At 65.7% G+C, this 53,982-nt stretch carries 60 protein-coding genes (2 of these 60 cut by a window edge); 34 read left to right on the forward strand and 26 right to left on the reverse strand.

Translation table 11 applies throughout. The features are described 5' to 3' along the window. The 4 genes from P1IM2_RS11620 to P1IM2_RS11635 all read right to left on the reverse strand — a co-directional run. Positions 1-536, reverse strand: partial view of a TonB-dependent receptor gene (locus P1IM2_RS11620; protein ID WP_062900698.1) — the start only. The gene continues 1,963 nt to the left of window position 1, outside the view; the window shows 536 of its 2,499 coding nt (coding positions 1-536); the start codon lies at positions 534-536; its stop codon lies off the left edge, out of view. A 282-nt stretch (positions 537-818) separates the two neighbouring features. Then, complete coding sequence (gene clpX / locus P1IM2_RS11625) at positions 819-2,087, reverse strand: ATP-dependent Clp protease ATP-binding subunit ClpX (protein WP_003040640.1); 1,269 nt, start codon at positions 2,085-2,087, stop codon at positions 819-821. Positions 2,088-2,254: 167 nt separating this feature from the next. Then, positions 2,255-2,905, reverse strand: a complete 651-nt coding sequence (locus P1IM2_RS11630; RefSeq protein WP_003040638.1) for an ATP-dependent Clp protease proteolytic subunit — start codon at positions 2,903-2,905, stop codon at positions 2,255-2,257. A gap of 124 nt (positions 2,906-3,029) precedes the next feature. Beyond that, positions 3,030-3,593, reverse strand: a complete 564-nt coding sequence (locus P1IM2_RS11635) for a TetR/AcrR family transcriptional regulator (protein ID WP_062764005.1) — start codon at positions 3,591-3,593, stop codon at positions 3,030-3,032. A 122-nt stretch (positions 3,594-3,715) separates the two neighbouring features. On the opposite strand from P1IM2_RS11635, the gene P1IM2_RS11640 reads away from it, so the two are divergent. The 3 genes from P1IM2_RS11640 to P1IM2_RS11650 all read left to right on the forward strand — a co-directional run bounded on the left by P1IM2_RS11640 (position 3,716) and on the right by P1IM2_RS11650 (position 5,879). Continuing rightward, a complete protein-coding gene (locus P1IM2_RS11640) occupies positions 3,716-4,609 on the forward strand; it encodes a metal-dependent hydrolase (protein WP_186402577.1) in 894 nt (297 codons plus the stop codon). A gap of 147 nt (positions 4,610-4,756) precedes the next feature. Next, a complete protein-coding gene (locus tag P1IM2_RS11645; RefSeq protein WP_186402578.1) occupies positions 4,757-5,317 on the forward strand; it encodes a hypothetical protein in 561 nt (186 codons plus the stop codon). 28 nt (positions 5,318-5,345) lie between these two features. Then, positions 5,346-5,879 (forward strand): GNAT family N-acetyltransferase, encoded by a 534-nt coding sequence (locus tag P1IM2_RS11650; protein WP_260834018.1) that lies wholly within the window; start codon positions 5,346-5,348, stop codon positions 5,877-5,879. 144 nt (positions 5,880-6,023) lie between these two features. Here P1IM2_RS11650 and P1IM2_RS11655 read toward each other — a convergent pair whose 3' ends face one another. Together P1IM2_RS11655 and P1IM2_RS11660 are read right to left on the reverse strand one after the other, a co-directional pair. After that, the gene (locus tag P1IM2_RS11655) at positions 6,024-6,470 is read right to left on the reverse strand and encodes an NfeD family protein (protein WP_186402579.1); all 447 of its coding nucleotides are present in this window, start codon (positions 6,468-6,470) and stop codon (positions 6,024-6,026) included. Between the two features lie 16 nt (positions 6,471-6,486). Then, positions 6,487-7,407 carry an SPFH domain-containing protein gene (locus P1IM2_RS11660; RefSeq protein WP_062900694.1) on the reverse strand — a complete coding sequence of 307 codons (921 nt, stop codon included), beginning with the start codon at positions 7,405-7,407 and terminating at the stop codon, positions 6,487-6,489. Positions 7,408-7,479: 72 nt separating this feature from the next. On the opposite strand from P1IM2_RS11660, the gene P1IM2_RS11665 reads away from it, so the two are divergent. Together P1IM2_RS11665 and P1IM2_RS11670 are read left to right on the forward strand one after the other, a co-directional pair. Further along, entirely contained in the window at positions 7,480-8,298 is an 819-nt protein-coding gene (locus P1IM2_RS11665) for a CoA ester lyase (RefSeq protein ID WP_186402580.1), read from the forward strand. Between the two features lie 82 nt (positions 8,299-8,380). Beyond that, positions 8,381-9,880, forward strand: coding sequence for a M28 family peptidase (locus P1IM2_RS11670; RefSeq protein ID WP_260834021.1), 1,500 nt, complete (start codon positions 8,381-8,383; stop codon positions 9,878-9,880). 26 nt (positions 9,881-9,906) lie between these two features. Here P1IM2_RS11670 and P1IM2_RS11675 read toward each other — a convergent pair whose 3' ends face one another. Both P1IM2_RS11675 and P1IM2_RS11680 read right to left on the reverse strand, forming a co-directional pair. Beyond that, on the reverse strand, positions 9,907-10,077 hold the full coding sequence (locus P1IM2_RS11675) for a hypothetical protein (protein WP_186402582.1): 171 nt from the start codon (positions 10,075-10,077) through the stop codon (positions 9,907-9,909). Beyond that, complete coding sequence (locus P1IM2_RS11680) at positions 10,074-11,447, reverse strand: class II 3-deoxy-7-phosphoheptulonate synthase (RefSeq protein WP_062900691.1); 1,374 nt, start codon at positions 11,445-11,447, stop codon at positions 10,074-10,076. The genes P1IM2_RS11675 and P1IM2_RS11680 overlap by 4 nt, the downstream gene beginning before the upstream one ends. Before the next feature lie 257 nt (positions 11,448-11,704). On the opposite strand from P1IM2_RS11680, the gene P1IM2_RS11685 reads away from it, so the two are divergent. The 4 genes from P1IM2_RS11685 to P1IM2_RS11700 are packed head-to-tail and all read left to right on the forward strand — an operon-like array spanning position 11,705 to position 14,748. Further along, positions 11,705-12,379 carry a cyclic nucleotide-binding domain-containing protein gene (locus P1IM2_RS11685; RefSeq protein ID WP_062900690.1) on the forward strand — a complete coding sequence of 225 codons (675 nt, stop codon included), beginning with the start codon at positions 11,705-11,707 and terminating at the stop codon, positions 12,377-12,379. A 7-nt stretch (positions 12,380-12,386) separates the two neighbouring features. Beyond that, positions 12,387-12,737 carry an ArsC family reductase gene (locus P1IM2_RS11690; protein ID WP_062900689.1) on the forward strand — a complete coding sequence of 117 codons (351 nt, stop codon included), beginning with the start codon at positions 12,387-12,389 and terminating at the stop codon, positions 12,735-12,737. Next, positions 12,734-13,807: a glycerophosphodiester phosphodiesterase gene (locus tag P1IM2_RS11695; protein WP_186402583.1), complete on the forward strand. Its 1,074-nt coding sequence runs from the start codon at positions 12,734-12,736 to the stop codon at positions 13,805-13,807. The genes P1IM2_RS11690 and P1IM2_RS11695 overlap by 4 nt, the downstream gene beginning before the upstream one ends. Further along, positions 13,804-14,748, forward strand: a complete 945-nt coding sequence (locus P1IM2_RS11700; protein WP_186402584.1) for an aldo/keto reductase — start codon at positions 13,804-13,806, stop codon at positions 14,746-14,748. The genes P1IM2_RS11695 and P1IM2_RS11700 overlap by 4 nt, the downstream gene beginning before the upstream one ends. A gap of 80 nt (positions 14,749-14,828) precedes the next feature. Here the strand turns inward: P1IM2_RS11700 and P1IM2_RS11705 are convergent, their stop codons facing one another. The 3 genes from P1IM2_RS11705 to P1IM2_RS11715 all read right to left on the reverse strand — a co-directional run bounded on the left by P1IM2_RS11705 (position 14,829) and on the right by P1IM2_RS11715 (position 15,957). Beyond that, on the reverse strand, positions 14,829-15,050 hold the full coding sequence (locus P1IM2_RS11705) for a helix-turn-helix transcriptional regulator (protein WP_186402585.1): 222 nt from the start codon (positions 15,048-15,050) through the stop codon (positions 14,829-14,831). After that, positions 15,043-15,468, reverse strand: a complete 426-nt coding sequence (locus P1IM2_RS11710; RefSeq protein ID WP_186402586.1) for a hypothetical protein — start codon at positions 15,466-15,468, stop codon at positions 15,043-15,045. The genes P1IM2_RS11705 and P1IM2_RS11710 overlap by 8 nt, the downstream gene beginning before the upstream one ends. A 66-nt stretch (positions 15,469-15,534) precedes the next feature. Beyond that, complete coding sequence (locus P1IM2_RS11715) at positions 15,535-15,957, reverse strand: hypothetical protein (protein ID WP_186402587.1); 423 nt, start codon at positions 15,955-15,957, stop codon at positions 15,535-15,537. A gap of 127 nt (positions 15,958-16,084) precedes the next feature. On the opposite strand from P1IM2_RS11715, the gene panB reads away from it, so the two are divergent. From panB to P1IM2_RS11745, 6 genes are all read left to right on the forward strand, one after another. After that, the gene (gene panB, locus P1IM2_RS11720) at positions 16,085-16,951 is read left to right on the forward strand and encodes a 3-methyl-2-oxobutanoate hydroxymethyltransferase (RefSeq protein ID WP_186402588.1); all 867 of its coding nucleotides are present in this window, start codon (positions 16,085-16,087) and stop codon (positions 16,949-16,951) included. Between the two features lie 124 nt (positions 16,952-17,075). Beyond that, positions 17,076-17,858 carry a tetratricopeptide repeat protein gene (locus tag P1IM2_RS11725; protein ID WP_186402589.1) on the forward strand — a complete coding sequence of 261 codons (783 nt, stop codon included), beginning with the start codon at positions 17,076-17,078 and terminating at the stop codon, positions 17,856-17,858. A 1-nt stretch (position 17,859) separates the two neighbouring features. Beyond that, entirely contained in the window at positions 17,860-19,194 is a 1,335-nt protein-coding gene (locus P1IM2_RS11730; protein ID WP_058813132.1) for a PQQ-binding-like beta-propeller repeat protein, read from the forward strand. Positions 19,195-19,238: 44 nt separating this feature from the next. Further along, positions 19,239-20,615 (forward strand): ribosome biogenesis GTPase Der, encoded by a 1,377-nt coding sequence (gene der, locus P1IM2_RS11735; protein ID WP_003040578.1) that lies wholly within the window; start codon positions 19,239-19,241, stop codon positions 20,613-20,615. Beyond that, entirely contained in the window at positions 20,605-20,844 is a 240-nt protein-coding gene (locus P1IM2_RS11740) for a sulfurtransferase TusA family protein (protein ID WP_062900684.1), read from the forward strand. The genes der and P1IM2_RS11740 overlap by 11 nt, the downstream gene beginning before the upstream one ends. A 116-nt stretch (positions 20,845-20,960) precedes the next feature. Further along, entirely contained in the window at positions 20,961-21,359 is a 399-nt protein-coding gene (locus tag P1IM2_RS11745) for an Hpt domain-containing protein (protein WP_186402590.1), read from the forward strand. Here the strand turns inward: P1IM2_RS11745 and P1IM2_RS11750 are convergent. Further along, the gene (locus P1IM2_RS11750; RefSeq protein ID WP_186402591.1) at positions 21,352-22,605 is read right to left on the reverse strand and encodes a DUF418 domain-containing protein; all 1,254 of its coding nucleotides are present in this window, start codon (positions 22,603-22,605) and stop codon (positions 21,352-21,354) included. The genes P1IM2_RS11745 and P1IM2_RS11750 overlap by 8 nt on opposite strands. A gap of 151 nt (positions 22,606-22,756) precedes the next feature. Between P1IM2_RS11750 and P1IM2_RS11755 the strand changes: the two genes are divergently transcribed. Next, positions 22,757-23,575 carry a Coq4 family protein gene (locus P1IM2_RS11755; protein WP_062900682.1) on the forward strand — a complete coding sequence of 273 codons (819 nt, stop codon included), beginning with the start codon at positions 22,757-22,759 and terminating at the stop codon, positions 23,573-23,575. Positions 23,576-23,592: 17 nt separating this feature from the next. Here P1IM2_RS11755 and P1IM2_RS11760 read toward each other — a convergent pair whose 3' ends face one another. From P1IM2_RS11760 to P1IM2_RS11780, 5 genes are all read right to left on the reverse strand, one after another. Then, positions 23,593-24,333 carry a DUF72 domain-containing protein gene (locus tag P1IM2_RS11760; RefSeq protein ID WP_186402592.1) on the reverse strand — a complete coding sequence of 247 codons (741 nt, stop codon included), beginning with the start codon at positions 24,331-24,333 and terminating at the stop codon, positions 23,593-23,595. 126 nt (positions 24,334-24,459) lie between these two features. Beyond that, complete coding sequence (gene purL, locus P1IM2_RS11765; protein WP_186402593.1) at positions 24,460-26,715, reverse strand: phosphoribosylformylglycinamidine synthase subunit PurL; 2,256 nt, start codon at positions 26,713-26,715, stop codon at positions 24,460-24,462. A gap of 83 nt (positions 26,716-26,798) precedes the next feature. Then, a complete protein-coding gene (locus tag P1IM2_RS11770) occupies positions 26,799-27,095 on the reverse strand; it encodes a hypothetical protein (RefSeq protein WP_062900679.1) in 297 nt (98 codons plus the stop codon). Between the two features lie 132 nt (positions 27,096-27,227). After that, the gene (locus P1IM2_RS11775; protein ID WP_062900678.1) at positions 27,228-27,641 is read right to left on the reverse strand and encodes a DUF2177 family protein; all 414 of its coding nucleotides are present in this window, start codon (positions 27,639-27,641) and stop codon (positions 27,228-27,230) included. Further along, positions 27,638-28,309 carry a hypothetical protein gene (locus tag P1IM2_RS11780; protein WP_062900677.1) on the reverse strand — a complete coding sequence of 224 codons (672 nt, stop codon included), beginning with the start codon at positions 28,307-28,309 and terminating at the stop codon, positions 27,638-27,640. Before P1IM2_RS11780 ends, P1IM2_RS11775 begins: the two co-directional genes overlap by 4 nt. Positions 28,310-28,382: 73 nt before the next feature. Between P1IM2_RS11780 and P1IM2_RS11785 the strand changes: the two genes are divergently transcribed. The 8 genes from P1IM2_RS11785 to tgt all read left to right on the forward strand — a co-directional run bounded on the left by P1IM2_RS11785 (position 28,383) and on the right by tgt (position 36,030). Further along, the gene (locus tag P1IM2_RS11785; RefSeq protein ID WP_058813173.1) at positions 28,383-28,646 is read left to right on the forward strand and encodes an exodeoxyribonuclease VII small subunit; all 264 of its coding nucleotides are present in this window, start codon (positions 28,383-28,385) and stop codon (positions 28,644-28,646) included. A gap of 27 nt (positions 28,647-28,673) precedes the next feature. Then, positions 28,674-29,573, forward strand: coding sequence for a polyprenyl synthetase family protein (locus P1IM2_RS11790; protein ID WP_062900676.1), 900 nt, complete (start codon positions 28,674-28,676; stop codon positions 29,571-29,573). Continuing rightward, positions 29,573-30,079 (forward strand): pantetheine-phosphate adenylyltransferase, encoded by a 507-nt coding sequence (gene coaD, locus P1IM2_RS11795; protein WP_003040543.1) that lies wholly within the window; start codon positions 29,573-29,575, stop codon positions 30,077-30,079. Before P1IM2_RS11790 ends, coaD begins: the two co-directional genes overlap by 1 nt. Before the next feature lie 98 nt (positions 30,080-30,177). Further along, on the forward strand, positions 30,178-30,924 hold the full coding sequence (locus P1IM2_RS11800; protein ID WP_186402594.1) for a peptidylprolyl isomerase: 747 nt from the start codon (positions 30,178-30,180) through the stop codon (positions 30,922-30,924). Positions 30,925-30,949: 25 nt separating this feature from the next. Then, positions 30,950-31,975, forward strand: coding sequence for a tRNA preQ1(34) S-adenosylmethionine ribosyltransferase-isomerase QueA (gene queA, locus P1IM2_RS11805; protein WP_186402595.1), 1,026 nt, complete (start codon positions 30,950-30,952; stop codon positions 31,973-31,975). Between the two features lie 104 nt (positions 31,976-32,079). After that, a complete protein-coding gene (locus P1IM2_RS11810) occupies positions 32,080-34,263 on the forward strand; it encodes a bifunctional diguanylate cyclase/phosphodiesterase (RefSeq protein WP_186402596.1) in 2,184 nt (727 codons plus the stop codon). A gap of 64 nt (positions 34,264-34,327) precedes the next feature. Next, complete coding sequence (locus P1IM2_RS11815; RefSeq protein WP_003040526.1) at positions 34,328-34,816, forward strand: hemerythrin domain-containing protein; 489 nt, start codon at positions 34,328-34,330, stop codon at positions 34,814-34,816. A gap of 89 nt (positions 34,817-34,905) precedes the next feature. Next, positions 34,906-36,030, forward strand: a complete 1,125-nt coding sequence (gene tgt, locus P1IM2_RS11820) for a tRNA guanosine(34) transglycosylase Tgt (RefSeq protein WP_186402597.1) — start codon at positions 34,906-34,908, stop codon at positions 36,028-36,030. Between the two features lie 4 nt (positions 36,031-36,034). Here the strand turns inward: tgt and P1IM2_RS11825 are convergent, their stop codons facing one another. Beyond that, a complete protein-coding gene (locus P1IM2_RS11825) occupies positions 36,035-36,205 on the reverse strand; it encodes a NepR family anti-sigma factor (RefSeq protein ID WP_156000915.1) in 171 nt (56 codons plus the stop codon). Positions 36,206-36,416: 211 nt separating this feature from the next. Here P1IM2_RS11825 and P1IM2_RS11830 point away from each other — a divergent pair, with 211 nt between their 5' ends. The 8 genes from P1IM2_RS11830 (at position 36,417) to P1IM2_RS11865 (ending at position 44,268) form a co-directional block, all read left to right on the forward strand. After that, on the forward strand, positions 36,417-37,211 hold the full coding sequence (locus tag P1IM2_RS11830; protein WP_062900672.1) for a response regulator: 795 nt from the start codon (positions 36,417-36,419) through the stop codon (positions 37,209-37,211). A gap of 54 nt (positions 37,212-37,265) precedes the next feature. Beyond that, on the forward strand, positions 37,266-39,968 hold the full coding sequence (locus P1IM2_RS11835) for a bifunctional [glutamine synthetase] adenylyltransferase/[glutamine synthetase]-adenylyl-L-tyrosine phosphorylase (protein WP_062900671.1): 2,703 nt from the start codon (positions 37,266-37,268) through the stop codon (positions 39,966-39,968). After that, the gene (locus P1IM2_RS11840) at positions 39,965-40,432 is read left to right on the forward strand and encodes a peroxiredoxin (RefSeq protein WP_186402598.1); all 468 of its coding nucleotides are present in this window, start codon (positions 39,965-39,967) and stop codon (positions 40,430-40,432) included. Before P1IM2_RS11835 ends, P1IM2_RS11840 begins: the two co-directional genes overlap by 4 nt. Beyond that, positions 40,432-41,223, forward strand: coding sequence for a ferritin-like domain-containing protein (locus tag P1IM2_RS11845; RefSeq protein WP_186402599.1), 792 nt, complete (start codon positions 40,432-40,434; stop codon positions 41,221-41,223). The genes P1IM2_RS11840 and P1IM2_RS11845 overlap by 1 nt, the downstream gene beginning before the upstream one ends. A 184-nt stretch (positions 41,224-41,407) precedes the next feature. After that, positions 41,408-42,037: a M23 family metallopeptidase gene (locus tag P1IM2_RS11850; protein ID WP_003040511.1), complete on the forward strand. Its 630-nt coding sequence runs from the start codon at positions 41,408-41,410 to the stop codon at positions 42,035-42,037. A 90-nt stretch (positions 42,038-42,127) separates the two neighbouring features. Beyond that, the gene (gene erpA / locus P1IM2_RS11855) at positions 42,128-42,469 is read left to right on the forward strand and encodes an iron-sulfur cluster insertion protein ErpA (protein WP_040589381.1); all 342 of its coding nucleotides are present in this window, start codon (positions 42,128-42,130) and stop codon (positions 42,467-42,469) included. Positions 42,470-42,508: 39 nt separating this feature from the next. Then, complete coding sequence (gene xth, locus P1IM2_RS11860) at positions 42,509-43,279, forward strand: exodeoxyribonuclease III (RefSeq protein ID WP_062900668.1); 771 nt, start codon at positions 42,509-42,511, stop codon at positions 43,277-43,279. Next, positions 43,276-44,268, forward strand: coding sequence for a cyclic nucleotide-binding domain-containing protein (locus P1IM2_RS11865; protein WP_186402600.1), 993 nt, complete (start codon positions 43,276-43,278; stop codon positions 44,266-44,268). Before xth ends, P1IM2_RS11865 begins: the two co-directional genes overlap by 4 nt. 3 nt (positions 44,269-44,271) lie before the next feature. On the opposite strand, the gene P1IM2_RS11870 is transcribed toward P1IM2_RS11865, so the two are convergent. The 4 genes from P1IM2_RS11870 to P1IM2_RS11885 all read right to left on the reverse strand — a co-directional run bounded on the left by P1IM2_RS11870 (position 44,272) and on the right by P1IM2_RS11885 (position 49,116). After that, positions 44,272-45,198 carry a class II glutamine amidotransferase gene (locus tag P1IM2_RS11870; protein WP_186402601.1) on the reverse strand — a complete coding sequence of 309 codons (927 nt, stop codon included), beginning with the start codon at positions 45,196-45,198 and terminating at the stop codon, positions 44,272-44,274. A 94-nt stretch (positions 45,199-45,292) separates the two neighbouring features. Further along, the gene (locus P1IM2_RS11875) at positions 45,293-46,426 is read right to left on the reverse strand and encodes a DUF1501 domain-containing protein (protein WP_062900665.1); all 1,134 of its coding nucleotides are present in this window, start codon (positions 46,424-46,426) and stop codon (positions 45,293-45,295) included. A gap of 3 nt (positions 46,427-46,429) precedes the next feature. Beyond that, on the reverse strand, positions 46,430-47,866 hold the full coding sequence (locus tag P1IM2_RS11880; RefSeq protein ID WP_186402602.1) for a DUF1800 family protein: 1,437 nt from the start codon (positions 47,864-47,866) through the stop codon (positions 46,430-46,432). An 80-nt stretch (positions 47,867-47,946) separates the two neighbouring features. Next, on the reverse strand, positions 47,947-49,116 hold the full coding sequence (locus P1IM2_RS11885) for an N-acetyltransferase (RefSeq protein WP_186402603.1): 1,170 nt from the start codon (positions 49,114-49,116) through the stop codon (positions 47,947-47,949). Between the two features lie 118 nt (positions 49,117-49,234). On the opposite strand from P1IM2_RS11885, the gene P1IM2_RS11890 reads away from it, so the two are divergent. Next, on the forward strand, positions 49,235-50,341 hold the full coding sequence (locus P1IM2_RS11890) for a fatty acid desaturase family protein (protein ID WP_062900662.1): 1,107 nt from the start codon (positions 49,235-49,237) through the stop codon (positions 50,339-50,341). A 46-nt stretch (positions 50,342-50,387) separates the two neighbouring features. Here P1IM2_RS11890 and P1IM2_RS11895 read toward each other — a convergent pair whose 3' ends face one another. Beyond that, the gene (locus P1IM2_RS11895; RefSeq protein ID WP_062900661.1) at positions 50,388-50,714 is read right to left on the reverse strand and encodes an ArsR/SmtB family transcription factor; all 327 of its coding nucleotides are present in this window, start codon (positions 50,712-50,714) and stop codon (positions 50,388-50,390) included. A 48-nt stretch (positions 50,715-50,762) separates the two neighbouring features. Between P1IM2_RS11895 and P1IM2_RS11900 the strand changes: the two genes are divergently transcribed. After that, positions 50,763-51,245 carry an SRPBCC family protein gene (locus P1IM2_RS11900; protein ID WP_186402766.1) on the forward strand — a complete coding sequence of 161 codons (483 nt, stop codon included), beginning with the start codon at positions 50,763-50,765 and terminating at the stop codon, positions 51,243-51,245. Between the two features lie 6 nt (positions 51,246-51,251). Here the strand turns inward: P1IM2_RS11900 and P1IM2_RS11905 are convergent, their stop codons facing one another. The 3 genes from P1IM2_RS11905 to P1IM2_RS11915 form a co-directional block, all read right to left on the reverse strand. After that, complete coding sequence (locus tag P1IM2_RS11905) at positions 51,252-52,025, reverse strand: SDR family NAD(P)-dependent oxidoreductase (RefSeq protein ID WP_186402604.1); 774 nt, start codon at positions 52,023-52,025, stop codon at positions 51,252-51,254. Further along, positions 52,022-53,506, reverse strand: coding sequence for an AMP nucleosidase (locus tag P1IM2_RS11910; RefSeq protein ID WP_186402605.1), 1,485 nt, complete (start codon positions 53,504-53,506; stop codon positions 52,022-52,024). Before P1IM2_RS11910 ends, P1IM2_RS11905 begins: the two co-directional genes overlap by 4 nt. An 85-nt stretch (positions 53,507-53,591) precedes the next feature. After that, positions 53,592-53,982 carry the 3' portion of a peroxiredoxin gene (locus P1IM2_RS11915; protein WP_003040485.1) on the reverse strand. 92 nt of this gene lie beyond the right edge of the window, so 391 of the gene's 483 nt are visible here — the last part of the coding sequence; the start codon falls outside the window, past its right edge; the stop codon is at positions 53,592-53,594.

The following is a 53,982-nucleotide window of genomic DNA, read 5'->3' on the forward strand; positions in this document are numbered from 1 at the left end:
GAGACCTTGACACCGAATTCTTCGGTTGGGGTCATCGTGCGGTAGTTGACGGTCGAGCCGGTTGCCGCGGCGGTCGGGCTGTCGACGTCGGTCGAACCGAGGTTGACGTTGACCTGTTCGATCAGTTCGGGATCGAGCTGCTGGTTCGAATAGATGGCATAGTTGCCCGAGTCGTTCAGCGGAACGCCGTCGAAGGTCAGGCTGATGCGGTCGGCCGAAAAGCCGCGGATGGTCAGCTGACCGCCTGACGAACCATAAGCGTCATTGTTGGTGAAGACGACGCCCGGGACCAGGTTGATGGTGTCGAGAATGGTCTGACCGGGGTTCTGACGCGCGATCACTTCCTGACCCAGAACCGACTTCGCCTTCGACGTATCGGGCGACTGGATGCCGGCGACGTCCTGCGCCGAGGTGCCGGTGACGACGATTTCGTTGTCGAAATCGACCGAGCCCGTCGACTGGGCAAAGGCCGGCGTGGAAAGCAGCGCAAGCGGAAGCAGCGCGGCGCCAGCGGCGAGCGTGTTGCGGAAATTCATGACAGGTTGTCCCCTTGATTGTGGCATTCGGCAGGCGCGCGGCTTGGGGCGCGCTTGACCTGCGAGCGCCCCTGAAGCCCGCATGTGGCACGATTGTGACAGCAAATGTGACAGTGCAAGCCGCGCCGGCGCCCAGGCGCGGGAAAAGGTCAAAAAAGCGCGAATTTCCGTCGCTGCGGCAGAATTATCGAAAGGCAGCGCTGCGTTTTTTCGTGCAACTGTTGCTGCAATGCAACATTGGCAGGGGCGAAACCGCGGCGCGGGTGCGCGCCGCGACTCGACTCAGGCGGCGTCGCCTGCTTCCTTCGCCTTGTCGGCGTAGACGCGCACCGGCGCCTTGCGGCCTTCGACGACGTCCTTGTCGACGACGATTTCGATCACGTCGGTGAGGTCGGGCAGGTCGAACATGGTATCGAGCAGGATCGCCTCGACGATCGAGCGCAGCCCGCGCGCGCCGGTCTTGCGTTCGATCGCCTTTTTGGCGACCGCGACTAGCGCGTCGTCGGTGAAGGTCAGCGCGACTTCTTCGAGATCGAACAGCTTCTTATACTGCTTGATCAGCGCATTCTTGGGCTCGCCCAAAATCTTGACCAGCGCGTCGATGTCGAGATCCTCGAGCGTCGCGATCACCGGCAGGCGGCCGACGAATTCGGGAATCAGGCCGAACTTGAGGAGATCCTCCGGCTCGATATTTTTGAGCACCTCGCCCGCGCGGCGCTCGTCGGGGCCGGCGACATGCGCGCCGAAACCGATCGATTTGCCCTGCAGGCGGTCGCCGATGATCTTTTCGAGGCCGGCAAAGGCGCCGCCCGCGATGAACAGAATGTTGGTCGTGTCGACCTGCAGGAATTCCTGTTGCGGATGCTTGCGCCCGCCCTGCGGCGGCACGCTCGCGGTGGTGCCTTCCATCAGCTTGAGCAGCGCCTGCTGCACGCCTTCGCCCGACACGTCGCGCGTGATCGAGGGATTCTCGGCCTTGCGGCTGATCTTGTCGATCTCGTCGATATAGACGATGCCGCGCTGCGCCTTTTCGACATTATAGTCGCTGGCCTGCAGCAGCTTCAGGATGATATTCTCGACATCCTCGCCGACATAGCCGGCTTCGGTGAGGGTCGTTGCATCGGCCATGGTGAAAGGCACGTCGAGGAAGCGCGCCAGCGTCTGCGCGAGCAGCGTCTTGCCGCTGCCCGTCGGGCCGACGAGCAGGATGTTCGACTTCGCCAGTTCGACATCGTCGCCGCGGCCCGAATTGGCGAGGCGCTTGTAATGGTTGTGGACCGCGACCGACAGCACGCGCTTGGCGGTGTTCTGGCCGATCACATAATTGTCGAGGTGCTGGCAGATTTCGAGCGGCGTCGGCACCGCGCCATCCTTGCGCGCGGCGACCCCGCCCTTGATTTCCTCGCGGATGATGTCGTTGCACAGTTCGACGCATTCATCGCAGATGAACACGGTGGGGCCGGCAATCAGCTTGCGGACTTCATGCTGCGACTTGCCGCAGAAGGAGCAGTAAAGAGTGCTCTTGCTGTCCGAGCCGCTCAATTTCGTCATAAATCTTCCTCTGGCAGCCGCAAAAGGGCGCTGCCGTCCTTCATCCTAGCCCGCGATCACCCAATTACAATATGGCAATTAGGTGACATTGGGACATGTCCAACCTGACGACGGCCCGCGAACGGGGGCGTCAACAAACGCGGTTACCGAAAGCGGGCTGGCCGGCGTCAGGGCGTCGGACCTTCGCTGATTTCCTTGGGCGCCTCGTCGCCGGGGAGCGCGGGGCGGCGGTCGTAGACATGATCGACGATCCCGAATGCGCGCGCTTCCTCGGCTTCGAGGAAAGTGTCGCGATCCATCGCCTTTTCGATGTCTTTCAAGGGCTTGCCCGTATATTGCGCATAGAGGTCGTTCATCCGCTTGCGGATACGCAGGATTTCCTTGGCCTGGATTTCGATGTCCGACGCCATGCCGCGCGCGCCGCCCGAGGGCTGGTGGACCATGATGCGGGCGTTCGACAGCGCGACGCGCATGCCGGGTTCGCCGGCGGCGAGCAGGAAGCTGCCCATCGACGCCGCCTGGCCGATGCACACGGTGCCGACGCGGGGGCGGATATATTGCATCGTGTCGTGGATCGCCATGCCCGCCGTGACGACGCCGCCCGGCGAGTTGATGTACATATAGATGTCCTTCTTCGGATTTTCCGATTCGAGGAACAGAAGCTGCGCGACGATCAGCGACGCCATATTGTCCTCGACCTCGCCCGTCACGAAGACGATCCGTTCGCGCAGCAGGCGCGAGAAGATGTCAAAGCTGCGTTCGCCGCGGCTCGTCTGTTCGACGACGACGGGAACAAGGGCGGCGAGCGGGTCGATCATGGAAATTTCGTCCTTCAGTATCCGGGATGCCCGCCGCGAACCGGCGGGCTGCCCCTCGGCGCCTTACATCGGCGCGTGGCGTAAGGGATTCAAGGGGGCAAATATCGCGTGCCGGCGCGCCCCGCTATTGCGGGGGCTTGCCGCCCTGTTCGGTCCAGAAGGCGGCGATGCGGCCGGTGATGAGTTCGGTCGCGAGCGTGCGCGCGGTATCGCGGGGCAGGCCCAGCGCTTCGGCCATCGGGCCGCCAAGCTGGGCATCGCCCATCGCCATCAGCACGAGCGCCAACGTGTCTTCGTGCATCAGCCGCTTTTCGTGCGCGTCGGGCGCCGTTCCGTCGATCAGGCGGTGGATGGCATCGAGGATCGGGTCGAGCGCGTCCTCATTGCCCGTCGCCGCCATCCAGGTGGCGAGCGCCCCGGCGCCGCCGCTGTCGAAGGCGTCGAAGGCAAGGTCGACGATCTCGCGCACATTGCGTTCGCCCGGCGGCGACGACGTCATCTTCGCAGCAATCGTGTCGCACACCGTTTCGGCGAGATAGGCGGCGAGCGCCTTTTGCAGACCGGCGGCGCTGCCGAAATGGTGGAGCAGATTGGCGTGAGTGCGGTCGATGCGCGATGCCACGGCTTTCAACGTCACCGCCTGCGGCCCCATCTCGATCAGGATCAGCCGCGCGGCCTCGAGCGCCACCGACCGGCTTTCCTCCGGGCTGAGCCGTTTCTTTACTATTGACACCACTGTAAGTAATTCCTATTTCTTGCCCCGTCGGGCGTCCCCACGCCCTGAGCCCCCTTTTCGACGGTGAGAACCATATGTCCAGCCTTTCCCGCACGCCGACGCCGCAGGATTTGTCGATCACCCCGCGCGATCGCCGCTTCGGCCGCGACGACCGGCAGGGGCGCTGGTGGATGAACGGCGACCCGATCGCCTCGGTTTTTCATACCGCTTTGTCGGTCACCTTTCCGAAAGGCGAGGCGATGTTCATCGAGGCGGTGAAGGCGCACCGCGACGGCGTGCCCGAAAAGCTGGCGCGCGAAATCCGCGCCTTCACCCAGCAGGAAGTCATTCACAGCCGCGAACATGTCGTCTTCAATCGCAAGGCGGCGGAGGCGGGCTACGACCTGTCGGAGCTAGAGGCCGATGTCGACAATGTGATGGAACTCATCAAGACGCGCCCGCCCATCGTCAACCTGATGGCGACGATCGCGCTCGAACATTATACCGCGATGATGGCGGCGATCATGCTCAAGGATTCCGCGATGTACGACGGCGCCGAGCCCGAATGGGCGGCGCTGTGGAAATGGCACGCGATCGAGGAAATCGAGCATAAGGGCGTCGCTTACGACACCTGGCTCCACGCGACGCGCGACTGGAGCCGCTGGCGGCGCTGGAAGGCGAAGTCGCTGATGATGGTCGCGATCACCGCGCGCTTCTGGCCCAAGCGCATCCGGGGCATGAAGGCGCTCTTGCAGCAGGACGGGCTGACCGGCTGGCGCGTCAGCGCGCGCATCTGGTGGTTCATGCTCGGCTATCCGGGCATCCTGCGCAAAAGCTTTCTGCCCTGGCTGGCCTATTTCATGCCGGGCTTTCACCCTTGGAACCATGACGACCGCCAACTCATCAAGAAATTCGAGAGCGATTATTCCGATGCGGTGATGCCGTCGCATTCGTCGGGTGCGCCCGAGATGGCAACGGCCGCGGCCTGACGCCGCGGCCCGGCACCCCCGCGAAGGCGGGCGGCCGGAGAGGCCTCTCTCTCCCTCTCCGGGTCTCTGCCTTCGTGGGGGTGTTCCATAGCTGGACGGCTGCGGCGAAGTCCCATATCTCCTGCGGGGGGGAACAGGGGACCGTTCATGCCATCGATCTGGACCGCGACCGAGCTCGTGCAGCTCGAACTGCAACTCGCCGGACGCCAATCGCTGCTCGAATTCGGATGCGGCGAGGCGACGCTCGTCGCCGCGCGGCAGGCCCGGCGGATCGTGGCGGTCGACGGCGATCGCGGGCGGCTCGCCGCCATCGCGCGCCGACTGGGCGAAGAGGCGGAGGGCTACACGCCCTATCAGCCCGAAATCGGTCCGGTCGATGCGGAGGGCCGGCCCACCGACCCGGCGCGCCTGCGCGATTGGCCGCGCTATCACACGCATATCTGGCGCCACCTGACCGGCAGCCCTGACGCGGTACTGATCGACGGGCGCTTTCGTGTCGCCTGCCTGTTGCAGGCGATCGTCCACTGCAAACCCGACGCGATGCTCCTGTTTCACGATTTCAGGGACCGCGCCGCCTATCATCTCGTGCTGAACCATTGCGACGTGCTGGCACGCGTCGATACGCTGGCGGTGCTGCGCGTCCGGCCGCAGGTCGACGGCAAGGCCGTGTTGCACGACCTGTTCGACCATTTCTTCGACCCCGATTGACCATGCCCGCCGCGCTGGGCATGTCGGCATGATGATCACCTCGCCTCCCACGATCGAAACCGCGCGGCTGCGCCTGCGCCCGCCGCATTTTTCGGACAAGCCGGTCCATATCGCGATGTGGGCCGATCCGCGCGTCACGCGCTTCATCGGCGGCGAACCGCGTGCGCCCGACGTGAGCTGGGGTAAATTTTTGAGCTCTGCCGGGCTGTGGCCAGTGATGGGCTTTGGCTATTGGGTGTTCGCCGACCGCGACAGCAATGCGCTGATCGGCATGGGCGGGCTTTCCTATTTCTGCCGGGGAATCCCCGAACTCGAAGATTTGCCCGAGGCGGGCTGGGCGTTCGACGCCGACCATTGGGGCGGCGGGCTAGCGACCGAGGCGATGAGCACGGCGCTCGGCTGGGCCGACGCGACGCTCGACGCGCCCGAGGTGCGCTGCATTATCGATCCGGGCAATGCGGCATCGGAGCGTGTCGCCGAAAAGCTGGGCTTTCGCCGCATCGGCGACAGCGACGCGCTGGGGCATGTGGTGGGGATTTATGCGCGGCCCAGGGGGGGGTGATTTCTGTCTCTTCGTCACCTCAAACTTGTTTCAGGGTCCATGGCAGCTCTTTCAAAAAGTGCGGCGCGGAAGGAAACGGTAGCCCATGGATGCTGAAACAAGTTCAGCATGACGAATTAAATGGGGACGCTGGCGCGCTATCGATCAAACCGCCTCGACCACCAGCACGCCGCCGTCGGCGCTGACGACGCGGACCTTGGCGCCTTCGGCGGTGTCGGGTCCGCGCACCGGCCATTCGCCGTCGCCAACCCGGGCGCGGCCGCGGCCGTCCTCGATCGCCGTCGTCACCGTCAGCACCTCACCGACGAGGCGGCCGCCGCGCTGGTTGAGTAGCGGGTCGGTCGAGACGATCGGATTGTCGCGCAGCCATTTGCGCGCACCATAGAGGATGATCACCGCCAGCACCGCGAAGATGCCGAGCTGAAGCGGCACGCCGATCGGCAAAACCCACGCGACGACGCCGGTGATAACTGCCGCGCCGCCGAGCCAGATCAGAAAAAAGCCGGGCGCGATGATTTCGGCGGCGGCAAGCAGGACGCCGAGCGAAAGCCACGCCCAGTGCGGTTCCATATTGGCGATAAAGTCGGGCATATCCGCTTCCCCTGCCTTAGCTTGCCTTGCCGCGTTCGATCGCATCCCTGGCGAGTTCGCCGATGCCGCCCAGCGTGCCGATGAGCTGCGTCGCCTCGACCGGGAACAGGATCGTCTTGGCGTTGGGGCTGGTCGCGAACTGACTTACCGCCTCGACATATTTTTGCGCGATGAAATAGTTGATGGCCTGCGCATTGCCGCTCGCGATCGCGTCGCTGACCATCTGCGTCGCTTTGGCTTCGGCTTCGGCCTCGCGCTCGCGCGCTTCGGCGTCGCGGAAGGCGGCTTCGCGCCGCCCTTCGGCCTGCAGGATCTGGCCCTGCTTCTCGCCCTCGGCGCGCAGGATTTCGGAGGCGCGCAGCCCTTCGGCTTCGAGGATCGCGGCGCGCTTTTCGCGCTCGGCCTTCATCTGGCGCGCCATCGCGTTCGAAATGTCGGCCGGCGGGCGGATGTCTTTGATCTCGACGCGGGTGATCTTCACCCCCCATGGCGTCGTCGCATCGTCGACGACATGCAGCAGGCGCGCGTTGATCTCGTCGCGCTTCGACAGCGTCTCGTCGAGGTCCATCGACCCCATGACGGTGCGCAGGTTGGTCGTCGTCAGGTTCATGATCGAGAGGTACAGGTCGCTGACCTCATAGGCCGCCTTCGCGGCGTCGAGCACCTGGAAGAAGACGACGCCGTCGACCGCGACCATCGCATTGTCCTTGGTGATGATTTCCTGCCCCGGAATGTCGAGCACCTGCTCCATCATGTTCACCTTGCGACCGACGCGGTCGAAGATCGGCATGATGAAGTTGAGGCCCGGCTGCGCGGTGTGCGTGTAGCGGCCGAAGCGTTCGATCGTATAGGCGAAACCCTGCCGCACCGGCGTCAGCGCCCAGATCAGAAACACCAGCGCCAGCACCACCAGTGCAAGTGCGAAATACATGATCATCCCCTTTGCAAATTCGATCGCAATCCCGCTTCCTTATTGCGGCAATGGTCCAGCTGCGCCACAGAAAAGCGCATGACCCATGCCGCCTTCGCCCCGCGCTCGCTCCTCTATGTGCCCGGCTCCAACGCCCGTGCGCTCGAAAAGGCGGGCGGGCTCGCCGCCGATATGCTGATCATCGACCTGGAGGATGCGGTGCCCGCGGAGCGCAAGGCAGAGGCACGCGCGGCGATGCGCGCCGCGGTGACGGCGGGCTTTGCGGGCAAGCGCGTGGCCGTGCGCGTCAACGCCAGTGGCAGCGCCGAGCAGGCGGAAGATCTCGCGGCGCTGGACGGCCTCGTGCTCGACGCGGTGGTGCTGCCAAAGGTCGACGCGCTCTCGGACCTCGACCCGCTGCGCGCTCTGGGGCTACCACTGCTCGCGATGATCGAAACGCCGACCGCCATCTATGCGGCGCAGGGAATCGCCGCCGATGCCGCGGTGCAGGGGCTGATCGCCGGGCTCAACGATCTGGCCTATGAGCTCAAGCTGCCCGACGGCATGGATCGCGGCGCGATGGGCCATGCGATCCAGGCGATTGTGCTCGCGGCGCGCGCAGGCGGCGTTTGGTGCTTCGACGGGGTCTATAATGCGATCGACGACGCGGAGGGCTTTGCGGCCGAAGCGCGCGAGGGGCGGCGGCTCGGTTTCGACGGCAAGACGCTGATCCACCCGTCGCAGGTCGATCCGTGCAACCGCGCCTTCGCCCCGTCGGCGCGCGAGATAGCCTCTGCCGAAGCGCTGGTCGCCGCAGCAACCGGCGGGGCGCAGCGGCACGCGGGCCATATGATCGAAGATATGCACGTCGCGGCGGCGAAGGCGCTGCTGGCGCGGGCGCGGGCGCGGGCGCAATAGCGGCCTGCTTTCCGTCGATGCTGTTCATCGTTCGACAAACGCGCCTTGCCGCTTCGGCATGGCCATGCCATCGGGCACATCCATGACATTGTCGCCATTTCGCGCCGCCGTTGCGGCCGCCGCCCTGCTTGCCGTCACGCCCGCCGCCTATGCGAAGGGCAGTACGCCCGTCGCCGAAGCCGATCTGGCGCAGCATATCCGCGTTCTTGCGAGCGATGCCTTCGAGGGCCGCGGTCCGGGTGCCGAGGGCGAGGACCGCACCATCGCCTATATTGTCGGCGAATGGGCAAAGGCTGGATTGCAGGCGGTGCCGGGCAGCGACACGCCCTGGCTGCAGCCGGTTCCTTTCGTTGAAACGCAGACGACGGGCGGAAGCGCGCGGTTCAAGGTGACCGGCCAACCCTTCGCGATCGGCGACGAGGGTATCATCGTCACCGGCAGCGAGGCGTCGGTGGCGCTGGCCGATACGCCGCTCGTCTTCGTCGGCTATGGCGTCGATGCGGACGGCCGGGTCAACGCCGATGTAGCGGGCAAGGTCGCGGTCATGCTGTTCGATACGCCGCCCTTCGGTGACAAGCTGCCGCGCTACCGTGAGCGGCGCCAGATGCTCGCCGACGCGGGCGCGGCGGGCGTATTGATCGTCGCGCCGGATTCGATGCCGTGGAACGAGATTCGCGAGAGCCTGGGCGCCAAGAGCGTGCGCATGGGGTCGGCGCCGGCAGGGCCGACGATCAGCGGCTATATCGCTCCGGCGGCGCTCGATGCCATGCTCGCCAAGGCGGGGAAGAACGGCGTGGCGCTGCGCGCAGCAGCCGAGGCGGGCGATTATCGCGGCACGCTGCTGCCGGTGACGGGCGATTTCACTGCGACCGCCGCGGTGCGCAATTTTGCCAGCAACAATATCGTCGCCAAGCTGCCGGGCGCGAAGCCCGACGGCAAGGCAGTGCTGTTCCTCGGCCATTGGGACCATCTCGGCATCTGCCGGCCCGAAGGCGCCGCCGATCGCATCTGCAACGGCGCGGTAGACAATGCGAGCGGGATCGCGGTGCTGATCGAGGTGGCCAAGCGTCTTGCAGGGGGGCCGCGTCCCGACCGCGACATCTATTTCCTCGCGACCACGTCGGAAGAGAAGGGGCTGCTTGGCGCCCGCTGGTTCGCCGACCATCCGGTCGTGCCGCTGTCCGGCATCACTGTCGCGCTCAACATCGACACTATCGCCATTTCGCCGCGCGGCACGCCGGTCGCGACGATCGGACGCGGCAAGCCCGCCTATGACGCGATGGTGCGCAACGTTGCGACGTCACTCGGCCGGACGATCGACAGCGACGGCGAGGCCGATGCCTTCGTCCAGCGGCAGGATGGCTGGGCGCTCGGCGCCAAGGGCGTCACCTCGCTGATGGTCGGCGGCAGTTTTTCGGACATGAAACTGCTCGAGGCGTTTCTCGGCAGCGACTATCATCGTCCGGCCGACGAATTTTCGGACAAGGTGCCGCTCGGCGGCGCCGCCGAGGATACGGATCTGCACGTCGCGCTGGGCCGCGCCTTCGCCGACACGAAACGCTGGCCGGGAACGGCGGACTAGGTTCAGGCCCCGCCGCCGCGCGCTGGTCAGCGGGTCAGCACGAAATAGGCGACGTAAAACCAGCTGAAGATGCCGTGGATGATCGCCCACAGCACCGATTTGTGCATGGTGAAGCTGATCGCCATCGCCAGCGCGCTGCCGAAGCCGACCCCGTTGCGGATCACTTCCTTCTGCACGATGATGCGGCGTTCGCTCATGCGGCCTGCTTCGCCCGGTCGGTCATTTCCTGATTGAGCATTTCTGCGAGCAGGAAGGCGAGTTCGAGGCTCTGCCCGGCGTTCAAGCGCGGGTCGCAGTGCGTGTGGTAACGGTCAGCGAGATCCATCTGCGTCACGTCCATCGCGCCGCCGGTGCATTCGGTAACATTCTGGCCGGTCATCTCGATATGGATGCCGCCGCCATGCGTGCCTTCCGCGCGGTGGACCGCGAAGAAGCCGCGCACTTCGGCGAGGATGCGCTCGAACGGACGCGTCTTGTAGCCATTGCCCGTCTTGATGACATTGCCGTGCATCGGATCGCACGACCAGACGACCGGGTGCCCCGACGCCTTCACCGCGCGCACCAGCGCCGGCAGATGCGCTTCGATCTTGTCGTGGCCATAGCGGGTGATCAGCGTTATGCGCCCGGGGACATGCTGGGGATTCAGCGTATCGAGCAGGCGCAGCAGCACGTCGGGGTCGAGGCTGGGGCCGCATTTCATGCCGACCGGATTGCCGATGCCGCGCAGATATTCGATATGCGCCGACCCTTCGAAGCGGGTGCGGTCGCCAACCCATAGCATATGGCCCGACGTGTCGTACCAGCCGCCGGTCAGGCTGTCCTGCCGGGTCAGCGCCTGCTCATAGGGAAGCAGCAGTGCCTCGTGGCTGGTGTAGAAGCTCGTGCCCTTGATCTGCGGCACCGTTTCGGGCGTCACGCCGCACGCTTCCATGAAGGCGAGCGCTTCGGAAATGCGCGCGGCGGTCTCCTGATATTTCTTCGCCCACGGGCTGCGGTCCATGAAATCATGCGTCCAGGCGTTGACCTGATGCAGATTGGCATAGCCGCCGTTCGCAAAGGCGCGCAGCAGGTTGAGCGTCGCCGCCGACTGGTTGTACGCGCGGATCATCCGCTGCGGATCGGGGGCGCGGCCTGCGGCTTCGAAAGCGATGTCGTTGATGATGTCGCCGCGGTAGCTTGGCAGTTCGACGCCGCCCACTTCTTCCATGTCGGCCGAGCGCGGCTTGGCGAACTGGCCCGCCATGCGGCCGACCTTCACGACCGGCATCTTCGACGCGAAGGTCAGCACCACCGCCATCTGCAACAGGACGCGGAAGGTATCGCGGATATTGTTCGGATGGAATTCGGCAAAGCTCTCGGCGCAGTCGCCGCCCTGAAGCAGAAACGCCTTGCCTTCCGCAACTCGGCCCAGCTCGCTGGTCAGCTCGCGCGCCTCGCCGGCAAAGACGAGCGGCGGATATCCGGCAAGCTCACGCTCGGCGGCCGCAAGCGCGGCTTCGTCGGTGTAGGTCGGCAGCTGACGGGCTTCGTGCGAGCGCCAGCTTTGCGGTTGCCATTGGTGCGTCATATGCGGTCTTCTTACGTTTTCTGCGTCAAAATCGATTCGCCGGGTGCCTTGGCGCGATTGCCCCGCCAAAGCAAGCGCGGGCGATAAAATTAGCATGATGGTGGCTTTCGCGCACCTATGCTTTTCTTCATTGCAAAAAACTGTTAGTTTCTTTCGCAAATCGGGACGCTTTTACGGGTCGCGCGTCCGTCTTCGGTAATCGGTAAGATTTGGTCCCTAGCAATCTAAGCACAGGGACCGCTGTAAAACGATTGGCTATGGCGAATTTCGATCCGGCCCTTCTTGGCTATCTGGCCCTGTTCATCCTGCTTGCGGCGAGCTTTGCGGTGCGCATCGAATATGTGCGCGCCGGGCTGGCGCTCGCCGCGCTCGTCGCCCTGCCGCTGGCGCTCGTCGCGGGGCAGGCGCTGGTCGCGGGTCTGCTGCTGCTCGCGATCATCCTCGCCAATATCGCGTTCGGCTGGCGCGACTGGCTGCGCAATCTGAGCATCCGCTTCTCGTCCGAGGAGGAGCAGCTTCGCGCCCGTCATTTCGACCGGTTGAGCGCGACGGCGGCGCGCGGGCTGATCGATCAGGGGCACTGGATTTCGGCGCGGCAGGGCGAGGTGCTGATCCGCGAAAATCAGGCGGCACCCAGCCTTTTCTATCTGAGCCAGGGCGCGGCGTCGGTGCTGCGCGACGGGGTCGAGGTCGGCGCGGTGAGCGACGGCGCGCTGATCGGCGAGGCGACTGTGCTCGACGGCGCGCAGGCGACGGGGACGGTGACGCTATCGACCAACGCCAGGCTGTGGTTCATCCCCGCCGCGGTGCTACGCGACTATCTTGCCGCCAATCCCGACATCGCCGCGGCATTGCACGAAGGCTTTGCCCGGGCGCTGCGCGGAAAATTGGCAAGCGCAAACGCTCGCATTGCCGAGGCGCCGTCGCTATGACGGCGGCATGGCACTGACTCTCTATGGCATTCCGAACTGCGACACGGTGAAGAAGGCGCGGCGCTGGCTCGACGAGCGGGGCGTGGCTTATGCGTTTCACGATTATCGCAAGGACGGGCTCGATCCCGCCTTGCTCGATCGCTGGGTCGATGCGCTCGGCTGGGAAAAGCTCCTCAACAAGAGCGGGACGACCTTCCGCAAGCTGCCCGATGCCGACAAGGCGGGGATCGATGCGGCGAAGGCGAAGGCGCTGATGCTCGATCAGCCGGCGATGATACGGCGTCCGCTCGTCGATGCGGACGGCGCGTATAGTGTGGGATTTTCCGCCGGTGACTGGCAACAGCGCTTTGCGGCATGAAGGCCTGGCGCGCCGCGCTGGCGCTGCTCGCGCTCGCCGGCTGCGGGGCTGAACCGATGGCGGCGCAGCCCACCCTCGACGGAAAGCCCGCGATCGTCATCGCGCATCGCGGGGCGTCGGGCGAACGGCCCGAACATACGCTCGCAAGCTATGAACTCGCGATCGAACAGGGCGCCGATTTCATCGAGCCCGATCTGGTACTGACCAAGGACGGCGTGCTCGTCGCGCGGCATGAGAATCAGATTTCGGAGACGACCGACGTCGCCGACCACCCCGAATTCGCCGCGCGCAAGACGACGAAGCAGATTGACGGCCAGGATGTGACCGGCTGGTTCACCGAGGATTTCACGCTGGCCGAGCTCAAGACGCTGCGTGCGAAGGAGCGGCTGCCACAACTGCGCGCGACTGAATTTGACGGGCGCTACCAGATCCCGACCTTTGCCGAGATCCTCGACCTGCTCGTGCGGGTCAACAAGGGGCGCGAGCATCCGGTCGGCGTCTATCCCGAAACCAAGCATCCGAGCTATTTCGCCAGCATCGGCCTGCCGCACGAAGCGCCGCTGCTCGCGATGCTGGCGCGCTATGGCTATCATGGCCGCAGCGCGCCGGTGTTCATCCAGAGTTTCGAGGTCGGCAATCTGAAAGCGATCCGGGCGAAAAGCGACCTGCCGCTGATCCAGCTCATGGACGGCGAGGGCGGTCCGGCCGACCATGCGCAGCAAAGCTACGCCGCGATGGCGACGCCTGCGGGGCTGAAGGCGATTGCCGCCTATGCCGACGGGATCGGACCCAACAAGACAATGATCATCCCGCGGACTGCGCTCGGCACGCTCGGCGATCCGACCCATCTGGTGCGCGATGCCCATGCCGCCGGACTGAAGGTCCATCCGTGGACCTTTCGCCGCGAGAATTATTTCCTGCCGCTTGGCGACAAGAGCGGCATCAACCCCGCCGGCCACGGCGATCTGGCGGACGAGATCCGCACCTATCTGAAGACCGGGATCGACGGCCTGTTCAGCGACAATTCGCGCGAAGCGGTGCCGGTGGTCCATGCAGGAGTATCGCAATGACGCAGCGTCCCCTTGGCCAGAGCGGCCTGTCGGTCCGTCCCTTCGTGCTGGGCGGCAATGTCTTCGGGATGACCGCCGATCGGGCCGCAAGTTTCGCGATCCTCGACCGCTTCGTCGAGCGCGGCGGCGGGATGATCGACACCGCCGATGTCTATTCGGCGTGGGTGCCGGGGCACAAGGGCGGCGAATCCGAAAGCATGATGGGTGCGTGGCTGAAGGATAGCGGCGCGCGCGACCATGTGCTGATCGCCACCAAGGTCGGCATGATGCCCGGCGGGCTGAAGCCCGATCGCATCCGCGAAGCGGTGAAAGGCTCGCTCGATCGGCTCGGCGTCGATACGATCGACCTCTACTTCGCGCACAAGGACGATCCCGATGTGCCGTTGGACGAAGTGCTCGGCGCGTTCGGCGAACTGGTCGATGCGGGGACGGTGCGCGCGATCGGGGCATCCAATTATAGTGCCGAGCGGCTGGCCGAGGCGCTGCGCGTCGCCGACGCCGGGGGCCTGCCGCGTTTCACCGCGATGCAGCCCGAACTCAACCTGCTCGACCGCGATCAATATGAAGGCGCGCTGCAACAGCTTTGCATCGCCGAAGGGCTGGGCGTCGTCACCTATTTCAGCCTCGCGTCGGGCTATTTGTCAGGCAAATATCGCAGCGCCGAGGATCTCGGCAAGAGCCCGCGCGGCGCGCGCGCCAAAGTCTATCTGGAGGGCAAGGGGCCGGCGGTGCTCGCCGCAATGGACGCGATCGCTGCCGAATCCGGCGCCACCCTGTCGCAGATCGCGCTCGCCTGGGTCGCCGCGCAGCCGGGCGTCACCGCGCCGATCGCGAGCGCCACCTCGGTCGCGCAACTCGACGAGATCATGGACAGCGAGACGGTCACGCTGACCGACTTGCAATTGGCGGCGCTGAACGAAGCGGGGCGCGGCACCGCATAAGGTTCGCCGCGCACGCGGCCGTTTCGGCCCGGCCGGCCCCCGGGGAGAGACGAGCCGGGCCAGCGCGGCCGCGCATCGGATCAACCGCTTTCCTCGTCCCACCCGAACACCTGTTCGAGCGTCTTGCCGAAGGTGCGCGCGATACGGAAGGCGACTTCGAGCGAGGGCGAATATTTGCCTTGTTCGATCGCGGCGATCGTCTGGCGGGTCACGCCGACGCGCTCGCCGAGTTCGGCCTGCGTCATTTCTCCCGCGAGGAAGCGCAAGGTGCGGATGTCGTTGGAGAAAGGCAGCCTAGCCATGCCAACCCCGGCGATAGCTGATGAGGACGACCGCGCTGTTCACCAGTTCGGCGAGAACGATTGCGAACAGGCCTGTGTTCGCGAGCGGCACGCCCTGCTCCACAAAGGGCAGATAGACGCCAACGACCATCATCCCCGCCAGCAGGACATAATAGGCGATCGTGGCGCCGCGACGGCGGATCGCGCGGTCGCGCTCATCAGCACGGACCCGCTCCGACTTCGGCGCCCGCGCGGACAGGATGATGGTGCCGACGATGACGATGGCCGCGTGCGCCAAGGCGATCGAGCCGAACAGCCACAGCATGGGGAAAACTTCGCGCCCGGCCGGATGCCCGGCGATGATGAGTCCGAAATAGAGACTATAGGCGGCAAGCATGGCGAAGACGTTCAGCCACGCCGACTTTTCGCGGAAATTCATGGACAAGTCTCCGGTACCTGCGCCGGCAAGCTGCCGCGCCGTTTCAAGGGTCGCGCGGGGCATGGGTCAATAGCCCCGGCGATAGAGGTAAAGCTGGACGCCGATCCGCGTCAGTTCGGCGAGGACGACCGTCGCAAGCAGCAGGTTGAGCTGCACCGCCGGCCCCGCGTTCCAGAACAGGGCGAAGATGCTGACCCACACGCCGACGACGAGCGGATAATAGGCATGATGGGTGCCGCGATAATGGATCGAACGGTCGCGCTCGTCTTCCTTGAGGTTGGCCTCGGCCGGGGTGCGGATCGCCATCCAGGCCGATGCGATCGTCATCGCGATGATGATCGCGACGGTGACCGGCAGCAGCATCCCCGCACTCGCCCAAAGGCCCGCCGGGCTCGCTGCGATCCCCCACGGATAGGCAAGAAAATACCAGCCGAAGGCGGCGATCATCGTGACCAGCGTCACCCAGTGAATTTTTTCGCGGAACGACATTTGGCGTCTCCATGTTCATAATATGCGACTTTATGTAAATAATTTTTTACATTGAGTCAATTTTTGCGGACATCGCTCCGCTTTGCGGCCTTTCGCAGCGCAGCATAAGCCGCTAAACCCGCGCCCCATGTCCACGCTCCCAAAAACGCTCACCCTCGACACCTCCACCAGCCGCGCCAATCCGACGCCGCAGCCGATGAAGCGCCTGACGGTGCCGCGCATTCGCCAGCGCAAGGGCGGCGGCGAGCCTTTGGTGATGCTGACCGCCTATACGGTGCGGCAGGCGCAGCTGCTCGACCCGCATTGCGACATGCTGCTTGTCGGCGATTCGCTGGCGCAGGTGATCTATGGCCTCCCGCATACTGTCGCGGTGACGATGGAGATGATGGCGTTGCACGGCGCCGCGGTGGTGCGCGGCAGCTATCATGCCGCGGTGATCGTCGACATGCCCTTCGGCAGCTATGAGGCGAGCCCCGAACAGGCCTTCGCCAATGCCTCACGCCTGCTCAAGGAAACCGGCGCGGCGGCGGTGAAGGTCGAGGGCGGCAAGGTGCTCGCCCCGACGATCGAATTTCTGACCCAGCGCGGAATTCCGGTGATGGGGCATGTCGGGCTGACGCCGCAGGCAGTAAACATCCTCGGCGGCTATGGCGTGCGCGGCAAAAGCAACGAGGAAGCGCGCACGATCGTCGAGGATGCGGTCGCTGTCGCGCAGGCCGGTGCCTTTTCGATCGTTATCGAAGGCGTGCTCGAATCGATCGCGATCGAGATTACCGGCAAGGTTGCCTGTCCGACGATCGGTATCGGTGCCTCGGCGCAATGCGACGGGCAGGTGCTCGTCACCGACGACATGCTCGGCATGTTCGAACGCGTCCCCAAATTCGTGAAGCGGTACCAGGATATGGCGGGTGTGATCGACGGCGCAGTGAAGGAATATGCCCAGCAGGTCAGGTCCCGTTCATTCCCGACCGACGATCAAATCTACAAGGGTTGATGGCGCCCCGGACGGGTGCCTGCAGGGGTCAAGTGAATCGCTTGGCCTTTTTCGGCATGACCGCTAAGGAACGGCCGGCGAACCCGAAGCGGGCATCGCTCGCGAACGAGTTATGGAGGATTGATTGGCCCTGAGCCCGACGAACAATGCGGCCTTCCTGCAGGAAGTCGACGAGGCCGTCCGCAAGGATCAGCTCAGCTCCATCATGCAGCGCTACGGCCGCTGGATCGTCGGCGCGGCGATCGCGGCGCTGCTGGCGTTCGGCGGCTATCTCTATTGGGAGCACCGTCAGACGGTGGCGCGCGGCGAAAAGGCCGAACAGCTGCTGGCTGCTTTCGACAAGGCTGCGGCGCAGCCGACGGCGGCGACCGTCGATCTCAAGACGCTGGCAGGCGAAGGCAATGCCGCCTATCGCGCCGCCGCGCTGATCGAACAGTCGAACATGAAGGCGAAGGACGGAGACCTGAAAGCCGCCGCCGCGCTGCTCGCGCAGGTCGCGGGCGACGCCAAGCTCGACCAGTCGATGCGCGATATGGCGCTGGTTCGCCAGACCGCGCTCGAATTCGATACGATGAAGCCTGAGGCGGTAATCGCGCGGATGAAGCCGCTCGTCGATGCGACCGACCCGGTATCGAGCTGGTTCGGCAGCGCGGCCGAGCTGACGGCCGCGGCTTATTATCACCTCGGCCAATATGACAAGGCCGGCGCGCTCTATGCGCGTATCGCCAAGGCGCCCGCCACCTTCAAATCGCTGCAGTCGCGGACGGTGCAGATGGCGGGGATGCTCGGCGTCGATGCGGTCGAGGATCGCGCGGCGGAAAGCGTCGCCGAGGACACGACAAAGGACCAGCAAGGCGGTGCCGCCCCGGGCGCAGCGGCCGCCGCCAAGAGTGAGGAAGCCAAATAAGATGCGGAAACGCCAATATGTGATTTGCGCCATGATGCTCGCGCTGCCGCTTGCGGGCTGCGGCGCGTTCAAGGGCAAGGGCGGCCCGCGCACCCCGACGGTAGGCGAGCGCGTTTCGATCCTGTCGAACGACAACAGCATCAAGGTCGATCCGACAACCGCCGAGATTGCGGTGGTGTTGCCCGATCCGGTGCTCAACGCCGATTGGGCACAATCGGGCGGCAATGCGTCCAAGTCGATGGGGCATCCCGCGCTCGGCGCCGCGCGTACCAAAGCGTGGGAAGCGTCGATCGCGGGCAGCACCAAGAAGCAGCGGCTCGCCGCGGCCCCGGTAATTTCGAACAACCGGCTGTTCGCCGTCGATACCGATGCCGTCGTGTCGGCCTTCGCCGCCGATACCGGCGCGAAGCTGTGGAGCGTGTCGATCGGCAGCACGGGCAAGGATTTCGAAAACTCGCTGTTCGGCGGCGGCGCGTCGGTCGACGGCAATGTCGTCTATGCGACGAGCGGCGTCGGCGACGTCGCCGCGCTGAACGCCGAGGATGGCAAGCTGTTGTGGAAGGTCAAACCCGCGGGGCCGCTGCGCGGCGCGCCGACGGTTGCCTTCGGCGGCGTCTATGTGATCACGCAGGACAACCAGATTTTCGCGCTCAATGCCGGCGACGGCGCGGTGCAGTGGCAGGCGACCGCGTCGCTCGAGCCCGGCAGCGTGTTCGGCGCGGCATCGCCCGCGGCCGGGCAGGGAACGATCGTCGCCGGCTTTTCGTCGGGTGAGGTTCAGGCCTATCGTTACGAAAACGGCCGCGACCTGTGGGAAGACGCGCTCGCGCGCACCTCGATGGCGCTGTCGGTTTCGACGCTGACCGACGTCGATGCCGACCCGGTGATCGACCGCGGCCGCGTTTTCGCGCTCGGCCAGGGCGGCCGTATGGCGAGCTATGACCTGCTCACCGGGCAGCGCATCTGGGAAATCTCGATCGCCGGTATCTCGACGCCCTATGTCGTCGGCGAGTGGGTCTATGCGATGACCGACGACGGCAAGCTGCTGTGCGTCGCGCGCGGTTCGGGCAAGGTCCGCTGGATCCAGCAGCTCGCGCGCTATCGCGTCGAAACCGAAAAGAAGAAAAAGGATCCGATCCGCTGGACCGGCCCGATTCTGGCCGGCGGACGGCTGATCGCGGTGAACAGCGAGGGACAGCTCGTCGAATTTTCGCCGACCGACGGTTCGACGCTCGCGACCACCGAGTTCAAGTCGCCCTTGTCGCAGCCACCCGTGGTTGCGAACAACCGGCTCTATATCCTGGCGGACGACGGCACGATCACCGCCTGGCAATAACAGGGCGCGGCCGGGTTGGCCCGCCGCGAAGATAGGATAGACGCATGGCGCGATCCGCGACGATCGCCATTGTCGGCCGACCCAATGTCGGCAAATCGACGCTGTTCAACCGGCTGGTCGGCAAGCGCTTGGCGCTGGTCGACGACCAGCCGGGCGTGACGCGCGACCGGCGCGAGGGCGATGGCAAGCTGCTCGGCCTGGAATTTCTGATCGTCGATACCGCGGGGTTCGAGGATCAAGACGCGGCCACGCTGCCTGGCCGGATGCGCGTGCAAACCGAAAAGGCGGTGCGCGAAGCCGATGCGGCGCTGTTCATGATCGACGCGCGCGCGGGCGTGACCCCGCTTGACGAAGAAATTGCGCGCTGGCTGCGCAGCGAAGACACGCCGATCATCCTGTGCGCCAACAAGGCCGAAGGCAAGCAGGGCGAGGCGGGGCTGATGGAGGCCTATTCGCTCGGCTTCGAATCGCCGATTGCGCTCAGTGCCGAACATGGCGAGGGACTGGTCGATCTGTTCGACGCGCTGCGCCCGATCGTCGAACCCTTCATGGACGCCGACGAAGAGGCGGTCGGCGAAGATGCGGACGAGGATGCGCCGCTCGGCCCGCTCAAGCTCGCGATCGTCGGGCGGCCCAATGCGGGCAAATCGACGCTCATCAACCGGATGATCGGTGAAGACCGACTGATTACCGGACCCGAGGCCGGGATCACGCGCGATTCTATCCGCGTCGACTGGCAATGGGAAAAGGATGGCGAGGTCCATCCGATCCAGCTTTTCGACACCGCGGGGATGCGCAAGCGGGCGAAGGTTCAGGACAAGCTGGAAAAGCTGTCGGTAGCCGACGCGCTGCACGCGGTCGATTTCGCCGAGGTCGTCGTGCTGCTTCTTGACGCCACAAAGGGGCTGGAGGCGCAGGATCTGCGCATCGCCGACCGCGTGCTGGAGGAAGGGCGTGCGCTGATCATCGCGCTCAACAAATGGGACGTCGCCGAAGACCCGTCGTCGCTGTTCAACGGCGTCCGTGCGGCGCTCGACGACGGGCTCAGCCAGATCAAGGGCGTGCCGCTGCTCAGCATTTCGGGCGCAACGGGGAAGGGGATCGACACGCTGGTCCGCGTCGCCTTTGAACAGCGCGCGATCTGGACCAACCGTGTCTCGACCGCGAAGCTCAACCGCTGGTTCGAACGCGCGGTAGACGCCAATCCGCCGCCGGCGCCGGGCGGCAAGCGGATCAAGCTGCGCTACATGACGCAGGCGCGTACGCGTCCGCCGACCTTCATCATCTTCGGAAGCCGGACCGATTCCCTGCCCGCAAGCTACCAGCGCTATCTGGTCAACGGGATGCGCAAGGAACTGGGGTTCCAAGGCGTGCCGATCCGCATCAATTTCCGCAACACGCGCAACCCCTATGACGAATGACGCTGCGGGCACTTCGGCGGCGCTGACCGTCGATGCGCGCGGCATGCGCTGCCCCTGGCCGGCGTTGCGGCTCGCCCGCGCGATGCGCGCCGCCCAGGATGTCGTGCTGATCGCCGACGACCCCAACGCCGCGCGCGAAGTTGCGGCGCTTGCCGCCGAACAGGGCTGGCGGATCGATGACGCCGGGTCGATGAGCGACGCCGCGCGTTGGCGCGTCCGGCGCGACTGACCCGTTTCGGGGCGATTCGGCGGTGTCCGCTTTGCGCGCGTAACCTCTTTTTTACCGACTTCGGTGCATGTGCAGGACGGGACCACGGACCAGACTGAACACCGAGGGACGGAAAATTGGACGAGATCCTGGTCGATTGGAGTGAATTTCGCGCGACTCGCACCCAGTTGGGGGCGGCATTCGTGCGGATTCTGGGCTATTTTCGCGAGGACGGCATCAAGTCGGTCGCCGCGATCGAAGAGGCGATGCGCGCGCGCAGCGCCGGCGGCCTCGTCATGCCTGCCCATACGCTCAAGAGCGAGGCGCGCCAGTTCGGCGCCGAACGGCTCGGCGCGCTGGCCGAAGATATCGAAATGTTCGCGCGCCACTGCGTCGAGGCGCAGGTCAGCCCGGAAGAATATCTGCCGCGCGTCGTCGAACTGCGCCCGCTGTTCGAGGAAACGCTGACCGCGCTCGAACGCGAAGCGAACCCGCTCGTCCAGCGCCGCCCGACTTTCGGCCGCGCCGTCAGCTAAGCGCTGGACCTTCGGCCAGCGCACGCCGCATCGGTTGTCGCTGCCAGCGCGACAGGCTGCGCCAAAGCCATTCGAGCGGGCCATATTCGAAACGCTCAAGCCAGGGCTTCGACCACAGCAGCATCGCCGCCCACATGGCGAAGCAGAAGAGGTAGAGCGCCGCGCGCGGCACGCTGTCGAACAGCGCCAGCCCATAGCCGTAGAAGATCGTCGTCATCACCACCGACGTCGCGAGATAGTTGGTGAAGGCCATGCGTCCGGTGGCCGCAAGCCGGGCGCGCAGCGCAGGCGATGCCGCGGTCCTGATGAGCAGCATGATGAGCGCGGCCCAGCCGACCGTCATCACGAAATCGAACGGGGTCGACCAGACGAGTGCCGCACCGAACACCGTGACGGTACCGAAACCCGTGGCTGCGCTATGCCAGGCCAGCAGCGCGAGCGGCGGCGCGGATAACAGGAAGGCCGCGATCGCCCATTTGCGATAGCGCGCGGCGACCCATTCGCCCGTCAGCATCCGCGCCCTGAACAGCGCCATGCCGATCAGCATCAGCGCCATGCTTTCCCAAAGGAACAGCATCACCTGTGTCAGCGGTTCGAGCGCACCCGCGCCGAACCGCATCCCCGCGATCGCGCCGTAGCTTCCCAGATAATGGGCGACATCCCTGGCATAGTCGGGCGAGTCCGGACCCATCATCGCGTTGAATTGCGCCATCTGTTCCCGCGCCTCGGCGGCCGCAGTGCCGGGCAATTGCCCCGCTTCGAGCAGCGTCATCGACAGCCACATCGATCCCATCAGCGCCATCGCGACCAGCAGGAAGCCCGCCGCCCACCAAAGCAGCGCGCGCACCGACAGACCGCGGAACAGGAAGAGCAGCAGGCCGCAGACGGCATAAAGCGACAATATGTCGCCGAACCAGATGAAATAGAAATGCGCGAGGCCAAAGAGGCCGAGCCACAGCATCCGCGCATAATGCGTCGCCGCCGCGCTGCGGCCCGCCGCCTCGGCGCGCTCGATCACCAGCAGCGTGCTCGCCCCGAAGAGCATCGAGAACAGGCCGCGCATCTTCGAATCGACGAAGACGAAATTGAACGCCCATGCGGCAAGGTCCGCCCCGCCCGGCGCGCCGCCCGCGGCGGGGTTGAAATAGGCGCTCATCGGCATCGCAAAGGCGACGATGTTCATTGCCAATATGCCCATCACCGCAACGCCGCGAATCGCGTCGAGGCTTTCGTACCGGTCGGTCATGCTTCGTCCCCCAACACGTCTATCGCCGAGGCCGACGGCCGCGTCCAGCGGCTTGTCCGGCCCGCACATACCGGCCATTCACGATATATTGACATTTGTGTCAGTAGTGACTAGATCGAGACTTCACGGCCCCAACCGCAAGAGATACGCTATGACCGCTATCCCGCTGATCCACCCCGACCGCACCGACACCGGCTTTCGCCCGCTGAAGGCGCTGCACCATTTCCGCAAGCTGATCGCCGACAAGGAGGACACCGAACAGGTGTTTCACATTCTCGACGCGCTGCGCGACAATCGGTTCAAACGGTCGGTCGCGCGTTTCTTTGCGACCGCGGAAGGTCAGAAGGTCCTAGCCGATCGCCCCTATCTGCCGGCGATGCTCGACGATCATGACGCGCTGCGCAAATTGCCCGAAGGCAGCGTCGGTCGCGTCTATGTCGATTTCATGGAACGCGAAGGGCTGACCGCGCAGGGACTTGTCGATGAATCGATGAAGTTCCGCCGCACCAAGCCGCGCTTCGACGATATGGTGGAGCTTTATGGCGACCGGCTGCGCGACACGCACGACCTCTTCCACATCCTGACCGGCTATGGCCGCGACGCGCTGGGCGAACAATGCGTGCTTGCCTTCTCGTACAGCCAGACGCCAAGCTGGGGGACACTGTTCATCGCCTGGGCGGGCGCGCGCGAGATCCGCAAGGGTTTCGGCAGCCGCTACCCGATCTACGGTGCGGTCCGCGAAGGCCAGCGTATCGGCCGCGTCGCACAGCAGATCGCCTTTCAGAATATCGAGGCGCTGCTGGCCGAACCGATCGACGCGGCGCGCCAGCGTCTGGGGATCGCCGAGCCGAAAATCTACAAGCAGGTCCACGCGATGATGCGCGCCGATGGGGTCGATCCCTATGACCTGCTCGGTACCAAAGAGGCCGCCGAAGCGGCGACGCAGCCCGAACTCGCGCAGGCGGCCTGAACGCCGCTTGCTCTTGCTCAGCCGCCCAATCGGGCGATCAGGGCCTGCGCCGCTGCAGGATTGCGCACCTTGGCGCCCGCGATAAAGAAGACATAAGCGTCGCGCTCGCCGGCCGCCCAAGCCTTCGCGCGCGCCTCCCAATGGTCGAGCGCCGCCTCGTCGTAGCCCGTCGCGACATCGTCGCGGCTGCGCTGCAGCCGCGCATAGCTGAAGTCCGCCGTCGCCTCGTCGATGCACGGGAATTCGTCGCTGTCGGCGAAGACGATCGCCATGTTGCGCTCGCGCGCCAGGTCGACGAAGGCGGCGTCGCGAAAGCTCTCGTGCCGCACCTCGAGTGCGTGGCGCAGCGGTAGCCCGTCCTGGCTTTCGGGCAGCAGGTCGAGGAAGCGCGCGAAATCATCGCGATCGAAGGTCTTGGTCGCCATGAACTGCCACAATATCGGCCCGAGCCTGTCGCCAAGGCGCGTCAGTCCCTGCGTCAGAAATTTCTCGACCGACGCCGCGCCATCGGCGAGCTGCTTGCGATTGGTGCAGAAGCGTGACGCCTTGACGCTGAATTTGAACCCGTCGGGGACCGCGGCCGCCCAATTGGCGAAGCTTTCGGGCTTCTGGCTGCCATAATAGGTGCCGTTGATTTCGATCGCGGTCAGATGCTGCCCGGCATAGTCGAGCTCGCGCTTTTGCGGATGTTTCGGCGGATAGAAGGTGCCCCGCCACGGTTCGTAGGTCCAGCCGCCGATGCCGATGTGGATGGTCATGAGTCGGTCACCTCCGCGCAAAATGGAGCGTCGTCATTGCGAGGAGCGAAGCGACGCGGCAATCCCCAGCCATCGTCTCGCACGACCGGTCGCCGGAGATTGCTTCGCTACGCTCGCAATGACGACCTAGGCAAGCGCTGCGTCAGCCCCCATCAGCGCCGGGAAAAAGCCCTCATGCGCCTCGCGTAGCTCGGCGAGCGTCACCGAAAAATCGCTCTCGGGCAGTTCGAAGACGATGCGGTCCTTGATCGTCCGACCAAGCGGATCGACCGGCACGTCGGCGCGGTTCGCAGCGTCGAGGAAGTCGGCGAGGCAGGTGTCGCAGACGGTGACGAGATAGAGGCCCTGATCCTCGCCGAAAAAGCTTTCGGCAATACCGAAGGGCTGTTCCTCGCTGACGAGCACGCCAATGCCTGATTTCAGGGCCATTTCGGCGAGTGCAACCGCGACGCCGCCGTCCGACACATCGTGGCAGGCGGTAATCCAGCCGGCGTTGATTGAGTGGCGGATGAAATCGCCGGTGCGCTTTTCGGCGCGCAGGTCGACCGGCGGCGGCGGGCCTTCCTCGCGACCGAGGATTTCGCGCAGCCAGACCGACTGGCCGAGGTGGCCGGCGCGCTCGCCGACCGCGAGCACGATATCGCCGGTGCGCTTGAAGCCGATGCCGACGGCCTTCGACAGATCGTCGATCACGCCGACGCCGCCGATCGCGGGGGTGGGCAGGATCGCGCTGCCGCCGCCGGTCGCCTTGCTCTCGTTATAGAGGCTGACATTGCCCGAGACGATCGGATAGTCGAGCGCGCGGCACGCCTGGCCCATGCCGTCGAGGCACCCGGTGATTTGCCCCATGATCTCGGGGCGCTGCGGATTGGCGAAGTTGAGGCAGTTGGTGATCGCGAGCGGGGTCGCGCCGACCGCGCTGATGTTGCGCCAGGTTTCGGCGACCGCCTGCTTGCCGCCCTCGACCGGGTCGGCATAGCAATAGCGCGGGGTGCAGTCGGTGCTCATCGCGAGCGCGCGGCCCGTGCCGTGGATGCGGACGAGCGCTGCGTCGCCGCCGATCTGCACCGTGTCGCCGCCGACCTGGCTGTCATATTGTTCGTAGATCCAGCGGCGGCTTGCGATGTCGGGCGATCCCATGAGCGTCTTGAGGTCGGCCGCGACATCGGCGGTTTCGGGGACGTCGGTCAGGTCGGGCTGCTTCGGCGTCGGAACGTGCGGCCGGTCATAGAGCGGCGCATCGTCGGCGAGCGGGGCGAGCGGGATGTCGCAGACGATCTCGCCATGATGTTCCAGCACCATGCGCCCCGTATCGGTGACGGTGCCGATAACCGCGAAGTCGAGTTCCCATTTCTCGAAGATCGCCTTCGCAAACTCTTCCTTGCCGGGCTTCAGGACCATCAGCATGCGTTCCTGGCTCTCGGACAGCATCATTTCATAGGCGGTCATGCCGGTTTCGCGCTGCGGCACATCGTCCATCTTGAGGTGGAGGCCGACGCCGCCCTTCGACGCCATTTCGACCGACGAGGAGGTGAGTCCCGCAGCGCCCATGTCCTGGATCGCGACGATCGCGTCCGACGCCATCAGCTCGAGGCATGCCTCGATCAGCAGCTTCTCCGTAAAGGGATCGCCGACCTGCACCGTGGGGCGCTTCTCCTCGGCATCCTCGCCGAAGTCGGCCGACGCCATCGTTGCGCCGTGGATGCCGTCGCGGCCGGTTTTCGATCCGACATAGACGATCGGATTGCCCACGCCGCTGGCGGCCGAATAGAAGATCTTGTCCTGCTCTGCGACGCCGACGGTCATCGCGTTGACCAGGATGTTGCCGTCATAGGCTTTGTGGAAATTGACCTCGCCGCCGACGGTCGGAACGCCAACGCAATTGCCGTAGCCGCCGATGCCGTGGACGACGCCCGAGATGAGATGCTTCATCTTCGGATGGTCGGGGCGGCCGAAGCGCAGCGCGTTGAGGTTCGCGACCGGACGCGCACCCATCGTGAAGACGTCGCGCAGGATGCCGCCGACCCCGGTCGCCGCGCCCTGATAGGGTTCGATGTACGAGGGGTGGTTGTGGCTCTCCATCTTGAAGATCGCCGCGAGCTTCGTGCCGTCGGGACCTTCGCCGATGTCGATGACGCCGGCATTTTCGCCGGGGCCGCAGATCACCCACGGCGCCTCGGTCGGCAGTTTCTTGAGGTGGAGGCGCGAGCTTTTGTAGCTGCAATGCTCGGACCACATGACCGAAAAGATGCCGAGTTCGACAAGGTTCGGTTCGCGCCCCAGAGCGGCGAGGACGCGCTCATATTCTTCCGGAGACAGGCCATGGTCGGCGACGATCTCGGGGGTGATGACGGAGGCGGGCGCGCTTGCTGTCTGAGTCATGGCGCGCCTTTAGCGATGTACGCGCGAAACGAACAGACCCCACGATGCTTTTCGCACCATGGGGTCCGGGTCGGAGAGGTGTCTCAGCGCGCGGCGAGCGTCACTGCCGCTTTCCCGAGCGGTTCGACGTCGCGCAGCGAGAAATTGACCTGCTGGGTGCCGACGGTGCCGCGCACGCGGTGAGTGCCGACGCGCAGCTTGAACGGCTTGCCGCTCTTCTCCTCGATCCCGCTGATGATGCGATAGCCGTCGGTTTCGGTCACCGAATAGGCATATACATGGCCGGCATGTTCGAAACGCTGCTGCGCCGGTTCGGCAGCCGCGACAAAGGCGGGCGCCAGCACGGCGGCGGCGAACGCGGGAAATAGGATAATTTTCATCGTGCAAGTCCTTGTCTTGATGAACAAAACTTGCCTTTAAGCCCCTCTTTATTGTGCGCCGCAGCATGACGGCGCGCGCACGGCGCAGCAATTGCAAAAAACTTTATCGGGATTGCAAAAGGAGGCTGCGTTTCAGGTGGTGCGCGGCGCGACGGTCAGCACGATCCAGGCCGCCGCGCCGGCGGCGAGGCCGGTCGCGACGCTGCCCCAGGCGATGTCGAGCAGCGTCACCTTGGTCGACCAGATCTTCATCGTGGCATGATTGGTGAGGTCGTAGGTCATGTAGCAGAAGAAGCCGAACAGCGCCCCCCATTGCGCCGCGACCTGCCAACGCCCGGCCTCGATCGCGGGGGCGACCGCGAAAATCTGGATGCCCAGCATATAGAGGGCGTAGAAGATCAGCGCGGGCGCGGGCCGCCATCCGTCCATAAGCAACGTACCGATTTCGGGGCGGTAGACCGCGGGCACCATCGTGCGGAGCCACAAGGCGTCGAGCAGGCCGAAAAGGATCGCGGTGGCGACATAGCCGATCGCGTAATGGATCATGTCGAGGCCTCCTCCTGCGCCATCACGACAGCGCGGTTCGCGCCCGCCCACGCCGCGACGAGCGCAAGGACGATATAGGCGGCGAGCATCGTCAGCGGGATTTCGATCGAATAGTCGGGCGCCTTGGCGCCGAACCAGTCGACCGCCTGGACCGCCGCGAGCAAGCCGCCGAGGATCCACAATCGCCGGTTGCCGGTCGGCGCGCTGGTCCGGCGTGCATAATAGATCATCGCTGCGGCGGTCAGTCCGATCTCGAGCGGCATTTCGGCGAGCGGATAATTCCACAGCCCGAACCCGAGTTTCGGCGGCGCGCCATAGAGGGTGAGGTCGGGGATATGGACGATCAGGTCGGCGAACCAGTGCGAAACGACGACCAGTGCCGTCAGCAACGCCGCCTCCCGCCGCCGGGTAATCGCCCCGACCAGCGCGCCGAACGCCGCACCCCACAGCAGCGCGCCGAGCAGGCTGTGCGTGTAGGGCATGTGATAGAGGTCCATCGGGTTCATCGCCGTGATGCCGGGAACGACGCGCATCGCCTCGCCCCCCGGGATCAGCAGCGCGGCGAAGCCGATATCGACGAGTTGCGCCGCCACGAACAGCGTTCCGAGCCCCGGGGCCCTGGGCCGGGTGGCGGCGACGAGCGCCGGGGCGAAATGGCCGACGAACATGACGGCGATGCTATCGACGAAAAGGGCGACGTCAAGCTTGACCGCAGCGCCCTTCGCGGGCCAAAGCTGGGGGATGACGGATACCCCCGATACCGCCGCTGCCGCCGATATTGCGGCGCTGTCCTTCGAAGCCGCGATGGGCGAACTCGAAACCATCGTCCGCCGCCTCGAAAGCGGTGATGTCAGCCTCGAGGAATCGGTGGCGCTGTACGAACGCGGCCATGCCCTGCGCGCGCACTGCGAAGCGCGGCTTGCCGCGGCGCAGGCGCGCATCGAGCAGGTCGGGCTCGGCGCCGACGGACAGCCCGCCGGAACCAAGCCTTTCGGCGAAGGCTGAGGCGCGGTGGCACTGGCCGAGGGGGCAATGCAGAATTCTTCCGATCTTCTCCGCAATGCGCTGGTCGAAGTGGCGGCGGGCATCGACGCGCTGTTCGATCGCCTGCTGGCGGTCCCGCAAGACCCGCGCGCGCGCCTCTATGAAGCGATGCGCCATGCTGCGATCGGCGGCGGCAAGCGGCTGCGCCCGCTGCTGGTCTGCGCGGCGGCGGACCTGTTCCATGTCGACCGTCAGCTCAGCCTGCGCGTCGGCGCCGCGGTCGAGGCGATGCATGTCTATTCGCTGATCCACGATGACCTGCCGTGCATGGACGATGACGATCTGCGGCGCGGCAAGCCGACCGTGCACAAGGCGTTCGACGATGCGACCGCGGTGCTGGCGGGCGATTCGCTGCATGCGCTCGCCTTCGAATGGCTGATCGATCCGGCGACGCATGCCGATCCTTTCGTGCGCAGCGAGCTTGTTCGCGAACTCGCACTGGCCGCCGGACCGGCGGGCATGGCGGGCGGGCAGATGATGGACCTGATGGCCGAAACGTCGAATTTCGACCTGCCGACGGTGACACGGCTGCAACAGCTCAAAACCGGCGCCCTCATCGGCTTTTCGGTCGAGGCGGGGGCTATCCTCGCGCGTATTCCGGCCGAAGGGCGGCGCCCGCTGCGCGGCTATGCGCGCGACATCGGCCTCGCGTTCCAGATCGCCGACGACATCATGGACGTCGAGGGCGACGAGGCGCTGGCCGGCAAGGCGCTGCACAAGGACGCGGATGCGGGCAAGGCGACCTTCGTCACGCTGATGGGGATCGACCGCGCGCGCGAACAGGCCGGGCTGCTCGTCGATCAGGCAATTGCGCATCTGGCCGGTTTCGGCGAAGAGGCGGCGCTGCTGCGCGCGATCGCGCGCTTTGTGGTGGAAAGGGACCGTTGATGCGCATTGGGGTTTATCCCGGAACCTTCGACCCGATCACGCTCGGCCATATGGACATCATCCGCCGCGGCGCCAAGCTGGTCGATCGGCTGGTAATCGGGGTGACGACCAATATCACCAAATCGCCGATGTTCGACGACGAGGAACGGCTGGCAATGGTCCGCCGCGAGGTAGAAGGGATCGATGGCGACATTCGCGTCGTCGGCTTCAATTCGCTGCTGATGGACTTTGCCGAGCGCGAGGGGGCGACGGTGATCGTCCGCGGGCTGCGCGCCGTCGCCGATTTCGAATATGAATATCAGATGGCGGGGATGAACCAGCAGCTCAACAACCGCGTCGAAACCGTGTTTTTGATGGCCGACGTCAGCCTGCAGCCGATCGCGTCGCGGCTGGTCAAGGAAATCGCGATCTTCGGCGGCGACATCCACAAATTCGTTACCCCCGCCGTTCGCGATGCCGTCGTCGCGCGGATATCCGAACGCGGACTTCGCCAGGGCGAGGGCTGATCCCGTCGCCGGCAATCCGATCATTGAGCGTTCAGCTTTTTCCCGCTAGGTCGCGCCAACGGGGCGCGAAGCAGTTTTTGATAGAGGCCTGACCCAGCATGAAGATGATTTTCCGACCCATGGTCCTGACGGCGCTTGCGTTCGGGCTCGCGCTTCCCGCCATGGCGCAGGAGGCCCCGGCGACGACGGACCCCGTGGCGGCCGCCGCACCCGCAACCGAAGCGGCGCCGGCAACCGATACCGCGACCGAAGCCGCGCCGACGATCAAGCCCGAGCAATATCTGGGCAATCCCGAATATATGCTCAACCTCGACCTTTCGACCGGCGGCCGCGTCGTGGTGCAGCTTTATCCCGATGTCGCGCCGCATCACGTCGAACGCGTCAAGCAGCTTGCGCGGGCCGGCTTTTACGACGGGGTGAAGTTTCACCGCGTGATCGACGGCTTTATGGCGCAGACGGGCGATCCGACCGCGACGGGGCAGGGTGGATCGGAGCTTCCCGACCTCAAGGCCGAGTTCAACGATACGCCGCATCTGCGCGGTACCGTGTCGATGGCGCGTGCGCAGAGCCCCGACAGCGCGAACAGCCAGTTCTTCATCATGCTGCAGCCGCGCTTCAGCCTCGACCATAATTACACCGCCTTCGGCCGCGTCGTGTCGGGCATGCAATTCGTCGATGCCGTGCACAAGGGCGAGCCGCCGGCGGTGATGTCCCGCATGGTCCAGGTGTCGGTGGCCGCCGACAACAAGCCGATGCCGCCGGCATCGATGCTGACCGAGGATCAGCCGGCAAAGCCCGCCACGGATATCACGGCCGATCAGCTCGACGCGCCGATCCAGCGCTGACCTTGCCGCACGCGCGATCCTGATAATGCGCGTCGACGCATTCGATTTCGATCTGCCGCCCGAGCGCATCGCGCTCCGTCCGGCGCGTCCGCGCGATGCGGCACGCATGCTCGTCGTGGTGGGCGGTGCGATGACCGATGCCGGGGTGCGCGACCTGCCACGATGGCTGCGGCCGGGCGACTGTCTGGTCTTCAACGATACCCGCGTCATTCCCGCCCAGCTCGAAGGGCGTCGCGGCGATGCGCGCATCGGCGCCACGCTCCACAAGCGGATCGACCTTCGCCGCTGGCAGGCGTTCGTCCGCAACGCCAAGCGGCTGCGCATCGGCGAGACGGTCGATTTCGGCGCAGGCGTCGGCGCACTCGCCGAGGACCGGCTGGCCGACGGCAGCTTCATCCTCTTCTTCCCGGGCGAAGAGCCGGTCGAGCTGCTGCTCGAACGCGCGGGCACGATGCCGCTGCCGCCCTATATTGCGGGCAAGCGCGCCACGGACGATGCCGACCGCAGCGATTATCAGACGATGTTCGCGCAAAAGGACGGCGCCGTCGCCGCGCCGACCGCGGCCTTGCACTTCACGCCCGATCTGCTCGCGGCGCTCGGCGCGGCGGGGATCGAGAGCGAGACGCTGACGCTGCACGTCGGCGCGGGCACCTTTCTGCCGGTCAAGGCCGACGATACCGAAGATCATGTCATGCACGCCGAATGGGGGGTGATCGATTCCGCGACCGCCGAGCGGCTGAACGCGGTGCGCGCCCGCGGCAACCGGGTCATAGCGGTCGGCACCACCAGCCTGCGCCTGCTCGAAAGCGCGGCGGGCGAGGAGGGGGTAATCCGGCCCTTCGAAGGCGATACGGCGATCTTCATCACCCCCGGCTACCGCTTCCGCGCCATCGACGGACTGATGACGAACTTCCACCTGCCGCGATCGACCTTGTTCATGTTGGTCAGTGCGCTGATGGGATTGGAGACGATGCAGGCGGCCTATGCGCATGCGATTGCCGGTGGATACCGGTTCTACAGCTACGGCGATTCGAGCTTGCTCCTACCCTGAACGGGACAATTTTCCGCGGCCGGGAAGCGGATATTTACATTATGGCAAGGCATTGGCCCCAAATATCTCCGCTAGTGGGGACCAGCACGAGTGTCGTTGTAATCATGCCATTTCGCGGGGACGGGGAACATGTCGATGGGGGCGCTGCGACGGGTAGTCGCGGCTTGCTCGGCAAGTTCGGCGCGCGCGCCGCGCGTTCGGGCGCTGAAGCGATCCCCAATCTGCACACCCGCGAAGCGCTGCTGCTGCTCCAGAATTACGAGGAAAGCGGCCGCGGCTGGTTCTGGTCGACCGATACCCAGGGCCGGCTGACCTATATCACCGATGCCGTCGCGCGCCTGATGGGCCGGTCGAGCGGCGAACTGATCGGCACGCCGCTCACCGATCTGTTCCTGCCGCCCGAAAGCCATGGCGAGCGGCAGCGCACGCTGCCGTTCCTGCTGACGCGCCAGTCCAAATTCGACGATCTGCCCCTGCGCAGCGCCTTTGAGGGCGATGATCGCTGGTGGGCGATTTCGGGGCGGCCGCACCATGACGATCGGGGCAATTTCTGCGGCTATCGCGGCAGCGGCACCGACATCACCGCGCAGCGCCGATCGGCCGAGGATGCTTCGCGGCTCGCGCTCTATGATTCGCTGACCGGACTCGCCAACCGTTTCCACATCTCCAAAAAGCTCGACACGACGCTCGCGGCCTTTTCGCAGCAGCAGCGGAGCTGCGCGATCATGCTGCTCGACCTCGACCGCTTCAAGCAGGTCAACGACACGCTCGGTCACCCGGCGGGCGATGCGCTGCTCAAGCAGGTTGCCGAGCGATTGCTCAAGATCGTCGGCGACAAGGAGATGGTCAGCCGGTTGGGCGGCGACGAATTCCAGATCATCCTGCCCGATATGGAGGATCGCGGGCGCCTCGGCGATATGGCCGCCGACATTATCGGCAGCCTGTCGCAGCCCTATTCGGTCGAAGGCAGCCGCTGCATCATCGGCGCGTCGGTCGGGGTCGCGATCGCGCCCTTCGATGGACAGTCGAGCGAGGATCTGGTGCGCAACGCCGATCTTGCGCTTTATGCCGCAAAGGGCAACGGGCGCGGCCGGTTCCGCTTCTATTCGAGCGACCTGCATCAATCGGCCGAGGATCGCCGCGCGCTGGAGGAGGACCTGCGCGACGCGCTGGCGCGCGGGCAGATGGAGTTGACCTATCAGCCAGTCGTCAATGCCAAGAGCAATATGGTGACCGGCGTCGAGGCGCTGCTGCGCTGGAACCATCCCGACCGCGGCCCGATCTCGCCCGCACTGTTCATCCCGATCGCCGAAGAGGCCAATCTGATCTGGCCGCTCGGCGAATGGGTGCTGCGCAAGGCGTGCGAGGATGCTGCGCGCTGGCCGGGCGACTTGCGTGTCGCGGTCAATGTGTCGGCGATCCAGTTCGCCAATGGAGACCTGCCCAAGATTATCACCAGCGCGCTGTCCAACGCCGGACTGCCCGCCGACCGGCTCGAACTCGAAATCACCGAAAGCGTATTCCTGGCCGATTCCAGCGAGACGGCGCGGATGTTCACGGCGCTGAAGGCGCTTGGCGTGCGGCTGGCGCTCGACGATTTCGGAACCGGCTATTCGTCGCTCGGCTATCTGCAATCGGCGCCGTTCGACAAGATCAAGATCGACCAGAGCTTCGTGCGCGGTGCGACCGTAAAGGGATCGCGCAATGCGGCGATCATTGCGGCAATCGTCGCGCTCGCCGAAGCGCTCGACATGGAAACGACGGCAGAAGGCATCGAATCGCTCGATCAGCTCGACCTGATCCGCAAACTCAACGTCAGTCACGTCCAGGGTTATGTCTACAGCAAACCGGTCGCCAATGCCGAACTGGTGGAGCGTACCGAGGGCGGCGCGTGGACGATCAAGCCGTCGGGCCCGGCGCGTCAGCGCAACGACCGCTTCCAGATGTTCCGCAAGGTGCATGCGATTCACGACAATCATCGCTACGCGGTGGTGATCCGCAACCTGTCGCGCACCGGCGCCTTCATCGAGGGAATTCTGGATGTTCCGGTCGGGACGCAATTTGTGATCGACTTCGGCGAAGGCCAGCTCGCGACGGCGACGGTGCGGCGCTCGATCAATCATCAGCAGGGCATCGAATTCGAACAATCGATGGTCAGCGACGGCAATGGCGGGCTCTGCACCCGCCACCGCGTCTCCCCCTATCTGATCGCGGCGGCGAGCCAGCAGGCTGCGAATACGCTCGTCCTGCCGGCGTTCAGCACCTCGAGCGACTGGAAGGCCGCCTGAACCGGGAACCGCGCCGCGCGTCGGTCGTTCTACCTCCGATCCCATTCACGGAACGGAGACCATCATGGCTGAGACGAAGATTTTCGCGCGGCTGAAGGCCGACCACGACCGCCACCGCGACCTGCTGGCACGCATCGACGAGACCCACGGCGACAGCGACGAGCGCCGCACCTTGTTCGAGGCGTTCCGCGTCGAAGTGACCGCGCACGCCGCGTCGGAGGAAATGTCGCTCTATGCGACGATGCTCGCCAAGCCTGAACTGCGCGACGATGCGCAGCACAGCGTGTCGGAGCATAAGGAGATCGAGGATTTCCTGACCGAGCTTTACGAAATGGATTTTGCCTCGACCGGCTGGCTCACCCGCTTTCGCACGATGAAGGACCGCTATCTTCATCATATCGACGAGGAAGAGGAAGAGATGTTCCCGGAGGCCGAGAAGGATCTTTCGGAGGCGAAGAAGCAGGAATTGCTCGCCATCTTCGAAAAGGAAAAGCCGAAGGAAAAGGCCAAGGCGGCCGAGGAAGAACCGTCGAGCGAGCACGAGCGCGCCTAGGCGGAGGTCTCTGTTTGCCGGACAGCGTTGCGGCGTCCTTGGCGCTCTGACCTCGACTTTCGGCGCCGTCCCCGTCATAGGCGCGCGCCATGACCGACAGATTCGCTTTTCAGGTCGCCGCGACCGACGGCGCCGCGCGTACCGGCGTGATCCGGATGCAGCGCGGCGATATTCGCACCCCCGCCTTCATGCCGGTGGGTACCGCCGCGACGGTGAAGGCGATGCGCCCGGCCGAAGTACGCGCGACGGGCGCCGACATCATTCTTGGCAACACCTATCATCTGATGCTGCGTCCCGGCGCTGAGCGCATGGCCCGCCTCGGCGGGCTGCACGATTTCATGGGCTGGGACCGGCCGATCCTGACCGACAGCGGAGGCTATCAGGTGATGAGCCTCTCGGCGCTGACCAAGCAGAGCGAAGAGGGCGTGGCGTTCAAGAGCCATCTGGACGGATCGCGGCACATGCTGACCCCCGAACGATCGATGGAAATCCAGCGACTGCTCGGCAGCGATATCGTCATGGCATTCGACGAATGCCCGCCGAACGGCGTCGATTCCAAGCGCGCCGAGGCGAGTATGGAGCGGTCGATGCGCTGGGCAGCGCGCAGCCGCGTGGGCTTCGACGCGGGCGAGGCGCACGCCGCGCGGTCGGCGCTTTTCGGGATCCAGCAGGGATCACTCGACGAAAAGCTGCGCGCGCGATCGGCCGAGGCGCTAATCGACATCGGTTTCGACGGCTATGCGATCGGCGGGCTGGCGGTCGGTGAGGGACAGGAGGCGATGTTCGGGGTGCTTGATTTTGCGCCCGGCCAGCTTCCCGCCGACAAGCCGCGCTATCTGATGGGGGTGGGCAAGCCTGACGATCTGGTGGGAGCGGTCGCGCGCGGGATCGACATGTTCGATTGCGTGCTGCCGACGCGCTCGGGCCGCAACGGGCAGGCCTTCACCTGGGACGGGCCGCTCAACATCCGCAACGCCAAATATGCCGAGGATCTGGGGCCGCTCGATGCGTCGTGCGACTGCCCCGTCTGCACGACCTGGTCGCGCGCCTATCTCCACCATCTCGTCCGGTCGGGCGAGATGCTGGGCGCCATGCTGATGACGCAGCATAATCTGCATTTCTATCAGGCGTTGATGCAGGCGATGCGCGACGCCATCGCCGAAGGCTGTTTCGCCGCCTTCCAGAGCGATTTCGCGGCGCGATACCACCGCTGAAAAATCAGTCGAGCTTGTTCAGAAGGTCGAGCATGGATTGCGGGATCGTTTCGTCGATCGCCGACTCATAGGCGCGCCGAAGCGCAAGATTGACATCCTGCGCCTTTCTGGGGAGCTTTTTCTCGGCGTCTTTCCCGGCGGCCTTTTCGGGCGACGAGCCGGCCTTAGACGTCATTATCGTTGCTTCCTTGCGACATGGGCCCCGTTGCTAACCGCGCCTTCACCAAACTGCAATGGCGCGTTTGTTCCTTCCCTATGAAACCAAATTGCGGCTAAATCGTTCCCATCAAGTGAAATTATGTCGGGGGCGCACGCATTTCCTTGCCGGACCCTCGATATTCTGCGGGTTTTCAAGCGGGTTCATCGTCCGCATGTGGAGGTAATATATGTCCTTGGGTCAGGCGATCGCGCCGCATCTTCCCTATCTGCGGCGCTATGGCCGCGCGATTTCCGGAAGCCAGCCGGCGGGCGATGCGCTGGTGGCACGCTTGCTCGAAACGCTGGTGGCCAACCCGGCCACAGTCGATCTCGATCATGATTTGCGCGTCCAGCTCTATCGCATGGTCCATGATAATTTCGGCCTCGTCGCCGAACAGGCGGCCGCGAACGACGATGGCGCCTCGCCCGAAATCGCGATCGCCGACGCGCGGCTCCGCCGTATCCCCTCGCTCGCACGCCAGGCGCTGCTGCTCACCGCGGTCGAAGGCTTTGATGCCGAGGATACAGGGAGGATCATCGGCCGCGACACCGATGCCGTGAACGCCCTGATTGCAGAGGCGACCGAGGAAATCGAACGCCAGACGCGCGCGCGCATCCTGATCATCGAGGATGAACCGATCATCGCGATGGACATCGAAATGATCGTCCGCGATCTGGGGCACGACGTCGTCGCGGTGGCGACCACCCACGCCGAGGCGGTGGCCGAAGCGCAGACGCACAAGCCGGGCCTGGTCCTCGCCGACATTCAGCTCGCCGACAATAGTTCGGGCATCGAGGCGGTGCAGGAAATCCTGACCGGCATGAACGTGCCGGTGATCTTCATCACCGCTTTCCCCGAACGACTGCTCACAGGCGACCGTCCCGAACCGGCTTTCCTGCTGACCAAACCCTATCAGCCGGCCACGCTCCGCGCCGCGATTTCGCAGGTACTGTTCTTTGACGAAAGCACCGTTCCGGCCTGACCTTTTGTCAGTGAGGGTTGCGAGCGCCGGTTGAGCAGGCGATAGCGGCGGGCGATGACAGCCGCCCGCCAGTCCGCGCTCGACCGCCTGACCGCCAACGCCCCGTTTCTCGCGCGGCTCGCGGAGCTTTATCCCGACGACGTGGCGCGCTTTCTGGCCGATGGGGCCGATGCGGCGCTGCCGCCGGTGGCGCTGCCAGCGGCGGACGACGACATCATGCCAGCGCTGCGCCGGTGGCGCGGGCGCACGGCGCTGCTGCTCGCGCTCGGCGATCTGTCGGGCGAGCATGATGTGGCGGCAACGACGCGCCACCTCTCCGCCTTTGCCGATGCCGCCTGCGACGCGGCGCTGGCCGCAGCCTTTGCCGAGCGCGTCCCCGGAGAGGCGCCGCGCGGGATTGCCGTCATTGCGCTCGGCAAGCTCGGCAGCCACGAACTCAACTATTCGTCGGACATCGACCCGATCCTGATCTTCGACCCCGACACCATGCCGCGCCGCTCGCGCGACGACCCCGATGAGGCGGCGGTGCGGATCGCGCGGCGGATGGTCGAAATCCTGTCGGCGCGTACTGCCGATGGCCATGTGTTGCGCGTCGATTTGCGCCTGCGCCCGCACCCCGAAGTGACGCCGATCGTCCTGCCCGAAAGCGCCGCCATATCCTATTATGAGTCGGAGGCGCTGGCATGGGAGCAGGCGGCCTTCATCCGTTCGCGTGCGTCGGCGGGCGACCGCGCGCTCGGGGAGCATTTCCTCGACGCGATCCAGCCCTTCATCTGGCGGCGCAGCCTCGATTTCCGCCAGCTCAAGGAAATCGGCGCGATGAGCGACCGCATCCGCGACCATTTCGCGCAAGGGCAGGCATTCGGCCCGGGTTTCGATCTCAAGCGCGGCCGCGGCGGCATTCGCGAGATCGAATTTTTCGCGCAGGTTCACCAGCTCATCTACGGCGGGCGCGATCCGTCGCTGCGCGTGCCGGCGACGGTGGACGCGCTCGCTGCGCTCGCCGGAGCAGGACGGATCGATGCCGATATCGCGACGCGGCTTGCCGATCATTATGCGGTGCTGCGGCGGATCGAACACCGGTTGCAGATGATCGAGGATCAGCAAACGCACAGCCTGCCGGTCCAGCCCGTCGCGCTCGACGCTGTGGCGCGGCTCGACGGAGCGCCCAACGGCGCCGCGCTGCTCGCCGCGCTCGAACCTGTGGTTACCGATGTCGGCGCCGTCTACGACCGGCTGGTGGCCGAACGCGCGGTGGCGCGCGGGCTGCCGATGGGCGAGGGGGAGCTGGCGGGGGCGCTCGCCGCGGCGGGGTTCGATCCGCCCGACGCCGCGCTGCGCACCATCACCGAATGGCGCGGCGGCAAGGCGCGCGCGCTGCGCAGCCCGGCAGCACTCGAGGCGCTGGAGACGGTGCTCCCCGAACTCGTTCGGGCGCTCGGCGCGGCACCCGATCCCGACGCGGCGCTCGTCCGCTTCGACAAGCTGGTGGGGGGGCTGCCCAGTGCGGTGGGCTTCTTTCATCTGCTCGCGGCGCAGCCCGCGCTGGCGAAAATCGCGACGCGCATCCTCGCGCTCGCGCCCGCGCTTTCCGATGCGCTCGCGGCGCGCGTCGAGCTGATCGAGGGGCTGATCGACGCGCGCGCGTTCGAGGCACCGGCCAGCAAGACCGAACTGCTCGCCGAATGGGCGCCGACGCTTGCCGGTCTCGATTATGAGCGGTTGCTCGACCGCGTGCGCGACCGGGTGGGCGAGCGGCGTTTTGCCTATGGCGTACAACTGATCGCGGGATCGACCGACCCGCTGATCGTCGCGCGCGGTTATGCCGATCTGGCCGAAGCGGCGTTGCAGGTGCTCGCCGACGCCACGGTTGCCGAATTCGTCGTCGCGCACGGCCGCGTTCCGAACAGCGAACTGGTCGTGCTCGCGCTCGGGCGGCTTGGCGGCAGCGCGCTGACCCATGCCTCCGACCTCGATCTCATCTATCTGTTCACCGGCGACCATCTCGCGGAATCGGACGGGCTGCGGCCGCTCGGCGCCACGACCTATTACAACCGGCTTGCGCAGCGGGTGACGGCGGCGATGTCGGTACCGACCGCGGCGGGCAAGCTCTACGACGTCGATGTCCGGCTCCGCCCGTCGGGCGCGCAAGGGCCGCTGGTGGTCACGGTCGACAGCTTCGACCGCTATCAGCGGGAGGAGGCGTGGACGTGGGAGCATATGGCGCTGCTGCGCGCGCGCGCTGTCTATGGCTCCGACGCGGCGCGCGCCGAGGTGGGCCGCGTGATCGAAAAGGTCCTGACGGCGCCGCGCGACCGGGCCGCGGTCGTCGCTGACGCCGCGACGATGCGCGATAAGATCGCCGCGCATAAGCCGCCGCAGGGCGCGCTCGACATCAAGGGCGGCCCCGGTGGGCTCGTCGATCTGGAATTTGCCATGCAGACCGAGCAACTGGCGAGCGGGCGCTGTCGCGATCCGCATATCCCGACCGCGCTCGCCTGCCTGGAAGCAGCGGCATTGGCGCCGACCGGAATGGGGACGGCGCATGCGCTGCTTGCGCGGATGCTCGTCATGCTGCGACTGACCGCGCCCGAAGGCGCCCCCGCCAACGCGGCGGCGCGCAAACTGGTCGCCAGCGCCTGCGGCGAACCGGGCTGGCCGCAACTGCTTGCCGCGCACGATGCGGCGCGGCAGGAGGTCGGCGACTGGTGGGCCGCGATTCGGTCCGCCGCGCCCCAGAAGGAGAAGGACGAATGAGCGCACTCGCGATCGGAGACGATATTCCGGCCGGCACGCTTGCCGATGCCGACGGCGCAGAGATCGACCTCAAGGCGCTGAAGGGGGCGCCGCTGGTCGTCTATTTCTATCCCAAGGCGGATACGCCGGGCTGCACCACCGAGGCGCAGGATTTCACCCGGCTCGCACCCGATTTCGCGCATCTGAATGCGCAGGTGATCGCGGTGTCGCGCGACGCGCCGGCGAAGCTGTGCAAGTTTCGCGACAAATATGGTCTGACCGTGCGGCTCGCCTCCGACGAGGACGGCAGCGTGTGCGAAGCCTTTGGCACCTGGGTCGAAAAGCAGAATTATGGCCGCACCTATATGGGAATCGAACGCTCGACCTTCCTGTTCGGGGCCGATGGCAAGCTCGCCCGCGAATGGCGCAAGGTGCGCGTGAAGGGCCATGCCGATGCGGTGCTGGAGGCGGCAAAGACGCTCTGATGCAAAGCCTGGGCGAAGCGGCGCGCGCGGTCCTGCTGACGGCGGACCCGCACGACAAGCGCCGCGCGGCGCGGGCGTTGGCGCGGGCGTGGCGCCGCGGCGCGCTTGCCCAGCGCTGCGACGTGGCGATGCCGGATCAGCCCGCCTGGCCGGCCGAGCCCGCGCTGCTGCCGCCGAACCAGATGCCGCGCCGCCGCAAGGGCGGCTCCGAGCGGGGTCGCATCGCGATGCTCCATGCGCTGGCGCATATCGAATTCGTCGCGATCGATCTGGCGGTCGATCTGTTGGGGCGCTTCGGCGACTGCTTCCCGCGCGGCTTCGTCGATGACTGGATCGCCGTCGCGGCCGACGAGGCGATGCATTTCGCGCTGCTCGAGCGGCGCCTGCGCACGCTTGGCAGTCACTATGGCGCGCTGCCCGCCCATGCAGGCCTGTGGGAAGCGGCGGCGGCGACCGCCGACGATCCGCTCGCGCGGCTGGCGATTGTGCCAATGGTGCTGGAGGCGCGCGGCCTCGACGTGACGCCCGCCACCGTCATGCGCTTCCGCGCCCAAGGCGACGAGGCTTCGGCAAAGATATTGGAGCGCATTTATACCGACGAGATCCGGCATGTGAGCGCCGGCACTGTCTGGTTCAACTGGATGTGCGACGAATTGGGATTCGCCCCGGCGCCGACATGGCAAACCCTCGTGAAATCGCGATTTCGCGGGGTGCTGAAGCCGCCGTTCAACGACTCGGCGCGCCGGGATGCCGGTTTAACGCAAGAATACTACGCTGTTATTGCTTCGTAAGGATCGCCCACGCAGTAACCATCGCGGGCAAGGGAATAATCCCATCCACGAGAAACAACCGGCGCCGACACCGCCGTAAAACGGGTCGGCGACAAGGCGATAGCGGGGTCGATACGTGCGAAACGCTTCTCTGGGGCAAAAGTTCCGATTTGGTCTTGTTTTCGGTGCCTTGGCACTGACAGGCATGACTGTTCCCGCTGCACATGCGGTCGAAGGCAGCAGCGACGCGGGCATCGTCGTCCCCGACGAACCCGATGAGGACAGCGTCCCGGGGGCACCGACGCAGCGCGACGATAGCGAAGCCTATGCGATTTTTCAGGCGTGGAAGCGTCTCGACACGGGGCTGACGGCCAATATTGGCATCGCGATCCCGTCGCGCCGTCCGATCGAGCAGATGTCGCTCTCGTCTTCGTATGGCATGCGCGTCCACCCGATTACCGGCAAGCTCGCGCGTCACAATGGCGTCGACATTCCGGCGCCTTATGGCACCCCCATCTACGCCACCGCCGACGGCATTGTCGGCCGCGCCCAGCGCCTCGGCGGCTACGGCAATTATGTCGAAATCGAACATGGCAACGCGATCGAGACGCGCTACGGCCATATGTCGTCCTTCGTCGTGCAGCCCGGGCAGCAGGTGAAGAAGGGCGATGTCATCGGCTATGTCGGTTCGACCGGCCGCTCGACCGGCAACCATCTCCATTACGAAGTCCGCATCGACGGCGAACCGGTCAACCCGATGCCGTTCGTGCGGTCGGATTCGATGACGATCGCGGCGCTCACCGGCGACAAGCTGGCCATGGGCGGTCCCGAGTAACAGTTTCTCTGGGTCGGAGAGGAGGGGCGTCCCCAGGCCAGCGGCCGGGGCGCCCTTTTCTTTTGGGGCTAGCAATCCTATCTTCACAGGATGGCCACGCAGATCGACGATATCACCCTGTCTCCCGCCGCTGCGGCGCGCGTCCGCTGGATCGCCGAACGCAAGGGCGGCGTGGAACCTGCACTGCGCCTTGCAGTCGACGGCGGCGGCTGTTCGGGCTTCACCTATCGCTTCGGTCTGGCTGAAAGCATCGACGCCGATGACCGCGTCACCGAAACCGACGGGGTCAAGCTGGTGGTCGATTCGATCAGCCTCGATCTGTTGCGCGGCTGCATCGTCGATTTTGTCGATTCGCTCGGCGGATCTTCGTTCAAGGTCGAAAATCCCAACGCCGCCTCGGGCTGCGGTTGCGGCTCCAGCTTCTCGATCTGACGCCTTTCTAAGCGGCGCGCTTCCTGCCATAGCGGGGCGATGAAAGTCGCCACCTTCAACATCAACGGGATCAAGGCGCGGATGCCGCGTCTTGTCGAATGGCTCGATGAAACGCAGCCCGATGTCGTCTGCCTGCAGGAACTGAAATCGAGCGACGAAACGATGCCGACCAAGGAGATCGAGGCGGCGGGCTACGGCTTCCTCTATCACGGGCAAAAAGGCTTCAACGGCGTCGCAATCCTCGCCAAGGGGACCGATCCGGTCGAAGTGCAGCGCGGACTCGCCGGCGAGGCCGAGGACGAACAGTCACGTTATCTGGAGGCGGATGTTTTCGGCGTCCGCATCGGGGCGATCTATCTTCCCAACGGCAATCCGCATCCCGGCCCCAAATTCGATTACAAGCTGCGCTGGATGGCCCGGCTGCGCGAACGCGCGAAGGCGCTGCTCGCAAGCGAAATTCCCGCGATCCTGGCAGGCGACTATAATGTCATCCCACACGATGACGATGTGTGGGACGTGCGCGGCATGGCGGACGATGCGCTCATGCAGCCCGAATCGCGCGACGCGTGGTTCCGAATTCTCGGCGATGGCTGGACCGATGCGATCCGCAGCCGCCATCCGGCCGGGCATGTCTGGACCTTCTGGGATTATCAGGCCGGCGGGTGGCAGCGCGACCATGGTTTCCGCATCGACCATCTGCTGCTAAGCCCCGCGATGGCCGACCGCCTGATCGATGCGCAGGTCGACAAGGCGTATCGCGGCCGCGAAAAGGCGAGCGACCACGCGCCAACCTGGGCCACCTTTGCATGACGCCGCTGTCCGCCGATCAACTGGCGGACGTCCCGCTCTTCGCCGGACTGGGAGACGCCGAACGCGACGAACTTGCGACCGCCTTTGCGCCGCGCCACTTCGCCGACGGCGAGGCGATCCTGATCCAGAACGAGCGCGCCGACGGTCTCTATCTGATCGCGGACGGCCGCGTCGAAATCGGCAAACGGCTGCCCGGTGGCGGGCTCGCCACGCTGGCCCAGGCCGGGCCGGGCGAGGTGATCGGCGACATGGCGCTGATCGGCCGCGATCTTCGGCGGTCGGCGATGGGCATCGCTCGCGGGCCGGTGGCGACCTGGCACCTGCCGGCCGAACAATTTCGCGCCGCGCTGGCGCAGCTTCGGCCGGCATCGCTGCAATTGCAGGCGGCCCTCGGCCGTGCGATCGCGCAGCGCATCCAGGGGAAGACCGGCGACATTGCCGCGCTCCTCGAGCGCTGGCCGGACAGTTTTGCCGCCCGCCCGCAGCGCGCGCTCCCGCCTGTCGCCGAAGATGATTTCGCCGCCGAAGCCTTTCTGGCGCGGCTGCCCTGCTGCGCGGCGATGAGCGCGGCCCAGCGGCTCGCTTTCTGGAATGCCGGTCGCCGTGTCGATGTGGCCGCCGATCGCGATCTGGCCGCGCCGGGCGGCGATCCCGCGTGCATCTGGCTTGTCGTGCGCGGCGCGGTGCGCAGCGCGCTGCCGCATCGCGCGGGCATTTACCAGCTCACCGTGACCGGACCGGGGCAACTCGTCGGGCTGGCCCCCGCGCTGTTGGACAGCCCGCACGACCGGGTGCTGCGTAGCAGCGAGCAGACCACGCTGCTGGCTTTCGATCACGCGATCTTTTCCGAACTGCTGGCGACCGGCGACAGCCTAGCGCGCGAGCTCGGTACGTCGGTCAACGCCGATCTCGTGACCGCGCTCGATACGCTCGATCAGGTCGAGGCCCGGATCGTGGCGATGCGCCGCGGACATTCCGTCGCCGCTTAGGCGCTAGCGCTCCAGCGGGATCACCCGGAAATCGGGCCGCTTTCCGTCCATAACCGCGTGGACCATCGCATATTCGGGCACCGGCATCCATGTCGCGCTGTTCGACGAAAGCGGTTCGGATGCGATGATGATCGCGCGCGGTTCCTCTTCGCCGCCGACCATTTGCCACTCGCCATCGTGCAAACCGTAGTCGCGCCCGGTGGTGAACCACATCGACAGGAAGTTCATATTGGCTTCGTGGAGCTGGTCGGGCGATCCGGTGCGGTAATGGCCGAAATCGAAACAGTGGCGCAGCCCCAATATCTGGCGGCCGGTGGTCAGAAAGAGATCGCAGCTCGATGAGATGGCGATGCCGTGCCGGCGCCGCGCCGCCTCGACCAGATCCACCGTCCGCTGGACCGCGGCCACCAGTTCATCGGGCGCGGGCTCGGCGCGCCAGTCGCCCAGCTGCGATAGCAGCAGCGCATAGACCCATTCGCTGTCGGTCGATCCCGAGATCTGCGCGAGCAAGTCGGGCGCGATTGCCTCCGCCAGCGTGCGCTTGAGATCGCCGATGCGATAGATGTCGCCATTATGCGCCATCGCCACCGCGGCGCCGGGAAAATGAAAGGGGTGGGTATTCTGTTCGCTCACCTTGACGCTGGTCGAATAGGGCACCCCGCGGACATGTGCGATCACACATTCGGCGCGCGTCTTGATCGCCAGCGATTTCAGATTGCCGTCGAAAATTGGCAGCGAGGGGGATCGGTAACGGTGCGGCACATCGGGCACGAAACTGGTAGAATCCCACGCCATCATCCCGAACCCGGCGAGATTCAGCATGTGCAACATGCGCGGCATATAGGCCTGATTGACGAGGCTGGAGTCGGGCTTGAACAACAGATCGTCGAGCTGCACCGGTTCGCCCAGATACATCATCGCACGGCACATGATCGGTCCCCGCCCGCTGCTTCGCGTTCAGCCTACACCATTCGGTCCGTTATGAAAGGCCGTCAGCCGGGTCCGTCGCGATGGCACCATAGTCTCAGGCGTCGGGATAGAGCGTCCGCATCACCCGCGCGGGATCAAGCGCATAGTGATGCGCGATCGCGGCGCCGATCACGCTTTCGAGGCTGCGCGTCGGTTTGAGGTCGCGGCCGTCGAGGCGGTTCGCGACGCTCAGCCCCGGCCAGTCGGCCGAGACCATTCCGCCCGCGACCGGCCCCCCGCCCGCCAGCGCACCGCCGAAGAACATCGCCGCCGATCCGGTGCCATGGTCGGTGCCGCCGGTGCCGTTGACCGCAACCGTGCGCCCGAATTCGGTCGCGACCACGACCAGCGTGTCGTTCCACGCCGGGCCAAGCCCGACCTGCAGCGCGCCGACCAGCTGGTCGAGCCCGCGAAGCTGGGCCGTCAGCCGCCCGCGCTGACCGCTGTGCGTGTCCCAGCCGCCGGTTTCGATCATCATCGCCCGCGCCCCGTCGGCAGGAAGCATCAATGATGCCGCGAGCTTGCCGAGATCGGCACCATTGCGGCCATTGTTGCCGCCGATGTCGCCCGCCAGCTCCTGTGTCTTGACCGCGCTGTCCCACAGCGGGTGCAACAGTGCGTCGCCGGCATAGAGCGCCGACAGCCGCGCGATCAGATCGGCGTCGGCCTGCGGCAGGCGGCTAGGGGCGTAGGTGGCGACGGGGGCGCTGCCGCGCAGCGCCAGTGGCACCGCCGGCGCGATAGCGAGCGCCTCGCGCTCGGCGGCGGGCAGCAGCGTCAGCAGTCGCCCGACCCAGCCGTCGCTCTTTTCATACGGGCGCGAGCCGCCGCCTTCGAGCACATTCTGACCATCGAAATGCGACCGGTCGCGATAGGCGGTGGCGACGGCGTGCGCGAAATGCGCCTGCTTGGCGCGATAGAGATCGGCGCCGGCGGCAAGCGCCGGGTGCAGCGTGAACAGGCCGTTGAGGCTCGCGCCGCCGGCCTCTTCGGCGAGCGCGCCGCGCGCCGCGGCATAGGCGGGATCACCCGTCGGTGCGACGATCGCAAGGCCGTCGGCGGCGCCGCGCTGGATCACGAACACCAGCCGGCGCGGCGTCGCCGCGGCGGCATAGGCAAAGCGCGGGACCGCTCCGGCGGCGGCAATGGTCAGTCCGCTAATGAGCATATGGCGGCGCGAGAGGGTCATCGTCTATCTCCGCAGAAAGGCCGGGCTGGCATAGAGCAGCGCGAGCGCCTGGCCGGGGCTGTCGGCGCGGGCGACCGCCTGCGCGGTTTGCGTCGTCAAGGCGTCGGCAAGGATCAGCGGCGCGAGCTGGCGGGCATCGACGCGGTCGCCGATGCGACCGGCGATCCGGCTGGCGAGCTCGACGCGCTGCATCATCGCCGCCGATCCGGCCCAGGTCGCGACCAGATCGTCATAGCCGGCGGGCGATCCGGGGCGCCAGATCGGCTGGCCGAGCTGGGTGAACAGCGCCGGGACATTCTGCCGGTCGCTAAGCGCCGGCAGTTTCAGGCTTCGCATCACCGATACGGTCCAGTCCCACGGCGATTTGAACATCGCGGGTTCGGCCGCCCATGCCTCGGGCGCGGCGACGAGCGTGCCGTAGAGCGAGGTCAGGTCGCCGCCGGTCCGAAGGAAATCGGCCTCGAGCCGCGCGACGAGCGCGGGGGCCGGTGTGTCGCCGGAAAAATGCCGGGCCAGTTTGGTGGCGATGTGCCGCGCGGTCGCCGGATGCCGCGCAAGGTCGAGCAGCACCGCCTCGGCCTGGTCCGCGCCACCCTGCGCGTAGCGTTTGCCCATGATCGACTGCGCGCCGGGTTCGTGCAGCGGTGCGATAAAGACGGTGTCGCCGTCGGCCGCGCCCGCAGGCATCAGCCGCTGCCCGGCGCCGCGGCCAAGCCCGGCGACGGTCAGCCCGGTCAGCACCTTGGCAAAGGCAGTGACGTCGGCCTGCGTATAGCCGGTACGCACCCCCAGCGTGTGCAATTCCATGATCTCGCGCGCCAGATTTTCGTTGAGCCCCGGCGCCTGCCGCCGGCCTCGCGCGCGGATGCGATCGGACACCGGACTGTCGGGCCCGAAACTTTGCGCCTGATCGAGATAGAGCAGCATGGCGGGGTGCCGCACCGCCGCGATCAGCAGGTCCGAAAATTTGCCCATTATGTGCGGGCGGATCGCCTCGAACTCGTAATTGCCGGCAAAACCGATCACCGGCAGCTTGTCGGCCGACACGGCGAAATGGTTGGACCAGAAGTGGACGAGCCGTTCGGGGAAGGGCGTTGCCGTCGCGACCGCATTGGCAAGCCGCGCGGCGGCCGCATCGACATAATGGGTGCGGATTGCGGAGCGCGACAGGCGTTGCAGTTCGGGGTCCATCGCCGCGCCTGTGCCGTCCTTCCGGGCGACATCATCCGGCGCATTGCGGCGCATCGCTCGCCGGTCGTCCTGATATTCTACATAGGCGGCGGCGATGGCGGCGCGGCCGGGCAAGGCGGCGATCGGTGCGGGAACCGGGTCATAGTCGTCAAGTTGTCGCAGCAGCCAGGCCTGCGGATCGTCGGTCGCGGGATCGTCGAAGCGGCGGCCGAGGCCGAAGCGGTTGGCGGCAAGATAAAGGCTGGGCATTGCGCATCCTTCGGGTTCAGACCCCGAAGCTGCCCGCCCTTTGTCGCAAAATCATGCCAGCAGAATGGCGGCCCGCCGCGTCAGGACAGCGGCTTGTCGTAAAGCTGATACACGCGGTTGACCGTCGCGTTGATGGCGTCGGCGACCGCGTTCATCCCCTGATTGTCGTCGAGGACCCAACCGATATCGCCCTGCTCGGCGCCATATTTGGCGACGCCGTCGCGGCGGATATATTCGATCATCATGAAGGCGAGGGTGCTCGCCATGCGGCTGTTCTGCAACTTCTTGACCACGCCCATCAATGGCACGCGCAGCCGCTTGCTCTTGGGCTTGCGCAGCCACCAAAGCAGCCGCGCCCAGTTGAAGGGGAACAGCGATCCGTCCATCCCGATCAGGAGTTCGTTGATGTCGGGCAGCACGATCATGAACGCGACCGCCTCGCCGTCGACTTCGGCGACGCGGATCAGATCCTCGAAAACAATGTCCTTCAGCTTCTTGCCGACATATGCGATTTCGCTGTCGGTCAGCGGAACGAAACCCCAATTGTCCGACCAGGCGTCGTTCAAAATGCCCATGATCAGCTGCGCCTCGGCATCGAACTTGCGCTTGTCGACGCGGCGGATGCGGATGCGCTCGTTCTTCTCGCCCGCCGCGACGATGCGGTTTACCAGCGGCGGAAAGCCGTCGACGATGTCGACCGCATAGTTGAACAGCTTCTTGACCGGGCGATAGCCCTCGGCCTCGATCCACCCCTGATAGAGCGGGCTGTTGTGGCCGAGCATGATCGTCGGCGGCGTGTCGAAGCCTTCGACCAGCAGCCCGGGTTCGTCCCAGATCGAAATCGACAGCGGGCCGAGCGCGCGGTTCATTCCCTGGCCGCGCAGCCAGTCTTCGGCGCTGACGATCAATGCGTGCGCGACCTCGGCATCCTCGGCCTCCAGCAGCCCCCAATTGCCCGTCCCCGGACCCATGCCCTGGCTCGCCGGCTGTTCGAGCGCGAGGAAGTCGACATGCGCCGAAATGCGTCCCACCGTGCGGCCGTCGCGGCGTGCGAGGAACAGCTGCGCCTTGCCATGTTCGAACCAGGGGTTCTTGCCTGGCGTCAACAGGTCGAACGCTTCGTTTTTCAGCGGCGGCACCCAGGCGGGATCGCCGCGGTTGAGCCGGAAGGCCAGTTCGACGAATTCGCGCTTGTGCGCCTTGTCCTTGACGGGATGGATGGAGACGGGACCTTGCGAATGTGCGGCCATGGCTGGTTTCCTGAATGACGATGCCTATATTTGTGGCGACGCATTAGGGCATAGCTGTGGCGCTGGCGACCCGTATTCGGCCATCATGCTGCCACGAAATCATGGTGAAGACGCCGGCATGATCACGACCAATCCCGCTGCCGAACGGATCGCGACTCCCCCCGCGGCCCCGGCCACCAAGCCCCCCAAATCGGCGATTGCCGACGATATGGCGATGATCCGCGCGGCCTCGGAGCTGACGCGCGATCTCGTCAATCCGAACGCGCGCATCTATTGGGTCGATTTCCTCGGTTCGGCGTTCATCGGCTATGCCGGTGTCGCGGCTGCGATCCTGGCACCATCGACCGCATGGATGCTCGCCGCGGCGCTCATCGCCGTCGTAGCACTTTACCGCGCGGGCAGCTTCATCCATGAGCTGACGCATATCCGCAAAAATGCGCTCCCCGGTTTCCGGCTGGTGTGGAACCTGCTCGTCGGCATCCCGCTGCTTATCCCTTCCTTCCTTTACGAAGGCATCCACAGCCTCCACCATAACCGTACCAAATATGGCACGGTCGAAGATCCCGAATATCTGCCGCTGGCGCTGATGAAGCCGTGGACGGTGCCGCTGTTCGTCGTCGCGGCCGCCTTTGCGCCGCTGGCGCTGCTTTTCCGCTTTGCGGTGCTGACCCCGCTGTCGTTCGTCATCCCGCCGCTTCGCCGCGTGGTGATGGAGCGCTATTCGGGGATGATCATCAACCCGATGTTCCGTCGCCGCCGGCCCGAAGGCGATTTCCGCCGCCAGTGGGCATGGCAGGAAGGCGGGGCCTGGGCCTGGTCGACGCTGCTGATTGCGGGGGGCGTGTTCGGCTGGGTGCCGCTACGCGCGCTACTGATCTTCGGCGCCATCGCGGCGGCCAGCCTCGTGCTCAACCAGATCCGCACGCTCGTTGCGCATCTGTGGGAAAATGACGGCGAGGTGCTGACCGTAACCGCGCAGTTCCTCGACAGCGTCAACGTCCCGCCGCCCGGCCTGCTTCCCGAGCTGTGGGCGCCGGTGGGACTGCGCTATCACGCGCTGCATCATCTGCTGCCCGGCGTTCCCTATCACGCGTTGCCCGAGGCGCACCGCCGCCTGCAGGCGGCACTGCCGGGCGATTCGCAGTATCATGCCGCCAATTACCGCAGCCTGCCGAAGCTGGTGATGAATCTGGTCGCAGGCTCGGCCAAGGGAACAGCCGGCTGACCTTCGGCCGCGTCGGCCCTTGAAAGAAGGCCGGCGGCGACCGCTTCTACTGCGTTTCGACAGCCTGCTTGAACCGCGCAAGCCGCGCGGCCGCCGCTGCGGCATGCGGGCCGATCCAGCGGTCGTGAATGTCCTGGATCGGCATCGCGTTCAGATGGTTCCAGCGTTCGCGGCCGCGACGTTCGGCGATGACCAGCCCCGCCTCCTCCAGCACCTTCAGATGCTGCATCACCGTGCAGCGGTCGAGATCGGCGAAATGGTCGCACAGCGCCCCTGTCGTGAGCGGCTGATCCTTCAGATCGTCCAGAATCTGCCGCCGCACGCCGTGCGCGAGCGCCTTGAAGATGCGGTCGAAATCGTCGTGGATTGACATGTTATAAATTTATAACATAATTAAATGCGACTCAAGTGGAGAATGACGATGGAACTGAAATTCAGGGTCGCGGCGCGCATCGCCAAGCCGGTGCATGAGGTGTTCGAGGCGGTTGCCGATCCCGCGCAGCTTTCGCGCTATTTCACCACCGGCGGCGCGCAGGGGCGGCTCGAGACGGGCGCGGTGGTGACGTGGGATTTCCACGATTATCCCGGCGCCTTTCCGGTCCATGTAATCGAGGTGGTGCAGGATGAGAAGATCGTGCTGGAATGGGCAGCCTATGAAGGCCAGGCGCCGGGGATAGAGGGCGGGACGATGGAAGATGCCGCTTACCGCACCCGCGTGACGATGACCTTCAAGCCGCTCGACGACGGCCGCACGCTGGTCGAAATCGCCGAAGGCGGCTGGCGCGAAACGCAGGCGGCGCTCGACGGCAGCTACGGCAATTGCCATGGCTGGACGCAGATGCTCTGCGCGCTCAAACTCTGGGTCGAACGCGGCGTAAACCTGCGCGCCGATTTCTATGTCTGATGCCGTCTACGCGTTGCGCGCCATCAGCCCGCCATCGACCGGGATCACCGCGCCGGTGATATAGCTCGCCGCGGGTAGGACGAGGCTCAGCGTCACATGCGCGACCTCCTCGGGTTCGCCATAGCGGCGCAGCGCGGTGCGCCGCCGTGCGAAGATCGCCTTGTCCGCGTCGGGCACCTTGTCGGTCATCGCGGTGCGGATCGGGCCGGGGCAGATGCAGTTGACGGTGATGCCATCCTTGCCCAGATCGACCGCCAGCCCACGCGTCAGCCCGGTCACGCCCGTCTTTGCCGCGACATAGGGCGTGTCGCCGGGCGTCGCGCCCAGTCCCTCGGTCGAGGCAATGTTGACGATGCGCGGCGCGTTGCTCTGCCGCAACCATGGGAGTGCCGCGCGCACCATGCGCTGGTGCGCGGTCAGCATCACCGCGATCGCGCGGTGCCAGATTGCGTCATAATCGTCGCCTGCATCGAGCGGGCAGAAGCTCGACACGCCGGCGTTGTTGATAAGGATGTCGATCCCGCCAAAATGCGCCGCGACGTCTGCGACGACACGCTTGATCGCCTCGCCGTCAGATACGTCGAGCGCGAAAGCGCGCGCGCCGTCGCCGGCTTCCGCGGCAACCGCCTCGCATGCGGCAGGGTCAAGGTCGGTGACCGCCACCTTCGCGCCCTCGCGCGCCAGCAGCAGTGCGGTCGCCCGCCCCATGCCGCTCGCCGCGCCGGTCACGATTGCGACGCGGCCCGCGACGGAGCGCGAGAGGGCGGCTGCCTGTGTCACCGGAACGGCGGCTCGTTGAACGCGCGCAGCTTGCGGCTGTGCAGCTTGGCGCCCTCGTCGTGCATCAATTCGCAGGTGCGGATGCCGATCTGGAGATGCGCGGCGATCGCTTCTTCATAGAAACGGTTGGCCTGTCCGGGCAGCTTGAGTTCGCCGTGGAGCGGCTTGTCGGACACGCACAGCAAGGTGCCGTAAGGCACGCGGAAGCGGTAGCCCTGCGCCGCAATGGTCGCCGACTCCATGTCGATGCCGATCGCGCGCGACTGCGAGAAACGCAGCGCGGAATCGGTGAAACGCAATTCCCAGTTGCGATCGTCGGTGGTGACGACGGTGCCAGTGCGCATCCGTTTCTTGAGGTCGGCGCCGCTGGTTCCCGACACCGCTTCGGCGGCGCTCGCCAGCGCCTGCTGGACCTCGGCGATCGGCGGGATCGGAATTTCGGGCGGCAGCACGCTGTCGAGGATATGGTCGTCGCGCAGATAAGCGTGGGCGAGCACATAGTCGCCGATCCGCTGGCTGGGACGCAGCCCGCCGCAGTGGCCGATCATCATCCACGCCTCGGGCCGCAGCACCGCGAGGTGATCGCAGATCGTCTTCGCGTTCGAGGGGCCAACGCCGATGTTGACGAGCGTGATGCCGCTGCCGCCCTCGGCAATCAGGTGATAGGCGGGCATCTGGTGCCGCCGCCACGCGCTGTCGCTCGCGAGCGCGCTGGCATTGATATCCGGCTCGTCGACATAGAGGCCGCCCGCGCCGGCGAGCGCGGTGTAGCGCCCCTTGCCGACCTGCGCTCCCGCCCAGGCGACGAATTCGTCGACATAGCGGTGATAGTTGGTGAAAAGGATATAGCGCTGGAAATGCTCGGGCGCGGTGCCGGTATAGTGGCGCAGGCGCGCGAGGCTGAAATCGGTGCGCAGCGCGTCGAACAGCGCGAGCGGCTGCGCCGCCGCGGGGTCGAAGCCGAACAGGCCGTCGGCCAGCTCGTCGCCGATATCGGCGAGCTCGGTGGTGGGAAAATGGCGCGCGAGTTCGAGCGGAGTGACGCGGCCCATGTCCGACCCGTCGCTGGCATCGAGCACATAGGGGAAGGGGATCTGCTGCCCGGTGCGCGTCACCTCCAGCGTCACCTCATAGTGGCGGACGAGCAGGGTCAGCTGTTCGCGCAGATAAGCCTCGAACAGATCGGGGCGCGTTACCGTCGTGACGAACTCGCCCGCCCGCTCGAAATGACCGAAGGCGAGGTTGTGGCCGCCCTGGCCTTCGCGAAACTCGCCATTGGTGACGAGGCGCAGCGCCGGATAGTCAAACAGGCCGGTCGCGGCGGCGTCGGCGGGCGGCGAGGTGCCGTCACGGACGAAGGCGGCGATGGCGGATTTGAGATTGCCGACCGACGTTCGGAAACGCGACTGAAGTTCGGCGATGACCCCTTCGACAAGGGTGGTGGGGTCGACGATATTTTCGTTCGATGATTCTGATGTCATCGCGACGCTGTTGCACGAAAATATGACAAAAGGAAAGGGGGGCGGCGCCGCGCCGCGCCGCCCCTCATTTCAATCCGCAAACTGCTCAAAGCTGTTCGAGCATATGGTCGGCGCTCGACACCTTGAATTCGCCCGGGGCTTCGACATTGAGCTGCTCGACGACGCCATCGTTGACGACCATCGAGAAACGCTGGCCGCGCTTGCCCATGCCGAACGCCTTGCCATCCATGGTCAGCCCCACCGCTTCGGCGAAATCGCCATTGCCATCGGCAAGCATCGTCACGCTGTCGGTCGCGCCGGCATTCTTCGCCCAGGCGCCCATGACGAAGGCGTCATTGACCGCGGTGCAAACGATTTCGTCGATGCCCTTGGCCTTGAGTTCGGCTGCCTTCTCGACGAAGCCGGGCAGGTGCTTGGCCGAACAGGTCGGCGTAAAAGCGCCTGGAACCGAAAAGAGCGCAACCTTACGGCCCTTG

The organism is Sphingopyxis sp. P1IMeth2 (genome assembly GCF_900185685.1).
In the GTDB taxonomy this organism is placed as follows: Bacteria; Pseudomonadota; Alphaproteobacteria; order Sphingomonadales; family Sphingomonadaceae; genus Sphingopyxis; species Sphingopyxis terrae_A.

Coding starts and splice junctions, on each gene's coding strand:
- clpX (WP_003040640.1), bottom strand. CDS start 2,087: ATGACGAAATTGAGCGGCTCGGACAGCAAGAGCACTCTTTACTGCTCC.
- P1IM2_RS11630 (WP_003040638.1), bottom strand. CDS start 2,905: ATGATCGACCCGCTCGCCGCCCTTGTTCCCGTCGTCGTCGAACAGACG.
- P1IM2_RS11640 (WP_186402577.1), top strand. CDS start 3,716: ATGTCCAGCCTTTCCCGCACGCCGACGCCGCAGGATTTGTCGATCACC.
- P1IM2_RS11645 (WP_186402578.1), top strand. CDS start 4,757: ATGCCATCGATCTGGACCGCGACCGAGCTCGTGCAGCTCGAACTGCAA.
- P1IM2_RS11650 (WP_260834018.1), top strand. CDS start 5,346: ATGATGATCACCTCGCCTCCCACGATCGAAACCGCGCGGCTGCGCCTG.
- P1IM2_RS11655 (WP_186402579.1), bottom strand. CDS start 6,470: ATGCCCGACTTTATCGCCAATATGGAACCGCACTGGGCGTGGCTTTCG.
- P1IM2_RS11660 (WP_062900694.1), bottom strand. CDS start 7,407: ATGATCATGTATTTCGCACTTGCACTGGTGGTGCTGGCGCTGGTGTTT.
- P1IM2_RS11665 (WP_186402580.1), top strand. CDS start 7,480: ATGACCCATGCCGCCTTCGCCCCGCGCTCGCTCCTCTATGTGCCCGGC.
- P1IM2_RS11670 (WP_260834021.1), top strand. CDS start 8,381: ATGACATTGTCGCCATTTCGCGCCGCCGTTGCGGCCGCCGCCCTGCTT.
- P1IM2_RS11675 (WP_186402582.1), bottom strand. CDS start 10,077: ATGAGCGAACGCCGCATCATCGTGCAGAAGGAAGTGATCCGCAACGGG.
- P1IM2_RS11680 (WP_062900691.1), bottom strand. CDS start 11,447: ATGACGCACCAATGGCAACCGCAAAGCTGGCGCTCGCACGAAGCCCGT.
- P1IM2_RS11685 (WP_062900690.1), top strand. CDS start 11,705: ATGGCGAATTTCGATCCGGCCCTTCTTGGCTATCTGGCCCTGTTCATC.
- P1IM2_RS11690 (WP_062900689.1), top strand. CDS start 12,387: ATGGCACTGACTCTCTATGGCATTCCGAACTGCGACACGGTGAAGAAG.
- P1IM2_RS11695 (WP_186402583.1), top strand. CDS start 12,734: ATGAAGGCCTGGCGCGCCGCGCTGGCGCTGCTCGCGCTCGCCGGCTGC.
- P1IM2_RS11700 (WP_186402584.1), top strand. CDS start 13,804: ATGACGCAGCGTCCCCTTGGCCAGAGCGGCCTGTCGGTCCGTCCCTTC.
- P1IM2_RS11705 (WP_186402585.1), bottom strand. CDS start 15,050: ATGGCTAGGCTGCCTTTCTCCAACGACATCCGCACCTTGCGCTTCCTC.
- P1IM2_RS11710 (WP_186402586.1), bottom strand. CDS start 15,468: ATGAATTTCCGCGAAAAGTCGGCGTGGCTGAACGTCTTCGCCATGCTT.
- P1IM2_RS11715 (WP_186402587.1), bottom strand. CDS start 15,957: ATGTCGTTCCGCGAAAAAATTCACTGGGTGACGCTGGTCACGATGATC.
- panB (WP_186402588.1), top strand. CDS start 16,085: ATGTCCACGCTCCCAAAAACGCTCACCCTCGACACCTCCACCAGCCGC.
- P1IM2_RS11730 (WP_058813132.1), top strand. CDS start 17,860: ATGCGGAAACGCCAATATGTGATTTGCGCCATGATGCTCGCGCTGCCG.
- der (WP_003040578.1), top strand. CDS start 19,239: ATGGCGCGATCCGCGACGATCGCCATTGTCGGCCGACCCAATGTCGGC.
- P1IM2_RS11740 (WP_062900684.1), top strand. CDS start 20,605: ATGACGAATGACGCTGCGGGCACTTCGGCGGCGCTGACCGTCGATGCG.
- P1IM2_RS11750 (WP_186402591.1), bottom strand. CDS start 22,605: ATGACCGACCGGTACGAAAGCCTCGACGCGATTCGCGGCGTTGCGGTG.
- P1IM2_RS11755 (WP_062900682.1), top strand. CDS start 22,757: ATGACCGCTATCCCGCTGATCCACCCCGACCGCACCGACACCGGCTTT.
- P1IM2_RS11760 (WP_186402592.1), bottom strand. CDS start 24,333: ATGACCATCCACATCGGCATCGGCGGCTGGACCTACGAACCGTGGCGG.
- purL (WP_186402593.1), bottom strand. CDS start 26,715: ATGACTCAGACAGCAAGCGCGCCCGCCTCCGTCATCACCCCCGAGATC.
- P1IM2_RS11770 (WP_062900679.1), bottom strand. CDS start 27,095: ATGAAAATTATCCTATTTCCCGCGTTCGCCGCCGCCGTGCTGGCGCCC.
- P1IM2_RS11775 (WP_062900678.1), bottom strand. CDS start 27,641: ATGATCCATTACGCGATCGGCTATGTCGCCACCGCGATCCTTTTCGGC.
- P1IM2_RS11780 (WP_062900677.1), bottom strand. CDS start 28,309: ATGTTCGTCGGCCATTTCGCCCCGGCGCTCGTCGCCGCCACCCGGCCC.
- P1IM2_RS11785 (WP_058813173.1), top strand. CDS start 28,383: ATGACGGATACCCCCGATACCGCCGCTGCCGCCGATATTGCGGCGCTG.
- P1IM2_RS11790 (WP_062900676.1), top strand. CDS start 28,674: ATGCAGAATTCTTCCGATCTTCTCCGCAATGCGCTGGTCGAAGTGGCG.
- coaD (WP_003040543.1), top strand. CDS start 29,573: ATGCGCATTGGGGTTTATCCCGGAACCTTCGACCCGATCACGCTCGGC.
- P1IM2_RS11800 (WP_186402594.1), top strand. CDS start 30,178: ATGAAGATGATTTTCCGACCCATGGTCCTGACGGCGCTTGCGTTCGGG.
- queA (WP_186402595.1), top strand. CDS start 30,950: ATGCGCGTCGACGCATTCGATTTCGATCTGCCGCCCGAGCGCATCGCG.
- P1IM2_RS11810 (WP_186402596.1), top strand. CDS start 32,080: ATGCCATTTCGCGGGGACGGGGAACATGTCGATGGGGGCGCTGCGACG.
- P1IM2_RS11815 (WP_003040526.1), top strand. CDS start 34,328: ATGGCTGAGACGAAGATTTTCGCGCGGCTGAAGGCCGACCACGACCGC.
- tgt (WP_186402597.1), top strand. CDS start 34,906: ATGACCGACAGATTCGCTTTTCAGGTCGCCGCGACCGACGGCGCCGCG.
- P1IM2_RS11825 (WP_156000915.1), bottom strand. CDS start 36,205: ATGACGTCTAAGGCCGGCTCGTCGCCCGAAAAGGCCGCCGGGAAAGAC.
- P1IM2_RS11830 (WP_062900672.1), top strand. CDS start 36,417: ATGTCCTTGGGTCAGGCGATCGCGCCGCATCTTCCCTATCTGCGGCGC.
- P1IM2_RS11835 (WP_062900671.1), top strand. CDS start 37,266: ATGACAGCCGCCCGCCAGTCCGCGCTCGACCGCCTGACCGCCAACGCC.
- P1IM2_RS11840 (WP_186402598.1), top strand. CDS start 39,965: ATGAGCGCACTCGCGATCGGAGACGATATTCCGGCCGGCACGCTTGCC.
- P1IM2_RS11845 (WP_186402599.1), top strand. CDS start 40,432: ATGCAAAGCCTGGGCGAAGCGGCGCGCGCGGTCCTGCTGACGGCGGAC.
- P1IM2_RS11850 (WP_003040511.1), top strand. CDS start 41,408: ATGACTGTTCCCGCTGCACATGCGGTCGAAGGCAGCAGCGACGCGGGC.
- erpA (WP_040589381.1), top strand. CDS start 42,128: ATGGCCACGCAGATCGACGATATCACCCTGTCTCCCGCCGCTGCGGCG.
- xth (WP_062900668.1), top strand. CDS start 42,509: ATGAAAGTCGCCACCTTCAACATCAACGGGATCAAGGCGCGGATGCCG.
- P1IM2_RS11865 (WP_186402600.1), top strand. CDS start 43,276: ATGACGCCGCTGTCCGCCGATCAACTGGCGGACGTCCCGCTCTTCGCC.
- P1IM2_RS11870 (WP_186402601.1), bottom strand. CDS start 45,198: ATGTGCCGTGCGATGATGTATCTGGGCGAACCGGTGCAGCTCGACGAT.
- P1IM2_RS11875 (WP_062900665.1), bottom strand. CDS start 46,426: ATGACCCTCTCGCGCCGCCATATGCTCATTAGCGGACTGACCATTGCC.
- P1IM2_RS11880 (WP_186402602.1), bottom strand. CDS start 47,866: ATGCCCAGCCTTTATCTTGCCGCCAACCGCTTCGGCCTCGGCCGCCGC.
- P1IM2_RS11885 (WP_186402603.1), bottom strand. CDS start 49,116: ATGGCCGCACATTCGCAAGGTCCCGTCTCCATCCATCCCGTCAAGGAC.
- P1IM2_RS11890 (WP_062900662.1), top strand. CDS start 49,235: ATGATCACGACCAATCCCGCTGCCGAACGGATCGCGACTCCCCCCGCG.
- P1IM2_RS11895 (WP_062900661.1), bottom strand. CDS start 50,714: ATGTCAATCCACGACGATTTCGACCGCATCTTCAAGGCGCTCGCGCAC.
- P1IM2_RS11900 (WP_186402766.1), top strand. CDS start 50,763: ATGGAACTGAAATTCAGGGTCGCGGCGCGCATCGCCAAGCCGGTGCAT.
- P1IM2_RS11910 (WP_186402605.1), bottom strand. CDS start 53,506: ATGACATCAGAATCATCGAACGAAAATATCGTCGACCCCACCACCCTT.